This window comes from Paenarthrobacter sp. NPDC089675 (assembly GCF_044749185.1).
Lineage (GTDB): Bacteria > Actinomycetota > Actinomycetes > Actinomycetales > Micrococcaceae > Arthrobacter.
The window spans coordinates 1-56,957 of record NZ_JBIVHM010000007.1 but is presented as its reverse complement, the minus strand read 5'-3'; the positions used below and the strand labels follow the sequence as shown (position 1 = coordinate 56,957).

52 protein-coding genes and 1 pseudogene (1 of these 53 running past the window's edge) are annotated in these 56,957 nt (G+C 63.9%); 39 read left to right on the top strand and 14 right to left on the bottom strand.

Annotation, left to right across the window (positions count from 1 at the left end):
- Nucleotides 1–11 carry the final stretch of a helix-turn-helix domain-containing protein gene (locus ACIPY2_RS15450; protein ID WP_021472656.1) on the top strand. 424 nt of this gene lie to the left of the window's left edge, so the window shows 11 of its 435 coding nt (coding positions 425–435); the start codon falls outside the window, past its left edge; the stop codon is at nt 9–11.
- A 67-nt stretch (nt 12–78) separates the two neighbouring features.
- On the opposite strand, the gene ACIPY2_RS15445 is transcribed toward ACIPY2_RS15450, so the two are convergent.
- Nucleotides 79–618, bottom strand: a complete 540-nt coding sequence (locus ACIPY2_RS15445; RefSeq protein ID WP_400267269.1) for a MarR family winged helix-turn-helix transcriptional regulator — start codon at nt 616–618, stop codon at nt 79–81.
- Between the two features lie 42 nt (nt 619–660).
- Here ACIPY2_RS15445 and ACIPY2_RS15440 point away from each other — a divergent pair, with 42 nt between their 5' ends.
- From ACIPY2_RS15440 to dapF, 6 genes are all read left to right on the top strand, one after another.
- Nucleotides 661–903: a DUF3046 domain-containing protein gene (locus ACIPY2_RS15440; protein ID WP_400267268.1), complete on the top strand. Its 243-nt coding sequence runs from the start codon at nt 661–663 to the stop codon at nt 901–903.
- A gap of 221 nt (nt 904–1,124) precedes the next feature.
- Nucleotides 1,125–2,165, top strand: coding sequence for a recombinase RecA (gene recA, locus ACIPY2_RS15435; protein WP_216925257.1), 1,041 nt, complete (start codon nt 1,125–1,127; stop codon nt 2,163–2,165).
- Nucleotides 2,155–2,697: a regulatory protein RecX gene (locus ACIPY2_RS15430; RefSeq protein WP_400267267.1), complete on the top strand. Its 543-nt coding sequence runs from the start codon at nt 2,155–2,157 to the stop codon at nt 2,695–2,697. The genes recA and ACIPY2_RS15430 overlap by 11 nt, the downstream gene beginning before the upstream one ends.
- Nucleotides 2,697–4,229 carry a tRNA (N6-isopentenyl adenosine(37)-C2)-methylthiotransferase MiaB gene (gene miaB, locus ACIPY2_RS15425; protein WP_400267266.1) on the top strand — a complete coding sequence of 511 codons (1,533 nt, stop codon included), beginning with the start codon at nt 2,697–2,699 and terminating at the stop codon, nt 4,227–4,229. Before ACIPY2_RS15430 ends, miaB begins: the two co-directional genes overlap by 1 nt.
- Nucleotides 4,230–4,246: 17 nt before the next feature.
- Nucleotides 4,247–5,170 carry a tRNA (adenosine(37)-N6)-dimethylallyltransferase MiaA gene (miaA, locus tag ACIPY2_RS15420; RefSeq protein WP_400267265.1) on the top strand — a complete coding sequence of 308 codons (924 nt, stop codon included), beginning with the start codon at nt 4,247–4,249 and terminating at the stop codon, nt 5,168–5,170.
- Between the two features lie 37 nt (nt 5,171–5,207).
- Entirely contained in the window at nt 5,208–6,176 is a 969-nt protein-coding gene (dapF, locus tag ACIPY2_RS15415; protein ID WP_400267264.1) for a diaminopimelate epimerase, read from the top strand.
- Here the strand turns inward: dapF and ACIPY2_RS15410 are convergent.
- On the bottom strand, nt 6,157–6,771 hold the full coding sequence (locus tag ACIPY2_RS15410) for a class I SAM-dependent methyltransferase (protein WP_400267263.1): 615 nt from the start codon (nt 6,769–6,771) through the stop codon (nt 6,157–6,159). The genes dapF and ACIPY2_RS15410 overlap by 20 nt on opposite strands.
- A 508-nt stretch (nt 6,772–7,279) precedes the next feature.
- On the opposite strand from ACIPY2_RS15410, the gene hflX reads away from it, so the two are divergent.
- Nucleotides 7,280–8,842 carry a GTPase HflX gene (gene hflX / locus ACIPY2_RS15405; RefSeq protein ID WP_400267262.1) on the top strand — a complete coding sequence of 521 codons (1,563 nt, stop codon included), beginning with the start codon at nt 7,280–7,282 and terminating at the stop codon, nt 8,840–8,842.
- Nucleotides 8,835–10,892: an ATP-dependent DNA helicase gene (locus ACIPY2_RS15400; RefSeq protein WP_400267261.1), complete on the top strand. Its 2,058-nt coding sequence runs from the start codon at nt 8,835–8,837 to the stop codon at nt 10,890–10,892. The genes hflX and ACIPY2_RS15400 overlap by 8 nt, the downstream gene beginning before the upstream one ends.
- 9 nt (nt 10,893–10,901) lie before the next feature.
- On the opposite strand, the gene lexA is transcribed toward ACIPY2_RS15400, so the two are convergent.
- On the bottom strand, nt 10,902–11,648 hold the full coding sequence (gene lexA / locus ACIPY2_RS15395; RefSeq protein ID WP_400267260.1) for a transcriptional repressor LexA: 747 nt from the start codon (nt 11,646–11,648) through the stop codon (nt 10,902–10,904).
- A gap of 344 nt (nt 11,649–11,992) precedes the next feature.
- On the opposite strand from lexA, the gene ACIPY2_RS15390 reads away from it, so the two are divergent.
- The 8 genes from ACIPY2_RS15390 (at nt 11,993) to ACIPY2_RS15355 (ending at nt 18,148) form a co-directional block, all read left to right on the top strand.
- Nucleotides 11,993–12,352 carry a LysM peptidoglycan-binding domain-containing protein gene (locus tag ACIPY2_RS15390; protein WP_400267259.1) on the top strand — a complete coding sequence of 120 codons (360 nt, stop codon included), beginning with the start codon at nt 11,993–11,995 and terminating at the stop codon, nt 12,350–12,352.
- Between the two features lie 64 nt (nt 12,353–12,416).
- Nucleotides 12,417–13,544 carry a histidinol-phosphate transaminase gene (locus ACIPY2_RS15385; RefSeq protein ID WP_400267258.1) on the top strand — a complete coding sequence of 376 codons (1,128 nt, stop codon included), beginning with the start codon at nt 12,417–12,419 and terminating at the stop codon, nt 13,542–13,544.
- Nucleotides 13,545–13,606: 62 nt separating this feature from the next.
- On the top strand, nt 13,607–14,233 hold the full coding sequence (hisB, locus tag ACIPY2_RS15380; RefSeq protein WP_400267257.1) for an imidazoleglycerol-phosphate dehydratase HisB: 627 nt from the start codon (nt 13,607–13,609) through the stop codon (nt 14,231–14,233).
- Nucleotides 14,230–14,970, top strand: coding sequence for an imidazole glycerol phosphate synthase subunit HisH (gene hisH, locus ACIPY2_RS15375; RefSeq protein WP_400267256.1), 741 nt, complete (start codon nt 14,230–14,232; stop codon nt 14,968–14,970). The genes hisB and hisH overlap by 4 nt, the downstream gene beginning before the upstream one ends.
- Complete coding sequence (locus tag ACIPY2_RS15370) at nt 14,971–15,129, top strand: hypothetical protein (protein WP_400267255.1); 159 nt, start codon at nt 14,971–14,973, stop codon at nt 15,127–15,129. It abuts the gene before it with no gap.
- A 32-nt stretch (nt 15,130–15,161) separates the two neighbouring features.
- Complete coding sequence (gene priA / locus ACIPY2_RS15365; RefSeq protein ID WP_400267254.1) at nt 15,162–15,905, top strand: bifunctional 1-(5-phosphoribosyl)-5-((5-phosphoribosylamino)methylideneamino)imidazole-4-carboxamide isomerase/phosphoribosylanthranilate isomerase PriA; 744 nt, start codon at nt 15,162–15,164, stop codon at nt 15,903–15,905.
- Nucleotides 15,905–16,792 carry an SseB family protein gene (locus tag ACIPY2_RS15360; RefSeq protein WP_400267253.1) on the top strand — a complete coding sequence of 296 codons (888 nt, stop codon included), beginning with the start codon at nt 15,905–15,907 and terminating at the stop codon, nt 16,790–16,792. Before priA ends, ACIPY2_RS15360 begins: the two co-directional genes overlap by 1 nt.
- A 51-nt stretch (nt 16,793–16,843) precedes the next feature.
- The gene (locus ACIPY2_RS15355; protein WP_400267252.1) at nt 16,844–18,148 is read left to right on the top strand and encodes an MFS transporter; all 1,305 of its coding nucleotides are present in this window, start codon (nt 16,844–16,846) and stop codon (nt 18,146–18,148) included.
- A 76-nt stretch (nt 18,149–18,224) separates the two neighbouring features.
- Here the strand turns inward: ACIPY2_RS15355 and ACIPY2_RS15350 are convergent, their stop codons facing one another.
- A complete protein-coding gene (locus tag ACIPY2_RS15350) occupies nt 18,225–18,614 on the bottom strand; it encodes a DUF1844 domain-containing protein (protein ID WP_400267251.1) in 390 nt (129 codons plus the stop codon).
- Nucleotides 18,615–18,978: 364 nt separating this feature from the next.
- On the opposite strand from ACIPY2_RS15350, the gene infC reads away from it, so the two are divergent.
- From infC to ACIPY2_RS15325, 5 genes are all read left to right on the top strand, one after another.
- Nucleotides 18,979–19,926 (top strand): translation initiation factor IF-3, encoded by a 948-nt coding sequence (infC, locus tag ACIPY2_RS15345; RefSeq protein ID WP_400267250.1) that lies wholly within the window; start codon nt 18,979–18,981, stop codon nt 19,924–19,926.
- 117 nt (nt 19,927–20,043) lie between these two features.
- Nucleotides 20,044–20,238, top strand: a complete 195-nt coding sequence (rpmI, locus tag ACIPY2_RS15340) for a 50S ribosomal protein L35 (RefSeq protein ID WP_347110628.1) — start codon at nt 20,044–20,046, stop codon at nt 20,236–20,238.
- Between the two features lie 119 nt (nt 20,239–20,357).
- Nucleotides 20,358–21,035 carry a 50S ribosomal protein L20 gene (gene rplT / locus ACIPY2_RS15335; protein ID WP_400267249.1) on the top strand — a complete coding sequence of 226 codons (678 nt, stop codon included), beginning with the start codon at nt 20,358–20,360 and terminating at the stop codon, nt 21,033–21,035.
- Between the two features lie 26 nt (nt 21,036–21,061).
- Complete coding sequence (locus ACIPY2_RS15330) at nt 21,062–21,988, top strand: TrmH family RNA methyltransferase (protein WP_400267248.1); 927 nt, start codon at nt 21,062–21,064, stop codon at nt 21,986–21,988.
- Between the two features lie 99 nt (nt 21,989–22,087).
- Nucleotides 22,088–23,005, top strand: coding sequence for a cation diffusion facilitator family transporter (locus ACIPY2_RS15325; protein WP_400267247.1), 918 nt, complete (start codon nt 22,088–22,090; stop codon nt 23,003–23,005).
- 104 nt (nt 23,006–23,109) lie between these two features.
- Here the strand turns inward: ACIPY2_RS15325 and ACIPY2_RS15320 are convergent, their stop codons facing one another.
- Nucleotides 23,110–24,300: an MFS transporter gene (locus ACIPY2_RS15320; RefSeq protein WP_400267438.1), complete on the bottom strand. Its 1,191-nt coding sequence runs from the start codon at nt 24,298–24,300 to the stop codon at nt 23,110–23,112.
- Between the two features lie 144 nt (nt 24,301–24,444).
- On the opposite strand from ACIPY2_RS15320, the gene ACIPY2_RS15315 reads away from it, so the two are divergent.
- On the top strand, nt 24,445–24,888 hold the full coding sequence (locus ACIPY2_RS15315; protein ID WP_400267246.1) for a (deoxy)nucleoside triphosphate pyrophosphohydrolase: 444 nt from the start codon (nt 24,445–24,447) through the stop codon (nt 24,886–24,888).
- Nucleotides 24,889–24,925: 37 nt separating this feature from the next.
- On the opposite strand, the gene ACIPY2_RS15310 is transcribed toward ACIPY2_RS15315, so the two are convergent.
- A complete protein-coding gene (locus tag ACIPY2_RS15310) occupies nt 24,926–26,026 on the bottom strand; it encodes an Rv2578c family radical SAM protein (protein ID WP_400267245.1) in 1,101 nt (366 codons plus the stop codon).
- Between the two features lie 75 nt (nt 26,027–26,101).
- Between ACIPY2_RS15310 and pcp the strand changes: the two genes are divergently transcribed.
- Nucleotides 26,102–26,743 (top strand): pyroglutamyl-peptidase I, encoded by a 642-nt coding sequence (pcp, locus tag ACIPY2_RS15305; RefSeq protein WP_400267244.1) that lies wholly within the window; start codon nt 26,102–26,104, stop codon nt 26,741–26,743.
- Nucleotides 26,744–26,776: 33 nt separating this feature from the next.
- On the opposite strand, the gene ACIPY2_RS15300 is transcribed toward pcp, so the two are convergent.
- Complete coding sequence (locus ACIPY2_RS15300; protein ID WP_400267243.1) at nt 26,777–27,409, bottom strand: SIMPL domain-containing protein; 633 nt, start codon at nt 27,407–27,409, stop codon at nt 26,777–26,779.
- Entirely contained in the window at nt 27,406–27,846 is a 441-nt protein-coding gene (locus ACIPY2_RS15295) for a hypothetical protein (protein ID WP_400267242.1), read from the bottom strand. The genes ACIPY2_RS15300 and ACIPY2_RS15295 overlap by 4 nt, the downstream gene beginning before the upstream one ends.
- A gap of 153 nt (nt 27,847–27,999) precedes the next feature.
- On the opposite strand from ACIPY2_RS15295, the gene pheS reads away from it, so the two are divergent.
- A complete protein-coding gene (gene pheS / locus ACIPY2_RS15290; protein ID WP_400267241.1) occupies nt 28,000–29,061 on the top strand; it encodes a phenylalanine--tRNA ligase subunit alpha in 1,062 nt (353 codons plus the stop codon).
- A 2-nt stretch (nt 29,062–29,063) separates the two neighbouring features.
- Complete coding sequence (gene pheT, locus ACIPY2_RS15285; RefSeq protein ID WP_400267240.1) at nt 29,064–31,607, top strand: phenylalanine--tRNA ligase subunit beta; 2,544 nt, start codon at nt 29,064–29,066, stop codon at nt 31,605–31,607.
- Nucleotides 31,608–31,683: 76 nt separating this feature from the next.
- Here pheT and ACIPY2_RS15280 read toward each other — a convergent pair whose 3' ends face one another.
- The gene (locus ACIPY2_RS15280) at nt 31,684–32,238 is read right to left on the bottom strand and encodes a hypothetical protein (protein WP_400267239.1); all 555 of its coding nucleotides are present in this window, start codon (nt 32,236–32,238) and stop codon (nt 31,684–31,686) included.
- 209 nt (nt 32,239–32,447) lie between these two features.
- Between ACIPY2_RS15280 and ACIPY2_RS15275 the strand changes: the two genes are divergently transcribed.
- A complete protein-coding gene (locus ACIPY2_RS15275; RefSeq protein WP_400267238.1) occupies nt 32,448–33,086 on the top strand; it encodes a 4'-phosphopantetheinyl transferase family protein in 639 nt (212 codons plus the stop codon).
- Here the strand turns inward: ACIPY2_RS15275 and ACIPY2_RS15270 are convergent.
- The 4 genes and pseudogenes from ACIPY2_RS15270 to ACIPY2_RS15255 all read right to left on the bottom strand — a co-directional run bounded on the left by ACIPY2_RS15270 (nt 33,083) and on the right by ACIPY2_RS15255 (nt 40,685).
- Entirely contained in the window at nt 33,083–34,417 is a 1,335-nt protein-coding gene (locus tag ACIPY2_RS15270) for a M1 family metallopeptidase (protein ID WP_400267237.1), read from the bottom strand. The genes ACIPY2_RS15275 and ACIPY2_RS15270 overlap by 4 nt on opposite strands.
- A gap of 52 nt (nt 34,418–34,469) precedes the next feature.
- Entirely contained in the window at nt 34,470–38,423 is a 3,954-nt protein-coding gene (locus ACIPY2_RS15265) for a Pls/PosA family non-ribosomal peptide synthetase (protein ID WP_400267236.1), read from the bottom strand.
- A 123-nt stretch (nt 38,424–38,546) separates the two neighbouring features.
- The gene (locus tag ACIPY2_RS15260) at nt 38,547–39,512 is read right to left on the bottom strand and encodes a quinone oxidoreductase family protein (protein WP_400267235.1); all 966 of its coding nucleotides are present in this window, start codon (nt 39,510–39,512) and stop codon (nt 38,547–38,549) included.
- An 85-nt stretch (nt 39,513–39,597) separates the two neighbouring features.
- Nucleotides 39,598–40,685 (bottom strand): annotated as a pseudogene (locus ACIPY2_RS15255) (fatty acid desaturase family protein).
- 168 nt (nt 40,686–40,853) lie between these two features.
- Between ACIPY2_RS15255 and argC the strand changes: the two are divergent.
- From argC to ACIPY2_RS15210, 9 genes are all read left to right on the top strand, one after another.
- Nucleotides 40,854–41,885 carry an N-acetyl-gamma-glutamyl-phosphate reductase gene (gene argC / locus ACIPY2_RS15250; protein ID WP_400267234.1) on the top strand — a complete coding sequence of 344 codons (1,032 nt, stop codon included), beginning with the start codon at nt 40,854–40,856 and terminating at the stop codon, nt 41,883–41,885.
- Nucleotides 41,882–43,048 carry a bifunctional glutamate N-acetyltransferase/amino-acid acetyltransferase ArgJ gene (gene argJ, locus ACIPY2_RS15245; RefSeq protein ID WP_400267233.1) on the top strand — a complete coding sequence of 389 codons (1,167 nt, stop codon included), beginning with the start codon at nt 41,882–41,884 and terminating at the stop codon, nt 43,046–43,048. The genes argC and argJ overlap by 4 nt, the downstream gene beginning before the upstream one ends.
- A gap of 11 nt (nt 43,049–43,059) precedes the next feature.
- Nucleotides 43,060–44,016 (top strand): acetylglutamate kinase, encoded by a 957-nt coding sequence (gene argB, locus ACIPY2_RS15240; RefSeq protein ID WP_400267232.1) that lies wholly within the window; start codon nt 43,060–43,062, stop codon nt 44,014–44,016.
- Nucleotides 44,013–45,284: an acetylornithine transaminase gene (locus ACIPY2_RS15235; protein WP_400267231.1), complete on the top strand. Its 1,272-nt coding sequence runs from the start codon at nt 44,013–44,015 to the stop codon at nt 45,282–45,284. The genes argB and ACIPY2_RS15235 overlap by 4 nt, the downstream gene beginning before the upstream one ends.
- Nucleotides 45,281–46,288, top strand: coding sequence for an ornithine carbamoyltransferase (gene argF, locus ACIPY2_RS15230; RefSeq protein WP_400267230.1), 1,008 nt, complete (start codon nt 45,281–45,283; stop codon nt 46,286–46,288). Before ACIPY2_RS15235 ends, argF begins: the two co-directional genes overlap by 4 nt.
- Nucleotides 46,288–46,824: an arginine repressor gene (locus ACIPY2_RS15225; RefSeq protein WP_400267229.1), complete on the top strand. Its 537-nt coding sequence runs from the start codon at nt 46,288–46,290 to the stop codon at nt 46,822–46,824. The genes argF and ACIPY2_RS15225 overlap by 1 nt, the downstream gene beginning before the upstream one ends.
- Nucleotides 46,825–46,878: 54 nt before the next feature.
- Entirely contained in the window at nt 46,879–48,084 is a 1,206-nt protein-coding gene (locus tag ACIPY2_RS15220) for an argininosuccinate synthase (RefSeq protein ID WP_400267228.1), read from the top strand.
- Nucleotides 48,081–49,556 (top strand): argininosuccinate lyase, encoded by a 1,476-nt coding sequence (gene argH / locus ACIPY2_RS15215; RefSeq protein WP_400267227.1) that lies wholly within the window; start codon nt 48,081–48,083, stop codon nt 49,554–49,556. Before ACIPY2_RS15220 ends, argH begins: the two co-directional genes overlap by 4 nt.
- A gap of 77 nt (nt 49,557–49,633) precedes the next feature.
- On the top strand, nt 49,634–50,380 hold the full coding sequence (locus ACIPY2_RS15210; protein ID WP_400267226.1) for a maleylpyruvate isomerase family mycothiol-dependent enzyme: 747 nt from the start codon (nt 49,634–49,636) through the stop codon (nt 50,378–50,380).
- Nucleotides 50,381–50,456: 76 nt separating this feature from the next.
- On the opposite strand, the gene ACIPY2_RS15205 is transcribed toward ACIPY2_RS15210, so the two are convergent.
- Nucleotides 50,457–51,977 carry a DNA-3-methyladenine glycosylase 2 family protein gene (locus ACIPY2_RS15205; RefSeq protein ID WP_400267225.1) on the bottom strand — a complete coding sequence of 507 codons (1,521 nt, stop codon included), beginning with the start codon at nt 51,975–51,977 and terminating at the stop codon, nt 50,457–50,459.
- A gap of 81 nt (nt 51,978–52,058) precedes the next feature.
- Here ACIPY2_RS15205 and ACIPY2_RS15200 point away from each other — a divergent pair, with 81 nt between their 5' ends.
- The 3 genes from ACIPY2_RS15200 (at nt 52,059) to tyrS (ending at nt 56,416) form a co-directional block, all read left to right on the top strand.
- A complete protein-coding gene (locus tag ACIPY2_RS15200; protein WP_400267224.1) occupies nt 52,059–52,718 on the top strand; it encodes a DNA-3-methyladenine glycosylase in 660 nt (219 codons plus the stop codon).
- 121 nt (nt 52,719–52,839) lie between these two features.
- Entirely contained in the window at nt 52,840–55,068 is a 2,229-nt protein-coding gene (locus ACIPY2_RS15195) for an AAA family ATPase (RefSeq protein WP_400267223.1), read from the top strand.
- A 37-nt stretch (nt 55,069–55,105) separates the two neighbouring features.
- Nucleotides 55,106–56,416 carry a tyrosine--tRNA ligase gene (gene tyrS, locus ACIPY2_RS15190; protein ID WP_400267222.1) on the top strand — a complete coding sequence of 437 codons (1,311 nt, stop codon included), beginning with the start codon at nt 55,106–55,108 and terminating at the stop codon, nt 56,414–56,416.
- Nucleotides 56,417–56,957: the final 541 nt, after the last annotated feature.

Below are 56,957 nucleotides of genomic sequence, written 5' to 3'. Positions count from 1 at the left end.
GAGCCCGGTAACCGTCCACCGGAATCATTGGAAAGGGCCCCCGCGCCATATGGCGTGGGGACCCTTTTCCGTTGCTGCTCAGTCGCCGGGTTCTACGGACCCTTGTTCGTCCTTCAGTTGCGTGTCCTTGACCAAGCTGTCGCCATAGACGGCGTTGAGCCTGCCCATGTACTCGGCCAACGTCTGCACGTCCTCCAGGGGCCATTCGCCCAGCCGCTCCCGGAACACCTGCCTGCGAGCGTCCTGCACCTGGTGCATCTTCTCTTCGCCCTTGTCCGTGAGCCGGATGGACTGCGCCCTCCCATCCTGGGGATCGGCCTCCTTATAGACCAGCCCAATGCTCTCAAGGAAGGCAATCTGGCGGCTGACCGAGGGTTTGCCCACCCCAATGCAGGAAGCGAGCTCGGTCAGGCGGATCGGTCCTTCCCGGCGGATGATGGTTAGCAGCCCATAGGCCGCGGGTTCCATGTCCGGGTGCACCTGGCGGGAGAGCTGGTGTGAAATCGACCGGGCCCGGCGCCACAGCAGGCTCAGTTGGTGCTCTACCTGCTGCAGTGCGTCGTCCACTTCGTCGCCGGGAGTGGCCGGTGCAGGCGCGCTAGGGAGGGGATTGCTCATGGCAACCATTCTATGGTCCGCAGGACGTGAGAGACTCTTTCGGTGAGGGCAAGCGACTTCTGGCGATTGATGGACGACGAATTCGGAATGGGCTATTCCCGGGTCCTTGCCGGATCCCTGGTGCTGGCCGGGGTCGGCGGAAGGACGGCGGTTGATGCCCTGGCTGCCGGCTTCAACCCCCGCGAGGTGTGGCTGGCCGTCTGCGATGTCCAGGACGTTCCACCCGAACGCCGCCTCGGCAAAGACATCAAACCCACCAATTGGGAAGAGCCTCCGGCAGGGTGACACGCCGGTCGCTTGTTCGAATATCTGTTCGGATGGGGATATGCTCCTGGAAGAGGAAAATTGATCCTGAAGGACGCATTCCACGAAGGTAATCGCTGTGGGTTTTCCACATAAGCGCAGCCTGCAGCAAAAAATGTCGGACCACCGTAATAGCGTCGGACATGACAGGAAAGCGGCCGTTCAGGCCACTCCACAGCGAGAAAGCATCAGAGGTGTGAACCATGGCGGCAACCCCGGATCGTGAGAAGGCGCTCGAGGCAGCGCTTGCCCAGATCGACAAGCAGTTCGGCAAAGGCTCCATCATGCGCTTGGGTGATGACACCCGCGCGCCGATCGAGGTCATTCCCACCGGCTCCATTGCCTTGGACGTCGCCCTTGGCATCGGCGGCCTACCCCGTGGCCGTGTTGTTGAAATCTACGGTCCGGAATCCTCCGGTAAGACTACTGTCGCCCTCCATGCCGTGGCCAACGCCCAGCGCAACGGCGGAATCGCCGCGTTCATTGACGCCGAGCACGCCCTTGACCCGGATTATGCAGCCAAGCTCGGTGTAGATACAGACGCCCTCTTGGTATCGCAGCCGGACACCGGTGAACAGGCCTTGGAAATCATGGACATGCTGGTGGGCTCCGGCTCCCTGGACATCATCGTCATCGACTCCGTGGCCGCCCTGGTTCCCCGTGCTGAAATCGAGGGCGAGATGGGTGACTCCCATGTCGGTCTCCAGGCACGCCTCATGAGCCAGGCGCTCCGAAAGATCACAGGCCGCTTGAGCCAGACCAAAACCACTGCCATCTTCATCAACCAGCTGCGTGAGAAGATCGGCGTCTTCTTTGGATCGCCCGAAACCACCACCGGTGGAAAGGCCTTGAAGTTCTACGCATCAGTCCGTATCGATGTGCGCCGCATCCAGACGCTGAAGGAGGGTGCCGACTCTGTCGGTAACCGCACCAAGGCCAAGATCGTGAAAAACAAGATGGCGCCGCCCTTCAAGATTGCCGAGTTCGACATCATCTACGGCCAGGGCATTTCCCGCGAAGGCGGGATCATCGACATGGGTGTCGAGCACGGCATCATCAAGAAGTCCGGCTCATGGTTTACGTACGATGGCGACCAGCTTGGCCAGGGTATGGAGAACTCGCGTCGGTTCCTTCGTGATAACCCCGAACTCGCCCAGGAGCTTGAACGGCTTATCAAGGAGAAGCTCGGAGTGGGCGTCAAGCCGGAGGAAGACTCCCCGAAGCTGAAGGCCGTTGACGGCTAGGACGGGGCCGGATCCCGATTCGTCGGTCGCCGGTGATCCGGAACCCGACCCCGAGTCCGTGGCGCGGGCCATCGTCTTGAGACAGCTGACGATGGCGCCGCGCAGCAGGCTGCAATTGGCGCGCAAGCTGGCGGAGCGGAAGGTTCCCGAACATGTAGCCGAGGCCGTGCTGGACCGCTTCGAGGAGGTTCAGCTCATCGACGACGCCGAATTCGCCCGTATGTGGGTCCGCAGCCGTTCGCAGACTAAAAAACTGGCCAAAGGCGCGTTGCGGCGGGAGTTGTCAGACAAGGGCATCGACCTTGACGACGCCGAAGAGGCTTTGTCCCAACTTAGTGATCAGGACGAAGAAACTGCGGCCAGGGAACTTGTCCAACGGAAGCTAAGGCCAGGGACGGACTTTTCGGACCGCGCAGAACGAGACAAGTACACCCGGAGGCTTGCCTCGATGCTGGCACGCAAGGGCTACGCACCCTCCATGGCGTTCCGGATAGTCGGTGAGGTACTGGACGAAGCCGGTACCCTTGAGTAGTGAGTTTGACCATTCCTTCCCCCTCAGCAGATTCGATGCAGCCCTCAACTGAGCCGCGAACGTATCAGGTCCGGACGTTCGGCTGCCAGATGAACGTCCACGATTCAGAGCGCATGGCAGGTCTCCTGGAAGATGCCGGGTATGTTCCGGCCGAAGGTGAGCACGCAGATGTGGTGGTCTTCAATACGTGTGCTGTGCGCGAGAATGCCGACAACAAGCTCTATGGCAACCTCGGTCAGCTGAGGCAGGTCAAGGCTGCCAACCCCGGAATGCAGATTGCGGTGGGCGGGTGCCTGGCGCAGAAGGACCGCGAAACCATTGTGAGCAAGGCGCCATGGGTAGACGCCGTCTTCGGAACCCACAATGTGGGCGCATTGCCCGCATTGCTTGATCGTGCCCGCCACAACAACGAAGCCCAGTTGGAGATCCTGGAGTCTCTGGACGTCTTCCCTTCAACCTTGCCTACCAAGCGCGATTCGGTCTACTCGGGATGGGTGTCCATCTCGGTGGGTTGCAACAACACGTGCACGTTCTGCATCGTCCCCTCCCTGCGTGGCAAAGAGAAGGACCGCCGGCCCGGAGAGATTCTGGCCGAAATCCAGGCGCTCGTGGACGATGGCGCCGTCGAGGTGACCCTGCTGGGCCAAAACGTGAACTCCTACGGTGTTGAGTTCGGCGACCGGCAGGCCTTCTCCAAGCTGTTGCGGGCCTGCGGCGGGATTGCAGGGCTGGAACGCGTCCGGTTCACCAGCCCCCACCCGGCGGCCTTCACGGACGACGTCATCGATGCCATGGCGGAAACACCTAACGTGATGCCGCAACTCCACATGCCGTTGCAGTCCGGTTCGGACAAGGTCCTCAAGGATATGCGGCGCTCTTACCGCTCCAGCAAGTTCCTGGGAATACTGGACAAGGTCCGGGAACGCATTCCCGGTGCCGCCATCACCACCGACATCATTGTGGGCTTTCCCGGCGAGACGGAAGAGGACTTCCAAGCCACACTGGACGTGGTTGAGAAGTCCCGCTTCGCCTCTGCGTTCACTTTCCAGTACTCCAAACGCCCCGGCACTCCCGCGGCAGAACTTCCCGAACAGTTGCCCAAGGCTGTTGTGCAAGAGCGCTACGAACGCTTGACCGCCCTCCAAGACCGCATCGCAGCCGAGGAAAACGCCAAGCAGTTGGGCGCCCGGGTGGAGATTCTGGTCACTGCGCAATCCGGCAGGAAAGCCGGTGAAACACATCGGCTTTCGGGGCGCTCAAAGGACCAGCGCCTGGTGCACTTCTCTGTTCCTCAGGGCGCTGAAACTCCACGCCCGGGTGATTTCGTGACCGTCACGATCACGGAGGCTGCTGCCTTCCACCTGGTGGCGGATCCCGAAGGACCCCAGGACTACGTCCTGCGCAGGTCCAGGGCCGGAGATGCCTGGGACCGCGCACAGGCGGACAGCTGCGGGGTTCCCGCGCCGGCTTCCGGCAAAGGCAAGGCCGGGGTTTCCCTCGGCATGCCCGCCATTCCCGTTCGACGCGCTTAGCCGGGGAGTCACTCGTCGTGAATCCCGGTGATCCCGGCCGTTTGTCGCTGCCCGTCATTGCCGTGGTCGGTCCTACGGGCTCGGGCAAATCAGACCTTGGCGTTGAGCTTGCCCTGGCTCTGGATGGTGAGGTCATCAACGCGGACGCCCTCCAGTTCTATCGTGGCATGGACATCGGAACAGCCAAGATCACGGTGAACGAACGGCAGGGCGTTCCGCACCACCTGCTGGACATCATGGATGTCACGGAGGAAGCAAGCGTTGCGGACTTCCAAGCCGAGTGCCGGGCCAGGATCGAGGACATCCATTCGCGAGGCAAACGCGCCATTATGGTGGGCGGATCGGGGTTGTATGTCCGGGCTGCCTTGGACATCCTGGAGTTTCCGGGTACCGACCCGGCAGTCCGAAGAAGGCTTGAACAAGAGTTTGACGAGGTTGGGTTGGCAAGCTTGCGTTCCCGGCTCGAAGAAGTCGACCCGGTCTCTGCCGCCCGCTTGGCAGATGCGCGGCGGGTGATCAGGGCCTTGGAAGTCCACCAGCTCACCGGCCGGCCTTTCAGTTCCTTCATGCCGCGGCGGGAGTACCACCAACCTGCAGTCCAGATCGGGCTCGCTGTGGACCGCGATCTCCTGCGGGAGCGCCTGGCGCAGCGCGTCCACCGGATGGTGGACGCCGGCTTGCTCCAGGAAGTCGAACGACTTGGTACCGCAGGGCTCCGCGATGGTAGGACGGCTTCGCGGGCCTTGGGGTATTCCCAGTTCCTGAAGGTGATTGACGGCGAAGCCAGCGTCCGCGAGGCTGCGGAGGAGACCATCGTCGCTACCCGTCAGTTCGCCCGGCGGCAGCTGACGTGGTTCCGCGCCGATCCGCGGATCCAGTGGCTGGATTGGCAGGACCCCGAACTGGTGGCCAAAGCTGTGGAGCTTGCCCGCCGGACCTGATTTCTGGCGAAACACCAGCGAAAGGTAGCCTAGTCCCATGGATCAGACCGCCGCAGTTTCCTCCCAGCATCCAGCCGTTGCTGAGGCTCCCTTGCCAGAAGCCGAGCTGTCAGGCCTGGCATTTTCGAAGGGCCATGGAACGGGCAACGACTTTGTTTTGATAGCAGATCCGGGCGCCGTCCATGAAATCAGCCCGGAACAGGTGGCCAGGCTGTGCGATCGGCATCTGGGCATTGGGGGAGACGGACTGATTCGCGCTGTGCCTTCACGTGATCTTCCCGAAGGCAGGGCCTTGCTTGAACAGGACCCCTCTGCAGAATGGTTCATGGACTACCGCAACGGCGACGGGTCGTTGTCCGAGATGTGCGGCAACGGTGTCCGGGTCTTCGTTCATTTCCTCATCGACCAGGGGCTTGTTGAACTCGGGGCAGGCGAATCACTGACTATCGGAACCCGTGGCGGCATCAAGACGATCGTTCGCTCGGACAACGGATACGCCGTTGATATGGGACCGTGGGAGTTCATTTTTCCTGCCGAGGCCACATCCAAGGCCATGGACGCCCTGGTCAGCGCCGACGGTCTTGAGGTTGCCAGGCCAGGCCTGTCGGTCAGCATGGGAAACCCCCACACAGTGGTCGCCCTGGCAGAACTCAGCGAGCTGTCCGCAACCCAACTCTTCAGGGCACCCGTGGTGGACCCCAAGCCGGCGAACGGAACCAACGTGGAATTCGTTGTCCCCGCTGAACCCTTGGTCCACGAAGGTTTTGGCACCATCACCATGCGTGTCCACGAACGCGGAGTAGGGGAAACCCAGTCCTGCGGCACTGGTGCGTGCGCAGCCGCCGTTGCCATTCGCCACTGGGCCGGCAGCACCGCTCCGAACGCCTGGCACGTCAACGTGCCCGGAGGCGTGGTGGATGTGAAGTTCTTCCCAGGCGCAGATGGCCGCGAGCATGTTGAGCTCAGCGGACCGGCCGTGATTGTGGCTAAAGGGAAGCTTTCCTGACCCGGAGGATCCTGAAGGATTTGGACGTGCTCTCACGGGTTACCGTGAACGTACTGTCCAGTTCGGCGGCAAGCCAGCGCTGAAGCGAGTCCGAACCCAAATTCTTTTGCACCACCAACCAAGCATTTCCACCCGGTGCCAGCCTCGGGAGCCAAGTCAGCAGCAATGAGTGCAGTTCGTCTTTTCCGATTCGGATCGGCGGGTTGGACCAGATCGTGGAAAATTCGACGTCGGCAGGGACCTCTTCCGGGCGGCTTGCCTTGACGTTGGTCAACCCCAGCGAAGCGGCGTTCTCGTTGGTCAATGCAATGCAGCGTTCGTTGACATCCACGGCATGGACCTGCGCGGATGGCGCCATAAGTCCCATGGTCAGGGCAACAGGTCCCCAACCGCAGCCTATGTCCAGGAGATTTCCCCGGGGAGAAGGCGGGGGTACCTCGGACAGGAGGACGGCCGTCCCTTTGTCTATGCCGTCGGGACTAAAGATGCCTGAAGAGGTCTGCAGGTGCCGGGTAGCGCCAACGAGGTCTACGGTGAGGGGCTTACGGGTGGACGGTCCGGCCGGTTGGGCGCTGAAATAGTGTGCAGACTCCATAATTGGCCAGATTAGTTGGCGATCCGCAGCTTGGGAAACTGCTCCACGCAGAAGCCCGTTTGACACTGGATGATATTGTTGAACGCATGTTCTTGATCTTTGAGTAATGAGCCGATTCCCGGCACCGCCCGCGATGCAGGCCCTCCCGTGACGCCAGGTTGCACCAGCAACCATCGTCCAGCGACGGCCATTCCGCCCGGCAGGTTCCTCCGGCCCGGCCTGCAGCCAATTCCCGGTGCAGGTACTCAGAAGATCAGCAATCCCGGACACGTCCGAGTCATGGAGGCCAGCTGCCTTCCGGACGCCGTCCCGGCTCCACGCAGTCTTCGGTAGGGCTGGACCTCCCCGCGGATCGAAAACCGCCAGAACCCCGCAGCCGGTCATTGACAGCGGCCGGCCAGCCCAACAGGAGGCCCATTTGGCCCAATCACGTCAGCCCAGCGCGAATACCGGCGCACGCGACACCAAACAGCATTATTCTGGAATTGCCGAACAGTCTAAGGAGACCATGACCACCCAGAAGCACTCCGGATCCGATTCCGACGCCCAGGACATGAGTCCTGAAGAAATCCAGGCCGTCATCGACCGGATTCTTTCCAAGGATGTACCAACGCAGGCATCCGGGGATTCCAATGAAAAAAGCGTCTTTGGCAAGGCGCAGGCGATCTCCACGCTGGATGAAGAGCACAGCATCTACGACGGTGAACAGGAAGATCTCGCTGAACGCCGCGCCCTTCGCAGGACTGCCGGCCTTTCAACCGAACTCGACGACGTCACTGAGGTGGAATACCGGCAGTTGCGCCTCGAACGCGTGGTCCTTGCCGGTTTGTGGACGGAAGGCACGCTCGCCGACGCCGAGAACTCCCTTCGTGAGTTGGCAGCCCTGGCAGAAACCGCCGGTTCGGAGGTCCTCGATGGCCTCGTCCAACGCCGGACCAAGCCCGACCCCGGCACCTTCCTGGGATCCGGCAAGGCACAGGAGCTCAAGGCGATCGTTGCTTCCACAGGTGCCGACACCGTCGTGGTGGACACCGAGCTTTCGCCCTCCCAGCGCCGCGGACTTGAAGACATCGTCAAGGTCAAGGTGGTGGACCGTACAACCCTGATCCTGGATATCTTTGCCCAGCACGCCAAGAGCCGCGAAGGCAAGGCCCAAGTGGAGCTTGCCCAGCTGGAGTACCTGCTCCCGAGGCTCCGTGGCTGGGGTGAATCAATGTCACGCCAGGCCGGTGGGCAAGTGGGTGGCGCCGGTGCAGGCATGGGCTCCCGTGGTCCCGGTGAGACCAAGATCGAACTGGACCGTCGTCGTATCCGCACCCGGATGGCAAAACTGCGTCGGGAGATCGCCGCGATGAAGCCTGCGCGCGAGACCAAGCGGGCCAACCGCCGTCGTAACGCCGTTCCTTCCGTTGCGATTGCCGGATACACCAACGCCGGAAAGTCGTCGCTCCTCAACCGGCTCACTGATGCCGGAGTCCTTGTGGAGAACGCACTGTTCGCCACTCTGGACCCCACGGTCCGGAAGGCCCAGACTCCGGACGGGATCGGGTACACGCTCGCGGACACGGTGGGCTTTGTCCGTTCCCTGCCGACGCAGCTGGTGGAAGCATTCCGTTCCACGCTGGAGGAGGTCGCGGATTCCGATCTCATCCTGCACGTCGTGGATGCCTCGCACCCTGATCCTGAAGGTCAGATCGCCGCAGTGCGTGCCGTCTTCAGCGAAGTGGATGCCCGGAAGGTTCCCGAGATCATCGTCCTGAACAAGGTGGACGTGGCCGACCCGTTCGTGGTTGAACGGTTGAAGCAAAAGGAACCCCGGCACGCTGTGGTCTCCACCCGTACCGGGGAGGGGATTGCGGAGCTGCTGGAAACCATCAGTCAGGCAATTCCCAGGCCGGGGGTCCGGCTCGAGGTTCTGATTCCCTATAGCCGGGGCGAGCTGATCAACAAACTGCACAACTCCGACGCCGAAATCCTCAGCCTGGAGCACGAGGAAGACGGTACCCGGGTGGTGGCCATGGTCCGCGAAGGGCTTGCCGCCGAGCTGGAGTCATTCGTCAGCAATGGTTGAGAAGGTGGCGGCGGAAGCTGCTGAAACGGCGGGGGAGAAGTTCGCCCTCGAACTGCTGGACAAGGCCGTCGCAGGCATGGGCGGCCAAAGCCGCGAAGGCCAGCATCAAATGGCCAAACACGTGGCACGGGCCATTGAGAACCGTGAACACTTGTTGGTGCAGGCGGGAACGGGAACAGGAAAGTCTTTGGCTTACCTGATCCCGTTGATCGCCCATTCCATGGACAGCGACAAGCCAACGCTCGTTTCCACTGCCACCCTTGCCCTTCAGACGCAGATCGTGGGCAGGGACCTGCCTCGGCTGCTGGAGACCATCAATCCCGCACTCGAGCGCCCCGTTAACGTTGCACTGGTCAAGGGCCGGGCCAACTACGTATGCCTGCAGAAACTCGAAGGGGGGTTCCCCAGCGAAGAGCCGGCGGAGGGGCAGCTCTTTTCGCTGGGCGAGGACACCAGCGTTCCGCACTTCGCGGCATCGGCGGGGGGACCGTCATCGCAATTGGGCAAGGAAGTTGTCCGCTTGCGGGAGTGGGCGGAAAGCACGGCCACCGGAGACCGCGACGAACTCATGCCCGGGGTGACGGACCGTGCGTGGCGGCAGGTGTCGGTAACCTCCATGGAATGCCTGGGCGCACAGAAGTGCCCCCTGGCCGAGGAATGCTTCAGTGAGCAGGCGCGGGCCAGGGCGGCCGAAGCCGACGTTGTGGTCACCAACCATGCGATGCTCGCCGTTAGCGCGTTCGAAGGCCTTGCCGTGCTGCCGGAGTACGACGTGGTGGTGGTGGACGAAGCCCACGAACTGCAAGACCGCGTCACCGGCGCAGTTTCCGGCCAGCTTTCGGTGGCAATGGTTCATGCTGCGGCGTCCAGCGCACGCAAGCACACCGCCATCACCGTAGACGCACTGAACGCAGCTGCGGACCGTTTGGACCTGGCCATCGCCGGCGTTCCCAATGGACTGCTCCCGAACGGCCTCAATGACGAGCAACTCGACTGCCTGGACCAACTGCGTGATGCAACCCGCGCAGCCCTTTCCGATTCGAAAACGGACTCCTCGAACGCCGTGGACGGCGGGAGGCAGCTTGCCAGGTCGCGGCTGATGCTGATCCTGGAACTATGTGAACGGTTGCTGGCCGCCAAGGAAAACCGCGAGGTGGTGTGGTTCTCCCGCAACAGCACGTTCGATCCTCAGCAGGGCTACTCGCAGCCCGACGAGACGGCGCCGGCGCTAATCAACATCGCTCCCTTGAGCGTTGCGGGAAGGCTGCGTGAAGGCCTCTTCGAGGGGCACACGGTGGTCCTGACTTCGGCCACCCTTGCCATCGGGTCCGCCTTCGAACCCGCGGCCGGAGGCCTGGGGCTGACCGGAAACGGCGCTCCCAGCTGGACCGGCTTGGATGTGGGTTCACCCTTCGACTACCCCAAGCAGGGCGTCCTGTACGTGGCTAGCCACCTGCCCAAGCCAGGCCGCGGAACATCGCTGGAAGCCCTGGATGAACTTGAGGATTTGATCCGGGCCTCCGGTGGCGGAGCCCTCTGCCTCTTTTCCTCGCGCCGGGCTGCCGAAGAAGCCGCGGACGCCATGCGCCAGCGCCTCGATGTCAGCATCCTCTGCCAGGGTGAATCCACGATGGCTGCGTTGGTGAAGCAATTTGCCGATGAGCCCGATACCTGCCTCTTCGGAACCATGTCCTTATGGCAAGGCGTGGATGTTCCGGGGGGTTCGTGCCGCCTGGTGGTTATCGACCGTATTCCGTTCCCTCGTCCGGACGATCCACTCATGACGGCCCGCTCGCGTGCCGTGGCACAGTCCGGCGGTAACGGCTTCATGGCGGTATCCGCCACCCACGCCGCGATCAGGCTGGCGCAGGGCGCCGGGCGCCTCATCCGGTCCACGGGTGATAAAGGAGTGGTGGCGGTGCTGGACCCGCGGCTCTCCACGGAAAGGTACGGGAGTTTCCTGCGGGCCGCCCTGCCGCCGTTCTGGACGACGACGGACCGGAAGGTTGTTCAGGGTGCGCTGGAGCGCCTGGCAAAGCAGGCTAACTGAGCAACCCGCCTAGAGCGATCGCAACACTGAGACGACCTTGCCCATGATTGTGGCCTGGTCGCCAAGGATGGGCTCGTACTGGGTGTTCTGGGGGAGTAGCCACGTGTGGCCGTCGCGCTGCCGGAAAGTCTTCACCGTGGCCTCGTCGTCAAGGAGTGCGGCGACGATGTCCCCGTTGACCGCATCATTCTGCCGGCGAACCACCACCCAGTCGCCGTCACAGATGGCGGCGTCGATCATGGAATCGCCGGCCACCTTCAACATGAACAACTCGCCGTGTCCCACCAACTGGCGAGGCAAGGGCAGTACGTCTTCCACCGTTTGGTCGGCAAGGATCGGCCCACCCGCGGCAATACGTCCCACCAGCGGGACCATGGCGGTATCGCTTGCGCTGGCCAGTTCGGTCACGGCGAGGCCTCCCGTGCTGCGCAGGGTAGCCGGGGCTTCGACACCGGGAATGCTGGCGCCGCCGTCCAGCGTCAACGGCATCAGGACCTCCATGGCACGCGGACGTTTGGGGTCGCGGCGGAGGTAACCCAGCTTCTCCAGCTGCGACAGCTGGTGCGTGACGCTTGAGAGGCTGGCCAGGCCGACAGTATCGCCGATTTCCCGCATGCTGGGCGGATAGCCGTTCTCGTTCACCGAGCGCTGGATGGTCTCCAGGATCTTCTTCTGGCGGACGGTCAGGCTCTTGGGGTTCTTTGACGGCTGCTGGCTCCGCAGGGGTGCCCCGCCGCCTGTGGCTTTCGCTGCCATGTTTGCCATCGCCCTTCCGGTACTCCGGGTCATCCGAGACCACCCGGTAGGGCCTAAAAATGTCAGACCCTCCTGATGCACTGAATCCGTGCTTGTTCTTCCTCAAACGTAGGGCAGGCATAGGCCTTTATCAAACATTTGTTCTAGCGAGTCTCGACAGTGTTCGTTGATAAGTGCTAAAAATGTCATAGCAAGGTTCGAACATGTGTTCTATAAATCGCTTGCAGGGCTTCGATGTTCGAAGGAAGTGTTCGAACGAAGGAGTCCAGCAGCGATGAACACCAATGATTGGCAGCCGGCATCGGGAACCCCGGGACCGGCAAACGCTCAGAAGGGCTCAGCTCATGTCCGCAGTTACCACGTTCCATGATTTCCGTACCGCGCCCGCGCCGACGCGCCTCCGGTTGACCCGCCGCGGAAGGATCGTTTTCTTTGGCATTCCCGTGATGTTGCTCGTAGCTGCGCTCCTGAGCCTCGCCGGATTCCTGAACTCGCCGGCCAAAGCCTCCGACAGCCAGGCCCAGCTGCAGCCTCCAGTGGCTGTATCCGTGACGGTGCAGCCCGGGCAATCCCTGTGGGGTATCGCCGGCGCAGCCGCGCCCGAGCGGGACCCCCGGGATGTCATTGCGGAGATCATCCAGTTGAACGATCTGCGGGGTGGCCGTATCCAGCCCGGGCAGCAGCTCTTCGTACCGGCCAACTAGCTGGATTGCGGGCGCTGGCCGTCACAGTTACAGTGCAGTCCCGCCAGCCCCTTAAACTGTTGTGGTGACTGACCAGCTTGAGCGACTTGACCGGCTTCCCCTTCGGACCAACCTGCGTGGACTGAGCCCTTATGGCGCACCGCAGCTTGATGTCCCGATTTTGCTCAACGTCAACGAAAACACCCATGGCGTTCCGGCGGATGTCCAAGCGGCCATTACGGAAGCAGTGGCAGCGGCTGCCACCGGACTTAATCGATACCCGGACCGCGAGTTCACCGAACTGCGCGAGACCCTCGCCGACTACTTGGGTCACGGCCTGTCTCCTGAGAACATCTGGGCTGCAAACGGATCCAACGAGGTTCTCCAGCAGATCCTGCAGGCATTCGGCGGCCCCGGGCGCAAGGCACTCGGTTTCCCGCCCACGTATTCCATGTATCCCCTGCTGGCCAGTGGAACCGATACGGAGTACATCCGTGGGGTCCGGGCCGATGACTACGGCCTCGATGCCGCCTCGGCTGCCGCTCAGGTAGCGGAAACCGGGGCAAACATCGTCTTCCTTTGTTCGCCCAACAACCCCACCGGAACCGGACTTGGCCTGGACGTGGTAGAAGCTGTCTACGAGGCCGGCGAGGCCAGCCAGGCGATCGTCATCGTCGATGAGGCGTACCACGAGTTCGCCCACGACAATACGCCGAGCGCGCTGACCTTGCTGCCCGGCCGTGAACGCCTCATCGTCTCCCGTACCATGAGCAAGGCTTTCGCGCTGGCCGGTGCGCGCCTTGGATACATGGCTGCGGCCCCGGAGGTCGCTGATGCCCTCAGGCTGGTGCGCTTGCCGTACCACCTTTCCGCAGTCACCCAGGCGACGGCCCTCGCGGCCCTGCAACACCGCGAGGCTCTCATGGCCGACGTTGAAGACATCAAGGTCCAGCGTGACCGGATTGTCACCGAGCTCCTTCGAATGGGCCTTAAGCCCGCCGCATCCGATTCGAACTATGTATTCTTCGGCGGATTGGAGAACCCGCACCTCATCTGGCAGGGGCTGCTGGACGCTGGAGTGTTGATCCGTGACGTAGGCATCCCCGGTCATCTGCGGGTTACCGCGGGCACCGAGAAGGAAACCACAGCCTTCCTTGAAGCGCTTGAAGCGTTGCTGGACGCGCCTGAGGAATCGGCGCAGCAACAGGGCTGACCCTACAGCCCACTAAACTTGTCAGTAGATCCAACCCCCTTCGTTATAAGGACGTTCACCCCATGAGCGAAACCGGCGCCACGCCGTCCGCTGCCCGTACCGCGCGCATGGAGCGCACCACCAGCGAGTCCTCGGTCCTGGTGGAAATCAACCTTGATGGGACCGGGGTCTCGGACATCAGCACGTCCGTTCCGTTCTATGACCACATGCTGACCGCCCTCTGCAAGCATTCGCTCATTGACATGACGGTGAAGGCCACCGGGGATACGCACATCGATGCCCACCACACCGTGGAGGACGTGGCCATCACTTTTGGCGAGGTCCTGAAGACGGCACTGGGCAACAAGGCCGGTATCCGCCGGTTCGGCGAAGCTACGGTTCCCTTGGACGAAGCCCTCGCGCACGCCGTCGTGGATGTCTCCGGTCGTCCCTACCTGGTCCATGGCGGGGAACCCGCAGGCCAGGAATACCACCTGATCGGCGGCCACTTCACCGGGTCCCTGACGCGTCACGTCTTCGAGGCCATCACCCTGCACGCCGGAATCTGCCTGCACATGAACGTGTTGGCCGGTCGCGATCCCCACCACATTGTTGAGGCGCAGTTCAAAGCATTCGCACGAGCACTCCGCGCTGCCGTGGAGTCCGATCCGCGGGTGGAGGGCATTCCCTCCACCAAGGGAGCACTATGAGCAACCAGATCTTGAAAGACGGCGCAGTAGCGGACACCAGGGCCGCAGTGAAGCCGGAGTCACCCGAAGGCAAACCCACAGTTACGGTCCTCGACTACGGCTCCGGCAACGTGCGTTCCGCCGTCCGCGCTCTTGAGCGGGCCGGCGCCCATGTGGTGCTGAGCTCCAAGCCCGAGGACGTCCTGAACGCCGACGGACTCGTTGTTCCGGGCGTTGGCGCCTTCGAGACAGTCATGCGCGAACTGAAGGCCGTTGACGGCATCCGTATGATCGGCCGCCGCGTGGCCGGAGGACGCCCTGTCCTGGCGATTTGCGTGGGTCTCCAAGTGCTGTTCGAGGCCGGAGTGGAGCACGGCACGGAGTCCGAGGGCATGGCTGAGTGGCCAGGCAAAGTGGAACTCCTCCCCGCCCCGGTTGTACCGCACATGGGCTGGAATACAGTGGACGTTCCGGAGGGGTCCAAGCTCTTCGCCGGGGTCGAAGACGAGCGCTTCTACTTTGTCCACTCCTATGGAGTCCAGGAGTGGAACTTCGACGTCGTGCAACCGCGGATGGAGCCGCCCAAGGTGACTTGGTCCGAGCATGGTGCCCGGTTCATCGCCGCGGTCGAGAACGGGCCGCTGTGCGCTACCCAGTTCCACCCGGAGAAATCCGGGGACGCAGGGGCCAAGCTCCTTCGCAACTGGGTGGACGGCCTCCGCAAGCCCGGATCCGGCGACTCCAAGGACGTTGCCTGAATGTGGTCCGTAGTGCTGATGGGCCTTGCCGGCCTGCTGGTGGGCGGTGGCGTTTCCTTTCACCAGCAGAAGAAGCCGCTCTGGGTTTCCATTTCCTTCTATGTGTTGGCTGCGATGTCCCTCCTGGCCGCCTATCTCCTGACGCTTCCCGGTAAATAAGCCCGGCGTCCCCATCAACTGCAAGGACCTTCATGACCACCTCCGCCCAGTCCGTACTGGAACTCCTGCCCGCCGTAGACATCGTTGACGGCCAGGCCGTCCGCCTCCTGCAGGGTGAAGCCGGCTCGGAGACCAGTTACGGAACCCCTCTGGAAGCCGCATTGAACTGGCAGGAAGCCGGCGCGGAATGGGTTCACATGGTTGACCTTGACGCCGCCTTCGGCAGGGGCAATAACGCGGAGCTGATCAGCGACGTCGTGTCGCAGTTGAACGTGAAGGTGGAACTTTCAGGTGGACTGCGTGATGACGAGTCGCTGGAACGAGCCTTGGAGCTCGGTGTGGCCCGCGTAAATCTCGGAACAGCCGCGCTGGAAAATCCGGACTGGACCCGCCGCGCCATCGAGCGCTTCGGTGACAAGATCGCCGTCGGACTCGATGTCCGCGGGACCACGCTGGCCGGCCGCGGCTGGACCAAGGAGGGCGGCGACCTCTGGGAGGTCCTGGCACGGCTGGAGGACGCCGGGTGTGCACGCTACGTGGTCACCGACGTCACCAAGGACGGGACCCTGCAGGGACCCAACGTGGAGCTCCTGCGCCAGATGGTGGAAAAGACCGGCAAGCCGGTGGTGGCATCCGGCGGCATTTCCAGTCTTGAGGATCTCCGCGTCCTCCGCGAACTGGTGCCGCTCGGCGTCGAAGGCGCAATCGTGGGCAAGGCTCTTTACGCCGGTGCTTTCACTCTTCCTGAGGCGCTTGACGTCGCCGGCCGCCGCTGATGGCTGACCACCAAGGGCGCCGCCGGGAACTTCCGGGACATATAGCCGCCGCCCTGGCGGGGGCAGGTGGAGCGACCGACTCCGCCGGCCAACCTTGGGCAGGGCGAAGCCTGAGCGGCGACTCCGCCAAAATCCACAATTTCGAGGACGACGACGGCTCGCCAGACGCCGGATATCTCGCCGCTGTGGAGGAGCTGCTGGCGGGCGCCGGCAGTGAAGCCGAGGTGGTCGCCTCCCTCGCCACAGCCAGGGTCTTTGTGCCTGTGGTGGCAACCTTGGCGGAGGAAGCCGAGGGCGTCGACGGGCTCCATGCGGACAAGCAGGCCGATATGGCGTTGGTCACCCTCAAAGCACCCGACGGCCGGACGGCGATGCCCGTCTTTACGTCAGCGTCCGCCCTGGAGAAATGGCATTCCGAGGCCCGCCCGGTGGCGGTGTACGCGGCAAGGGCCGCTCTTTCCGCGGTTTCCGAGGGTGCGCAATTGCTGGTGCTGGATCCCGGTTCGGATTTCACTTTCGTTGTGCGCCGGCCTGCCATGTGGGCGCTGGCCCAGCAGAAGGACTGGACGCCGTCGTACCTTGATGATCAACTGGAGGCTGCTCTCGTTTCCACGGCAAGGAGTTTCCCGGCGGTCCGCCGACTTGAGACCCGGCCTGGCGGCGGTGTTCCATCGCTGACGGCCGACGGGCGTCAGGTGCCTGGCGGGGGAGCAGGTCCGGAACTACGTGTTGTGCTCTTCCTTGAGGACGGTCTGGACGCCGCAGCCGTACAAACGCTCGTGGCACAGCTGAATGAAACCTGGTCCCGGATGGATTTCTTTGCCGAGGGCGTTGATTCGATTGAAGTAAAACTGCAGCGAGCGGCACAGGAGCCCTCGCAGCTTTAACGGCAGCACCCGTTCCCCGGGGCTGCCCTGGGGAACATGAGGAACCAGCCCGTGAATTTCGCTCTCTACAAAGAGATGCTGTCCATCCGCCCTGTCCGGCGCCTTCTGATCGTCGGCATGATCGCACGCATTCCGCATTCCGCCGCCGGCGTCCTTCTTACCCTGCACATAGTGCTCGGTCTTGGTCAGGGGTACGCCGCAGCGGGCGCGGCGGCCGCGGTGATGACCATCGGTATCGCCGTGGGCGCTCCTTGGCGGGGACGCAGGGTTGACACAGTCGGCCTTCGGAAGGCACTGATTCCTTCCGTGGTCTCCGAAGCCCTCATTTGGTCGATCGTTCCGCACGTTTCCTACCAGTGGCTGCTGCCTTTGGTTTTTGTCGGCGGTTTATTCACGCTGCCCATCTTCAGCGTTGTCCGGCAGTCCTTGGGCGTCATGGTGGATGGTGAACAGCGCCGCGGCGCTTTCGCCCTGGATTCAATCGCCACGGAACTTGTGTTCATGATCGGTCCGGCCATTGGTGCGATTGTTGCCACGAGCGGCTTTTCGGCGCTGGGGCTCACGGCTGTGGGCGTTTCGGTCTCCGTGGCGGGCTTGTTCCTGATCTGGTTCAACCCGCCAACTAGGAGCGAGAATCCCTGCACGGATTCGGAATCAGCCGAACGCGCGGCCGCTGACCTCTCCGCGGCTGAGGCGGCAATGGTTGCTTCGGCCCCCGGCCACGTCCAGGAAGCGGCGTCGGAAATGGCATCTCCGCTATCCACGGACGGGGCCGTAAGGAGCCGGGTAGCGCGGAACTTCGCTTGGTTCACGGTCTCCGTGGCTGCGCTGTTCGCAGTGGCGGCGGGATCGGGCATGGTCCTCAGCGGTTCGGACGTAAGTATTGTCGGGATGCTTGAGCGGGGCGGTCACCAGAACCAGATCGGCATCGTCTTCTTTTTCTGGTGCGCTGCTTCAGTGGTGGGTGGCCTCATCTATGGGGCGATGAACCGCCCGGTGTCACCCATGGTGCTCCTGCTGGGAATGGCGGCATTGACCATACCGATGGGTTTTGCCCGGGACACTTGGACACTGGCATTCCTGTCCGTCCTGCCTGGTTTGCTGTGTGCGCCGGTGTTGTCGGCATCGTCGGAGAAAGTGGCGGACCTCGTGGATGAAGACCGCCGCGGCGAAGCGATGGGCTGGTATGGCTCGGCCCTCACCGGGGGAGTCGCCTTGGGTGCGCCGCTGGCCGGCGTGTTCATTGATGCCGTGGGTCCGGCAGGTGGTTTCGCCGCCGTCGGCGCGGCGGGCGTGGTCCTTTGCCTGGCTGGCCTCACGCTCACGTCCTTGCGCCGGCGTGCCGCCCGCGTTTGAGCATTGCCCGGACACAAACGACGACGGCGACCCAACCTCGGCAGGTTGGGTCGCCGTCGTCGTTTTGGTTCGGACGTTAGTTGACCGGTCCGGTGAACTTCTCGCCCGGTCCCTTGCCCGGGGCATCGGGGATGAGGGAAGCCTCACGGAAAGCCAACTGCAGCGAACGCAGGCCATCGCGCAAGGGGCCGGCATGCTGGGATCCGATTTCAGGTGCAGCAGCGGTGACCAGGCCGGCCAAAGCGGTGATGAGCTTGCGGGCCTCGTCCAGATCCTTGAGGTCTTCCGCATTGGGATCGTCGGCGAGGCCCACCTTCACGGCCGCGGCGCTCATGAGGTGCACGGCGCCGGTGGTGATGACCTCCACGGCGGGTACTTCGGCGATGTCGCGGATCTGCTGGGATACTCCGGCAGTGGCGTTGTCATCGCCAAAGGAGTTGCGGTGATTGCTGTCTTCAGTGCTCATACTGGTAAGCTTGTCATAGACCGACTGGAAGTCGTTATTCAGCATTGATGCTCCCGCCGCGTGCAATGTGCACTTGGCGGGTTATTTCTGTAGAATTGATTTTCAGTTTGCAAGCGGAGTTCTCTCCCACCCGCGTCAGCCGTTTCCCGAAAGGGACATGAAGGTTGCCGGGTAACCTGGTCGGACACTTTTGGGCATTGCCTGGAAAGTGCAGCAGTTCCATTGTGGGACTGTGCCGATCTTCGAGGCCTTCGATTGCACCAGCAATTGGAGGCCTTCTCTTTTTGCCGGTGAACCTCACCACAACCACAGGAGCTTTAACATTAGCGAGCCAAGAATCAATGAGCGTATCCGCGTCCCCGAGGTGCGGCTGGTCGGCCCTGCCGGCGAACAGGTAGGAATCGTCCGTATCGAAGACGCCCTGCGTCTTGCTGCCGAATCCGATCTCGATCTCGTTGAAGTTGCCCCGCAGGCTAAGCCTCCTGTTTGCAAGCTGATGGACTTCGGCAAGTACAAGTACGAGGCCGCAGTCAAGGCGCGCGAGGCCCGCAAGAACCAGACCAACACGGTTCTTAAGGAAATCCGCTTCCGCCTGAAGATCGACAAGCACGACTACGAAACCAAGCGTGGACACGCCCTCCGTTTCCTCGGAGCCGGTGACAAGGTCAAGGCCATGATCCAGTTCCGCGGCCGTGAGCAGCAGCGTCCTGAGATGGGTATCCGCCTCCTGCAGCGCTTCGCTGAGGATGTTGCCGAAGTGGGCGTGGTTGAGTCCAGCCCGCGCATCGATGGCCGAAACATGGTCATGGTGATCGGTCCGCTCAAGAACAAGGCTGAAGCCAAGGCAGAAGCCCGCCGCGCAGCACAGCGTGCCGAAGCGAAGGCGCAGAACGAGGCCAAGGCTGCTGCACGCGTGGACACCGCCGGCGACCAGGGCCCGATGACCCAGTCGCTTGGCGACCTCCTTCCCGCAGGCCTCGTGGCCGGCGGGGAAGAACCCACGCAGGAAAACGAAGCGCCGGTTGTCGAAGACGCGCCTGAGGTTGCTGAAGCTCCGGTTGCGGAGGCGCCCGAGGTTGAAGAAGCCCCGGTTGCGGAAGCTCCCGAGGTTGAAGAAGCCCCGGCTGCAGAGGCTCCCGTTGCGGAAGCCGCACCGGCTCAGGAAGCTCCCAGGCCGGCTGTGCCTGCAGCTCCGAAGCCCGCTGTTCCGGCGGCTCCGAAGCCCATGGCAAAGCCTGCGGCGCCCAAGCCCGGTGCACGGCCGGCGGCCCCCAAGGCCACGCCGAAGCCTGCATCACGCAAGACCAACTAGTTCGACGCCAGGGAGTCCGCTCCCAATGGCAAGCAACCAGCACGCCGGTCCATTGAAGACCGGCTGCGCGAAAGAACTGCGGACACAGTCCGCGGATACGTAAGGAGATCGGTTCCCATGCCGAAGATGAAGACCCACAGCGGTGCTAAGAAGCGCTTCAAGCTGACCGGCACCGGCAAGCTTAAGCGCCAGCAGGCCAACCGCCGCCACTACCTGGAGCACAAGCCCACCACCCTGACCCGTCGCCTTGCCGGCGACAAGATCGTCTTCAAGGGCGACGCCAAGGTCATCAAGAAGATGCTGGGCGTCTAAGTTCCAAGCTCTTTGGTTGCCGCCGACCGGCGGTGACCGACTACACCAAAAGCCTTCTCAGGCCCGCCGGAATTCCGGCAGTAGCAGCTTGGGATAAAGATTTCTGAAGGAGTACGCACGTGGCACGTGTGAAGCGGGCGGTCAACGCCCACAAGAAGCGCCGGGTTGTCCTCGAACGCGCAAAGGGTTACCGCGGTCAGCGTTCGCGCCTGTACCGGAAGGCAAAAGAGCAGCTGCTGCACTCGTTCGTGTACAGCTACGGCGACCGCCGCAAGCGTAAGGGTGACTTCCGTCGCCTCTGGATCCAGCGTATCAACGCTGCATCCCGCGCCAACGGCCTCACCTACAACCGCCTCATCCAGGGCCTGAAGGCTGCTGAGGTTGAGGTTGACCGCCGCATGCTCGCCGAGCTGGCCGTTTCCGACGCTAACGCTTTCACCGCACTGGTGAACGTTGCCAAGGCTGCCCTCCCGGCCGACACCTCCGCTCCGGCCAAGTCCGAAGCTGCTGCTCCGAAGGCAGCCAAGGTTGCCCCGGCTGCTGCTACGGCTACCGCAGTCAAGGCTGTCGTTTCCGAGAAGCCGGCCATCGACGGCGCTGTTGCCGCAGTTGACGGCGAAGGTGCTCCGGAGGGCTACGCCATCAAGGGCAACGCCGAATCCAAGAAGTACCACGTTCCGGGTTCCACCTGGTACGAGAACACCGCTGCTGAGTACTGGTTCTCCACGGTCGAGGCTGCCAAGGCTGCCGGCTTCGAGCCTGCAGGCGGCGAAGCCCGCCAGCAGATCAAGAACTAGTCGCATCTGCCACTAAGGTTCTATATATGAACCAAACCGGGCGCCCGCAAGATTTTCCGATGACCAACCCCCGAGCAGATCGGGTAAGGGATGTCGCAAAACTTGCCGGGCGCCCGGCGCGTTTAAAGCGCGGCAGATTCCTCGCCGAGGGTCCACAAGCAGTGCGAGAGGCGTTGACCCTCCACCGTGAGCGTCTGGCCGCAGGGGGCGCCGCCGTCGTGCATGAAGTTTTCGCGAGCGAAGCGTGCCTGGAGAGGCTTCCGGAACTTGCCGACCTCGCCCGCAGTACCCAGCTGCGCATTGCGAGCGACGACGTGTTGGCCGCCATGGCGGATACTGTCAACCCGCAGGGAATCGTTGCGGTGTGCGGCTTTGTGGATGTAAGCCTTGAGTCGGTGCTCGACGCCGGTCCACGGCTGATTGCCGTGATGTGCCAAGTGCGAGACCCCGGCAACGCGGGTACGGTGCTGCGCGCCGCCGATGCCGCGGGCGCGGACGCTGTGGTCCTGACCGGTTCCAGCGTGGACATCTACAACCCGAAAGCCGTGCGCTCCACGGCCGGCTCCCTTTTCCACCTTCCCGTAGTCCTTGGCGCTGACGTTGACGACCTCGTTGCGCGCTGCAAGGCCCGGGGGATTGGTGTCCTGGCTGCGGACGGTTACGGCACCGTGAACCTGGACAAACTGCAGGACGAGAATGCCGCCCGGCGTCTGGGCAACCAGGAGGTTTCCTCCGATTACGCCCTGGAGGCTCCCACGGCTTGGCTGTTCGGCAACGAAGCACAAGGCCTGTCCGATGACGAGCTCGCTTTGGCTGACCATCGGGTGGCGGTTCCCGTCTATGGATCAGCTGAAAGCCTCAATCTGGGCACCGCAGCCACGGTTTGCCTTTACGCCAGCGCCCGCTCGCAGCAGGGTGCGGTTTCCTCCACGGCCACCGCCGGACATGCATAAGTAGTCCCGGTCCGGGTACGGTATTGCTGGCGAGGTCAGGTGCAACTATTTGTCCCGACCCGCTCCCATCACTCCCAAACCCGAAGAGGTGAAGCTTCCGTGGCTGCAAGCGGCGGTACCAAGGCGATCGTGGCGGCGCTCTCCGCCAACCTGACCATCGCTGTACTGAAGTTCCTGGCCTTCATCCTGACGCAGTCATCGTCCATGCTGGCCGAGGCGATCCACTCCGTGGCCGACTCCGGCAACCAGGTACTGCTCCTGGTGGGTGGCAAGCGTGCCAAGAAGGCCGCCGATGCGGCGCACCCGTTCGGTTATGGGCGCGAACGCTACATCTACGCTTTCATCGTCTCGATCGTGCTGTTCAGCGTGGGCGGGCTGTTTGCTTTGTACGAGGCCTGGGAGAAGTTCCACGATCCCCACGGGATCGAAGGAGCCTTCTGGTGGGTTCCGCTCGCGGTCTTGGTGGGAGCCATCATCGCCGAAGGCTTCTCCTTCCGCACGGCCATCATCGAGTCGAACCACCTGCGCGGAAAGCAGACCTGGATCAAGTTCATCCGCAATGCCAAGCAGCCTGAGTTGCCCGTGATCCTTCTGGAAGACTTTGGGGCGCTCCTTGGCCTGGTCTTCGCACTGTTCGGCGTCAGCATGACCCTGGTGACAGGTAACGGCGTGTGGGACGCGTTTGGCACAGCAATGATCGGCCTCCTGCTGGTAGCCATTGCCATCGTTTTGGCCTTGGAAACCAAGTCACTCCTGCTGGGGGAGTCCGCCACCAAGGAAGACGTCTCCCGGATTACCACTGCCCTTGAGGCCGACGGCACGCGCATCATTCACCTGAAGACCATGCACCTTGGCCCGGAAGAGCTGCTGGTTGCTGCCAAGATCTCCGTGGGGGCCGTTGACACCGGGCGCGAGATAGCCAAGGCTATCGACGACGCCGAACTCCGGATCCGTACGGCTGTTCCGATCGCGCGGGTCATCTACCTTGAGCCGGACCTTGAGCGCGTTAAGGCCTGAGAGGCCTGCCTGAGTCGGCTCCGACCTGAACAGCAGAGAAGGGGAAGCGCTCCGCATCAATGCGGGGCGCTTCCCCTTCTTCTGTTTGTTTTTTGCTTTCCTGCTTAGGCCAGCGGCTTCCGGCGCTCGACGAGCCCGCTGATCACGGCAACGCCCAGTCCGAGGACCGCCAGTACGGCACCAACCAGGGCGGGAGCCACATACCCCCAACCCCATGCGATGACAGTGCCGCCCAGGAAAGCACCGAGCGCATTGGCGATGTTCAGCGCGGAATGGTTCAAGGATGAAGCCAGGGAGGCTGCACCGGGAGCGGCGTCCAAGAGCCGGGTTTGCAGTGCCGGCGTCAGCATGGAACCGATACCGCCCACGACGAACGCCATAAGGAACGCCGACCAAGCCCAGTGCGCGGCGATCGCGTAGACGACCAGCGCCACGGCGATCCCGGGCATTACCAGGTAGATGGTTCCCATGACCGACCGGTCCGCGATGCGGCCTCCGATGATGTTTCCCACCACCATTCCCACCCCGTACAGGGCCACGACGGCGGGAATCATGCTTTCGGGGATGCCCGCCACGCTTGTCATGGTGTGCGCGATGTACGTGTACACGGCGAAGAAGCCACCGAAGCCAATGATTCCGATGAGGAGCGCGAGCCAGACCTGCAGCCGCTTGAGGGCGCCCAGTTCACGGCGGATGCTCGCCTCCGGGTGGACCGGCTCGAACGGCACGAATTTCCACACCATGGCGACAGTGACGAGGCCGATTCCACCGACGATGACGAAGAGTAGCCGCCAGCCAAAAGTCTGGCCCACCCAGGTAGCCAAAGGCACACCGATCACATTGGAAACCGTCAGGCCGGCCATGACCATCGAGATGGCCCAGCCGCGCTTGGTGGGAGCCACGAGGCTGGCTGCGATAACAGCGGCCACGCCGAAGAAAGCGCCGTGGGGGAGACCGGAAGCGAAACGGGACAACATCATGAGTCCGTAGTCCGGGGCGATGAAGGAGGTCAGGTTGGCGATCGACAAAAACAGCATTAGCCCAAGCGCAAGGTGCTTCCTCGGGAGTTTGGCCCCGAATGCCGCGAACACCGGCGCGCCGATGACGACGCCCAGGGCGTAGGCGGAGATCAGGTTTCCCGCCTCCGGTGTGGTGATGCGCAGCCCCTGCTCAACTTCCTTGAGCAGCCCCATCATGGCGAACTCGGTGGTACCGATCGCAAACCCGCCCATTGCCAACGAAAGAATGGCCAAGCCGAGATGGCGCCTTGTGGGGCGAGTGGCGGGTGGGGACATGGTGGTAGTCATAAGCCTGCTTCTTGGGGGTGCCTTGAGAGCCTGGGAGGTGGAGAAAATCCGATAACAAGCTTACTGGCGGGCGCCGCGCAGCGCTTGGTTTTGTGACGATACCCATGGCCCGCAGCGCCATAGACTTGAGCGGTGACTGCAATGATCAAGGTAGTGGGTGCCGCAATCGTGGACTCGCTGGAAGCCCCCGCCCACCTCCTCGCTGCCCGCCGTACTGCTCCGCCGCAATTCGCTGGAATGTGGGAGTTTCCGGGAGGGAAGGTGGAGGAAGGCGAAGACGCCGAGACTGCCTTGCACCGGGAACTCAGCGAGGAACTGGGGATTTCGGTCAGGCTCGGCCAGGAATTGCCGTCCGGGGAACCGGCGGGGTGGCCGCTCAACGAACGCGCTGCCATGCGGGTCTGGTTTGCCGAGGTGCTCCATGGAAAGCCGGAAGCCCTTCAGGACCACGACGAATTGCGCTGGGTTGCCTTGGACGGCGCCGAAACCCTTGACCTCGACTGGATCCCGGCCGACCTGCCGATCGTTCATGCCTTGCTGAAGCGGGCCACCGCCGGGATTGGACTGCGTCCATAGTTCTCCGGGTGCATAGTTGGCCGGCGACCGTTGTTGGCTAGAACAAAGGCTCTTGGCCGGGAAGTAATTCTGCTGGTTCGCTGTTCGTCGGGGCCTGCTTGCCCGCGGCGGCTTCCGGCCTTGCGTTCCGGTGGCTGAAGCCGTGGGTTCCGGTGAAGCCGTATTTCGCCTTGAAGTGGTTGATGCGGCCGGCCAACCAGATCCGGTACTCCTTGGGGGCGTAAGAACCCTGGCCGTAGAGGCGCCTGTAACGCCCTACCAGCTCAGGGTGGTTGGTGGCCAGCCACTTCATGTACCACTCGCGGGTTCCCGGTTTGAGATAAAGGGCGCCGGCGGTGACACCGGTCGCACCTGCCGAAGCAAGCTCTGAGAAAAGAGCGTCCAGGGCATCGTCGGAGTCCGTCAGCCAGGGCAGGATTGGCATGGCCATGACACCGCAGCCCAGCCCGGCGTCGCGCAACCGGGATATGAGCTTGAGGCGGGCGCGCGGTGAAGGGGTGCCGGGTTCCATGAGTTCGGCGAGGTCCGGATTGACCATTGCCAACGAAATACCAAGGTCCACCGGTACCTGGGTGGCAGCGTGCTTAAGGAGCGGGATGTCCCTGGACAGCAACGTCCCCTTGGTCAGGATGGAAAAGGGTGTACCCGAATCGGCCAGGGCTCTGATGATGCCCGGCATGAGGGCGTAACGCCCTTCGGCGCGCTGGTAGGGGTCGGTGTTGGTGCCGAGAGCAACAGGATGCCTCCGCCAAGAGGGTTTGGCCAGCTCCTTGCGCAAAACTTCCGCGGCATTGACCTTGACCACTACCTGTGAGTCGAAGTCGCGGCCCGAATCGAAGTCCAGGTACGTGTGCGTTTTTCGGGCGAAGCAGTAGACACACGCATGACTGCAGCCCCGGTAGGGGTTGACGGTCCATTCGAAGGGCATGTTTGAACCGGAAGGCACCTTGTTGAGCACTGACTTGGCGGTGACCTCATGGAAGGTGACTCCGGAGAACTCGGGTGTTGAGATGGAACGCACAAGTCCGGCGAGCGGCAGCAGGGCGTCACCGGCCGGGGCAGGGCCGCGACTCCCTTCGCCGCTGATCCCGGACGCTTGTCCACTGTTGGGCGAAAGTGCTTGTGCGTCCCATCTCATGTCCTCCATTCGAAGATATGTTCGAATTTAAGTCAAGCCTCCGGCGCGGCCTCCTTGCGTTGCTAATGTTGGTCCATGATCCTGCTGACTGGCTTCGAACCCTTCGGCGGCGAGTCGTTGAACCCCTCGTGGCTCGCCGTGCAGCGTGCTGCGGAGATCCTCCGTAGGGAAGGCCACACTGTAGCCACTGTGGAACTGCCCTGCGTGTTCGGCGACTCAGCGAAGGTGCTGGGCGAGGCGCTCAGGGAGCACGGGCCCGCGATCGTCCTCAGCGTCGGAATGGCCGGGGGCCGGAGCCGGCTTTCCCTCGAGCGCGTGGCAATCAACTGTGATGACGCGCGCATCCCGGACAACAGGGGTCAACGGCCCATCGACGAGGCAGTGGTGGCTGGCGGCCCCGCGGCCTACTTCAGCACCCTGCCGATCAAAGCCGCACTTAGGAATTTGCAGATCGAAGGTATCAGGGCCGAAGTCTCCCAAACTGCGGGCACCTACGTTTGCAACCATGTCTTCTACGCACTCATGCACGCGCTGGCAAGCAAGGAGGGAGTGCGTGGCGGGTTTGTCCACGTTCCCTACCTGCCGGAGCAGCTTCCGGTGGACAGCAGTCTTCCGTCGATGCCGCTCGAATCGATCGCCCAGGGCATCGCCGTCGTGATCCGCACGTCAATCCAAACAATGGTCGACGACAAGTTCGCGGCCGGTGCGGTCCATTGACAAGCCGCTGCCGGACGCCGCGGGTGGTCCCTGCTAAGGCGCCAGCAGTTCCCACTCCACGGTGACGCTCGCAGTGACAGAAGACTCTCCGGCTTCAACGGGGAGGGCCTCGGCTGCAAAGGCGCGCACCAGTCCTCCCGCTGGAATGGGCGCAAGGCCCACCGGCTGTTGGGAAATGGACACCACCTGACCCAACCGCACTCCCGCCAAGGAGGCATAATGCCCGGCCCGCTCTCGCGCATCTGCCCAAGCCGCCTCCTGGGCCTGCCTGGAGAGCCCGGACGGATCGGCGAACCCTTGCACAATCCCGTTGATCCGGAGGTTGTCGCCACCGGCAGCAACGGCCGCGGCAATAACCGAGGGCGCGTCCGCCCGGGACCGGACGCCGACGAGCAACTCGGTGGTGGCTGCATAGGCGGTGACCTTTTGCCCCTGACCCTCCACCCAAACGAGCTCCGCGCGCAGGTTGAGCCCGCTCGTGCGGAGGTCCGCGTCCCGAATGCCGCCCTCCCGCAGACTGGCCGTGACGGCTGCGACCGCCGCTCCGGCGTCGGAATAAGCCTTGGCGGCGGTGTCCCGACGCGTCTCCACCCCGAGGGTCAAGGTCACAAGATCGGGTGCAGCTTTTGCGCTCGCGGTTCCGGTGACTGTGATGGTCCGGTTCATGCCGCCTCCGTTGGCTTCCGGGCAGTTTCCCGCCCCTGATGATCGATGTACCCGCCTGCTTCAAGGCCGGCCCGGCGTTCGAAGAAGTTCGCCAGCCCGGGCGTTCCCGTCCTGATCATGGACCAAGCAGCCGCCAAGCCGTACAAACCCAGGAAGGGCAGACCCAGGCACCAGGCGTACTGGGTACTGTGCCTTTCCTCATGACCGAGCAGTCCAAGGTCGCGGCCCGCAACGCCGGGTGGTTCCCGGTAAAGGACGACATTCCCAACGGTGAAGGCCCGGGCGTGCGGAATCTTCCATGCGTAGCCGGCGGCAATCAGCAGGCCCCGTGGGCCTCCGGACAGGTGGCAGCGCGACGCCGCAGAGACCAGCAAACCCAGCGGAGTGCTCAGGTTTACGAGGTTGGCGATTTGGCGGAGCCGTTGCCCGGGAGTCATGAGGCCAATGCTAGACCCGGCAGCTGTCACCAAACCCGGGAGCCGGAACGTTCATCTAGACTGGAAAGCAGTGTGCTCCGTTCGGCGCGCACTGCCTTTCGTTTTGCAGGCCTGCCATGCCGGCCGTTCCCGACTCGTAGCTAAGAACAGTAGATGACTGACACTTTGCCAGGCGCCGCCATCCCGAATCCGCTGGATGAAGCCGCCATCACCGCCGCCGTTGAGGACGCCATCGCCGCCATTGCGGCCGCCTCCTCGCTCGAAGAACTCAAGGCCGTCCGCCTCGCCCACACCGGCGAGAAGTCGCCGCTCAGCTTGGCCAACCGTGAAATCGGCGGGCTGGCCAAGGAGCACAAGGCTGCCGCGGGCAAGCTGATGGGTTCCTCGCGCGGACGGGTCAACCAGGCGCTCGCAGCGCGAACCCAGGTTCTCGAAGCGGAGAATGACGCCCGCATCCTGGTGGAGGAGACAGTTGACGTGACTGCAGCGCCGCGCCGCCGTCGCGCCGGTGCACGCCACCCGCTGTCCACCCTGCAGGATCGCGTATCGGACATCTTCGTTGGCATGGGCTGGGAAATTGCCGAAGGCCCGGAGGTGGAATCCGAGTGGTTCAACTTCGATGCGTTGAACTTCAAGCCGGACCACCCTGCGCGCGAAATGCAGGACACGTTCTTCGTTGAGCCGCCCGAGGCCCACTTGCTGATGCGCACGCACACCTCACCCGTGCAGGTCCGCTCCATGCTGGAACGCGAAGTCCCCATCTACGTCCTGTGCCCGGGCAAGGTTTTCCGGACCGACGAACTCGATGCCACCCACACGCCGGTATTCCACCAGTTCGAGGGCCTGGCCATCGACAAAAACCTCAGCATGGCGGACCTGCGCGGAACACTGGAGCACTTCGCCCGGCAGATGTTCGGCGATGAGGCTTCCATCCGGCTGCGTCCGAACTACTTCCCGTTCACTGAGCCGTCCGCCGAACTGGACATCTGGCACCCCGGGGCCAAGGGTGGCCCTCGCTGGATCGAATGGGGCGGCTGCGGCATGGTCAACCCGAATGTCCTTCGGGCTGCCGGCATTGACCCGGACGCCTATTCAGGTTTTGCCTTCGGCATGGGCATTGAGCGCACGCTTATGTTCCGCAACGAAGTCGGCGACATGCGCGACATGATCGAGGGCGATGTACGTTTCAGCGAGCACTTCGGGATGGAGATCTAACAGTGCGTATCCCACTTTCCTGGCTGCGTGAATTCGCGCAGGTACCGGCCGACGCTACGGCCGAAGACGTCATGGCGGACCTGGTCAAGGTCGGCTTTGAAGAAGAAGCTGTCCACCGGCCCACCGATGCCCTCAAAGGGCCGATCGTGGTGGGCCAGGTCCTGAGCCTGGTCAAAGAACCGCAAACCAACGGCAAGATCATCAACTGGTGCCAGGTCCGCGTGGTTCCGGAGGGACAGGAGCAGACCCTCACCGGCGAAGGCATCGACCCTTCCGGTGTCCAGGGCATCATCTGCGGAGCCCATAACTTTGTGGAAGGCGACAAGGTGGTGGTGACTTTGCCCGGTGCCGTCCTGCCCGGTGATTTCCACATTTCGGCACGCAAGACCTACGGCCACCTTTCCGCAGGCATGATTGCCTCCGTCCGCGAACTCGGCATAGGCGAGGACCACGACGGCATCCTGGTGTTGTCCAGCATCGGCCTCGACCCCGAAATCGGTACGGACGCCATGGAACTGCTGGGTCTCTACGACGAGGCCGCGGAAATCAACGTCACACCGGATCGCGGCTACGCGTTCTCCATCCGTGGCGTGGCCCGCGAGTATGCCCACGCCACCGGAACTGCCTTCACCGATCCGGCGTCGAAGGTCAACGCACCGGCCGCCCTGCAAGGCGGCTACGGCGTGAAGCTCAACGACGACGCGCCAATCTACGGCAAGCCCGGCTGCGACCGTTTCGTGGCCCGCACGGTCCGCGGAGTGGACGCCTCGCGCCCCACTCCGCCGTGGATGTCTTCCCGTCTTCGCCTCGCAGGCATCCGCAGTATCTCGCTGCCGGTGGACATTTCGAACTACGTCATGCTGGAACTCGGCCAGCCGAACCACTGCTACGACCTCGACAAGCTCTCGGGCGACATCGTGGTGCGCCGTGCCGTTGCGGGCGAGAAGATCACCACCCTTGATGACAAAGAGCGCACGCTCGACGCAGAGGACCTGCTGATCACCGATGATTCCGGTGCCATCGGCATCGCCGGCGTCATGGGCGGGGCCCACACCGAGGTCTCGGATTCCACCACCAACATCTTGGTGGAAGCCGCCCACTTCGACGAGGTTTCGATCGCCCGTTCGCGCCGCCGCCACAAACTCCCGTCCGAGGCGTCCAAGCGCTTCGAGCGCGGTGTGGACTGGCACGTTGCCAACGTGGCCGCACAGCGGGTGGTGGATCTCCTGGTGGAACTTGCCGGTGGCACCGCTGACGGGACCGGCACCGACGTCGGAACGGCGCCCGACGCCGTCACCATCGAGTTGCCCGCTGACTTCGCCTCCAAGCGCATTGGCATCGACTTCACGGAAGAGCAGATCACCACGTCCCTGGTGGACCTCGGCGCTGCCGTGGAGAAGTCCGCATCGGGTTACGCCGTGACGGCACCCAGCTGGCGCAATGACCTTGAAACCAAGGAAGACCTCTCAGAGGAGATCGCCCGGCTGGTTGGTTACGACAACATTCCGGCCACCCTGCCGGTGGCTCCGCCGGGCCGCGGCCTGAGCCGGACGCAGCATCAGAAGCGCCGTGTGGTGCAGGCCCTGGCCGATGCGGGACTGACCGAAGTCCTGTCCTACCCGTTCGTCACCAAGGCCGCCAACGATACCTTCGGTGTTGCAGAGGAAGGCGCCCCACGTCCGGCGCTGAAACTCGCCAACCCGATCAGCGAGGAACACGGCTACCTCCGTACGTCCATCCTCCCTGGCCTCATCGAAGTTGCGCGCCGTAACCACTCACGCGGCTTCCGCGACCTCGCCATCTACGAGGCTGGGTCAGTGTTCCTTCCCGGCGAAAAGATCGGAACGGAGTCCATCCCCCCGCTGGGCGTCAAGCCTTCGGAGGAGGTGCTGGAGGCGCTGTTCGACGGCGTTCCGCACCAGCCGCTGCACATCGCCGCAGTGTTGACGGGCCATGATTCACCCGCTGCCGCGACGCACACGCCGCGCCTCTGGGACTGGGCCGACGGCCTGGACATTGCTCGCCTCATCGCTGACGTTCTGGGCGTGGAGCTTGTGGTCAGCCAAGGCAGCCACCAGGCGTTCCATCCCGGTCGCGCCGCCCAGCTCGCGCTGCGCAGCGGTGAAGTGGTTGGTTACGCCGGGGAGCTGCACCCGAAGCTCCTCGCTGCACACGACATGCCCGCCCGCTCGGTTGCCGTGGAGATCGACGTCGAGGCGCTCTTCGACGCTGCGGCCGACGTGATCGTGGCCAAGCACGTCTCCGGATTCCCTATTGCGACGCAGGACGTCGCATTGGTGGTCCCGCAGGACGTGCCTGCCGATGACGTGCTCGTGGCGCTCCGTGAGGGTGCCGGGAAGCTCCTGGAAGACGTGGCCTTGTTCGACGTCTACGTGGGTCCAGGCATTGACGAGGGCAAAAAGTCCCTTGCGTTTGGCCTGCGCTTCCGGGCAAACGACCGCACGCTGACCGCTGATGAGGCATCTTCCGCCCGTGCTGCCGCAGTGGCCGTCGCCGCCGAGCGGTTCGGAGCCGTCCAGCGCTAGCTGACATTCAGGCGAAAACCCCGGGACTTCGGTCCCGGGGTTTTCGCGTTCAAGGAGCTTTCAACCGGAGCTGCCGCTAGGCGGGCCACCTGCGCAACGTGCTGTTGACGAGGCCGATAAGGACCGCAGTCCACCAGCACGCTTGCGATATCCCCGCCGTCACCATGAGGCGGACCCGAAGGAGCCTGCCCACGTCCACGAAGCGCGTTCCCGCGGGAAGGGCGAACAGCTGTTGGAGTGCCGGATGAACGAAAAGGCCGTTGAGCATGAGGATGAGGACGCTCACAAGCTTGATCCACGTCAACGGGCTGTCCAGATCGGGCCGGATGAATGCCCCTGATAACAGCAGCCCGGCCAATCCTCCCCAGATCAACGGTTTGGCCGCTGATTCCAGCTTGCCTGGTTCGTGCACTGGGACTTTTCCAAGGAGCCAGAGGATGCCCAGCCAGTCGACCACCAGGATGGTTCCAAAGGCCACCGCCAACGAAATCACATGCACGGCAAGTCCGATGCCGTGAACATAAGGTCCGAAATCGAAGGCGCGACTGACCAGCAGTGAGTCACCCCAGGCAATAAAGCAAAGGACCGCGGGCAATATAACCGTGTCGAGCCTCTCGTCTGTTTCGAACAATGCGTCGCTTTCTGTTCAACCAAGTGGTGGGCAGAACGCACACCACTCAAAGATGTGTGCCGGTTTGACGTTCGTGACGCGCGCTGTTGGACCGCTGGTGTCCGGGTTGTTCCGAATCCGGGCAAGTGCCGGTACCCGGAGGAAGGAGATAGGCTGAAGCCGGTCCAGCCAAAAGCGCCTGGCGCGAAGGAGAGCTGCGAAGGAGATCCGTGGAAGAGGCGGTGCTGGAGCTGCACAGGCTCAGTGATGTGCCCCATCCGGCCAACCTGCCCGCGCAGTTGGACGATCCCGCGCGCCAGCGGGCCCTCCGCTTCACCAACAGGGCAGACCGCGATGGATTCGTCGCCGGCAGGATCGCGCTAAGGCGATTTGCGGCGGCGCTCCTCGAAGTGGACCCCAAGCTGCTGACGCCCGATTATCACTGCCCGCAGTGCGGCCCCGGCCAGGACCACGGAGGGCCCGGTTTCATGCTCGACGGCGGGCCGGCGCCCTTGCTGCTCAGCGCCTCGCGTGCGTCGGGCTGGGTACTGCTGGCCGGCGTCGTACATCCAGCGGATGGCCTGCGGCTGGGCGTGGACCTTGAAGCGATAAGCGGGGTTGTCTTTGAGGGCTTCGACGACGTCGCATTGAGCAACAACGAGAAGGACTTTCTGGCATCCGCCCCGGAACAGGACCAAGCCAGCCGGCGGGCCCGACTGTGGGCGCGCAAAGAGGCGTGGCTGAAAATGACGGGGGAAGGCCTGAGGCGGAACCCCGCTGAGCTGGATGTGCTGAGCCTGCCTGGGCTCCGCGATGTTGCCGAATGGGAACTGCCTGATGGTTTGGTTGCCGCCGTTGCCCTCGGCTAGCGCCCTGACGGCAGGGCTGGAAGGGCGGCCTCGTACAGCCACGGTTGCAGAACCGTTGCCGCGTCCAAGCCCTGAACGGACGAATTCGCAGCTTCGATGAAGGCCTCGGTGGACACGGAACCGTGGCGGTTTGAAGAAGTCCAATGGTGGAGGAAAGCAAAAAAGGCTTCGTCGCCCACTGACACACGCAGGGCATGCAAAGCGAGGGCGCCACGCTTGTAGACCCGGTCATCGAACATCAACTCAGGGCCCGGATCGCCAATCAGCAAGTCCTGCGGACCGACGTCGAGCTTCTTCCACGCGGCCAGCACGCGCTCGGCGACTGTCATGCTTCCCGATTCCTCGGACCACAGCCACTCGGCATAGCAAGCAAATCCTTCGTGCAGCCAGATGTCCTTCCAGCTGCAAGCCGTGAGCGAGTTTCCGAACCACTGATGCGAGAGTTCGTGCGCGATCAGGCGCTGGGCTTCCCACGTGTCCCGCATATGGTTACGGCCGAAAATGGAGAGTGTCTGCGCTTCGAGTGGAATCTCCAGTTCGTCTTCGGAAACCACTGACGTGTACTCATCGAAGGGGTACGGTCCAAAGCAGTCCTCGAAGGTCCGCATCATGTCCGGCTGCCGTCGCAGGCCGTCCCTGGCGCCTTCTGCCATGGCCGTCGTCACGGCCACGAATTGGGGAACCCCGTGGTGGGTGCCTTCGGGGGCGAGGGGGATCCGTGAGTAGCGGCCGATCTGGACGGTCGCAAGGTAGGTGGCCATGGGAACTGAATGCTCGTACACCCACGTTTCGCGGCTGGACTTGCGCGAACGCGAAATGAGTTTTCCGTTGCAGACCGGCCGGTAGTTGTCGTCCGTAGTGATGGCGATCCGGAAGGTGGATTTGCTGCGCGGATGGTCGTTGCAGGGGAACCAGGAGGCGGCGCCGTTCGGTTGGCCGGCAACCAATACGCCGTCGGTCAGTTCTTCCCAGCCGACTTCGCCCCAGAGTCCGCGGCGGGGTTGTGGGTTGCCCTCGTAACGGACATCCAGGACAAACTGCTGCCCGGCTTTCAGCGGCGCCGGGGGAGTGATCACCACATGCTCATTGCGCTGGGCGAACTTTTGGACTTTCCTGCCGTCCAGCTGGATCTTTGATGCCCGCAGCCCCACCAGGTCCAGGACCACTTGGCCGGTCGGCTCCAGGGCTGTGCACCTCAGGAGGGCCCTCCCGATCAGCCTGTTGCTGCCCAGCCGTACATCAAGGTCAAGCTCGTACCGGTCAACGCGGTAGGCGGTGCTGCCGTGATCCAGGGTGTAGGGGTCGGGACTGCTTGGCGATGGTTCGGTCATGGAGTTCGGCGGCCTCAATCCTGTTTGTCCCTGCACTTGCGGTCTGCCCAATTTACTTGAGCCGGTCGGCCTTCGCGCCCGGACCCTCCCAAGGCCGCACGGGATTTCCCATCCAGTAGGTACCGGCGGGAACGGTTTCGCCCCGCATGACCAACGACGCCGGCCCAACAGTACCGCCGTCGCCCACACGCGCCGCAGGAAGGATGACGCCGTGCGGGCCCATGGTGGCGCCGGCACCCAGCGTCACTGTGTCGATGCTCATGACTCGGTCATGGAAGAGGTGCGTCTGCACCACGCAGCCGCGGTTGACGGTTGAGTTCTCGCCAAGGGTGACCAGGTCCGCTTCCGGAAGCCAGTAGCTTTCGCACCACGTACCCCGCCCGATCTTTGCGCCGAGTCCCCGCAGCCACCATACAAGCGCTGGCGTACCGGCGGCGGACCGGGCGAACCACGGCGCGCTGACCATTTCGATGAAGGTATCCACCACTTCGTTGCGCCAGATGAACGAGCTCCACAGCGGATGCTCGCCAACCCGGATGGCACCCACCAACAGCCATTTGGCAATGATGGAGCTGAGGGCCGCCACCGCCCCGGCCGCAAGCATGACGACGCCGCCAAGCAGGGCCGCAGCCCAGTAGCCCCAACTCCGTGCAAGGACATCGAGGGCCAGCATGACTCCGACGGCGATGGCCACAGTCAGGATGACCGGAACGCCCCGGCAGGCTTCCCAGAGGGCCCGTGCCACCTTGAGCCTGCGTGGCGGCCGGAAAGTGCGGGACTGATCGGCGTCGACTGCGGTGCGCCGGAGGCGCACGGGCGGGCTGCCCAGCCACGAGGTGCCGGACTTGGCTTTGGCGGGGGTGGCCGACAGGACAGCCACCAAGGAGTTCTTGGGAACGTTCCGTCCGGCAGCGGTCATACCCGAGTTGCCCAGGAAAGAGCGCTTGCCGATCTTCGCGGGAGCAATCTTCATCCAGCCGCCGCCCAGTTCGTAGGAAGCCACCATGGTGTCGTCGGCGAGGAAGGCGCCGTCACCGATGGTGGTCATGCGGGGGACCAGCAAGACAGTTGAGGCTTCCACGTTCTTGCCCACTTTCGCGCCCAACAACCTCAACCAGACGGGCGTGAACAGGCTTGCATAGATGGGGAACAGGACATCCCGTGCCATGTCCAGGAGACGCTCGGTTGCCCAGACCTGCCAGCCAACCCGGCTGCGGACGCGGTAGTAGCCCGCCTTGAGCCCCACGCCGAGGAGGCGGGCCACCACGAGGATGAGTACGAGGTTGGCTAAGAACCATGCAAGCGCGGCCAGTGGGAGCGCGGCAACGATGACCGGCGCTGCGGTTTCCAAGGACTCGTGTCCGCGGATGAACGCAAGGACCACCAAAGCCCCTGCAAAGGCGGAGAGATAGGGGATCAGGGCGAGCAGCGCGGACGCGCCGGCAAAGGCGGTGAACCAGAGGCGGTTGTCAAAGATTTGTTGCTGGAGAGCCTCGGGCCAGTCCTGCTTTGCCTTGCCGCGCCTTTGGGCGGGAGACCCGGCCACGAGGTGACCGGACTTTACTTTTCCGAAGACTGCCGAGCCCGCTTCCACGTGGGCGCCTGCACCGATGGTGGCTCCGGGCATGAGGGTGCTGCGTGAACCAATGACTGCGCCCGCGCCAACGTGGATCCGGCCGATGTGGACTGAGTCGCCGTCCACCCACCAGCCGGACAGGTCCACTTCCGGTTCAACGTTTGCTCCGCTTCCAAGTGACAGCAAGCCGGTGACTGGCGGCAGCGAATGCAAATGGACGTCGCGGCCGATTTTCGCGCCGAGGGCCCGCGCGTAATAGGGAACAAACGGTGCGCTGGCCAGCCCGATGGCACCGGAAAGGTCCTGGATTTGCTCAGCCAACCACAGCCGCAAGTGGGTCTTGCCGGAGCGTGGGTACGTGCCGGGTGCAACCCTGGCCAGCAGGAGCCGTGCGGCAAGCACCGATATGGCCATCCGTCCCAGCGGGCTGACGAAGACCAGCCAGGACGCTGCGATCCACCACCAGGAAACTCTTGGAGCGGCAACGAATCCAGCAAAGTCGGCAAGGAGCCTGTTTGCGGCCATGAGGTACGTCAACCACCGCATGCCCACGAGTATGTGCAGCGGCACTCCCATCAGGACTTGGAAGACCTGTGACTTCAGGGCTGTGGGACGTACGTAGCGCTCAGCAGCGGGCCGCGGCGTACCGCCGTCGGGCGCCGACTGCCTGGCCGCGTCGATCAGCGCGCCGACGCGCGGTGTGGCGTAGATATCGGCAACGGTGATGGTCGGATACCTGACGCGCAGCGCGGAAACGAGCTGTGCGGCTGCGAGGGAACCGCCACCGTAAGCGAAAAAGTCGGCGTCCAGGGAGCCCACCGGGCTGCCAAGCACGGCTTCCCATTGCTCCACCACCCAGCGGGCGTCTTCCGGGAGGTTGAGGGTCGTATCGGCCGCCTCTGCGGTGGCACCGGGCAAGGGCCAAGGGAGGGCATGCCGATCCACTTTTCCGCTGGTCTTGGTGGGAAGGGAATCGACCGTGGTCAGCAGTGGAATCAACGCAGCCGGCAGGCTTTCACCCAGGAGCTTGCGGGCTTCGTCCAAGTCCAGGCCGACGCCTTCGGATGGCGCGAGGTAACCCACCAGTATCTGGTTCCCGGCCGTCGTCGTCTGCACTGCAGCCGCAGCTCCCGCGACGCCAGGCAGGGACTGGAGGGCGGCATCCACCTCACCGAGTTCGATCCTTCGCCCGCCCAACTTGACCTGCTCATCTGCGCGGCCCATGAAGACCAAGCCTTCAGAGTCATAACGGACCAAGTCGCCGGACCTGTAGGCGCGCGCCCAACCGAGAGTGCTCATGGGCGCGTATTTTTCAGCGTCCTTGGCCGGATCAAGGTACCGGGCAAGGCCAACGCCGCCGATGATCAGCTCGCCCACCTCACCTTCGGCCACGGGAACCCCTTCAGGGTCCACGACGGCGAGGTCCCAGCCATCCAATGGCAGCCCGATCCGGACCGGGCCCGGACCGCCGAGCGGCGCCGCACAGGCGACCACCGTCGCTTCCGTGGGGCCGTAGGTGTTCCATACTTCGCGGCCATCGACCGCGAGCCGCTCGGCCAGTTCGGGCGGGCAGGCTTCGCCGCCGAAGATCAGGAGCCGGACGTTCTCCAAGGCCTCCGCGGGCCAGAGCGCGGCGAGGGTGGGAACCGTCGAAACGATCGTGATGCCGTGGTTGATGAGCCAAGGACCCAGGTCCATACCGGTGCGGACCAATGCCCGGGGAGCCGGGACCAGGCATGCACCATGCCTCCATGCGAGCCACATTTCCTCGCAGGAGGCATCGAAGGCGACGGACAATCCGGCCAGGACGCGATCCTGGGGGCCGATCGGTTCGTGTTGCAGGAAGATGCGCGCTTCGGCGTCAACGAAGGCCGCCGAAGAGCGGTGTTGCACAGCGACGCCCTTGGGGGTGCCTGTGGAGCCGGAAGTGAAGATGATCCAGGAGTCGTCGTCGGGGCGCGGCTTGGTCCAACCGTGCACGGGGCGACGTGGCGGATCCGTGGCGCGGATGGACAAACCGGCGCCGACAACGGCAGCCACCTTGGCTTCTCCGAAGACCAGCCGGGCGCGTTCGTCCGGATCGTCGGCGTCCACCGGAACGTAGGCGGCCCCTGCCATCAGAATGCCCAGGATGGCTACGTAGAGTTCGTTGGTACCGGACGGGATGCGGACGCCGATCTTGTCTCCGCGTCCGAGCCCGGCGTGGTTCAAGTCGCGCGCGAAGGCCCGGACGGCGGCCAGGAGTTCCGTGTAGCTCAGTGACTTCCGGCCGTCGTCCAGCGCTGATGCCTCCGGGAAGGACTGCGTGGTCTCTTCGAGGATATCCACGAGGGTCCGTTCGGCAGGTGCCGCCGATGACCCTGGAAACTGGGGGTGGTAAGCGGCCACGGCATGTGTTTGCGTGGCCGCGCCAGGTTGTTCTGTGCTCACCTGCCCAGCATTGCGCGGAAAGGTAAACGGGAGGTGTCCAGTGTTTCCTGCCCGTCACAATGTGTTGCGCAGTTGTTCGCCTGGCAATAACCGGCCGTTTCCCGCAGCCTTGGGAATCCGGACCTAGGGAACCAGCAGAACCTTGCCCGTGGTTTTCCGGCCCTCGAGGTCCCGATGGGCCTGTGGGGCTTCCGCGAGGGGGTAGCTCGCTCCGATGCGTACGGACAGCGTCCCGTTAGCTGCCGCTTCGAAGATCTCGGTTGAACGCCACCGGCGCTCGTGGGTGTTCTGTACAAAGTGGGCCATGGTGGGCCTGGTGATTGAAAGGGATCCTCCCGAGTTCAGGCGCTGCGGGTCGAAGGGCGGTACAGGGCCTGATGCCGCGCCGAAGAGGACCATGGCACCGCGGATGCGCAGGCTCTTCAGGGAATCGTCGAACGTGTCGTTTCCGACGCCGTCGTAAACGACGTTGACGCCCTCGCCGTCGGTCAGTTCCCGGACTTTAGCTGCGAAGCCGTCATACCGCAGCACGTCGTCGGCGCCGGCCAGCTTGGAAAGTTCGGCTTTCTCGTCGGAAGAAACCGTGGTGATCACGCGGGCTCCGCGGGCTTTGAGCAACTGGGTCAGGAGGAGGCCTACTCCACCTGCGCCGGCGTGCAGCAGCACGTTGTGCCCGGGCTCAACCCTGAAGGAGGAGTTCATGAGGTAGTGGGCGGTGATTCCTTGGAGGGGGAGGGCGGCGGCGGTGTGGTCATCAACTCCTGCAGGAACCGGGAGTGCCTTGGCTGCGTCCACCAATGCAAATTCTGCGTACGTGCGGGAACCCTCCGCCGTTGCCACCCTGTCCCCAACGACGAAGTCCTCCACGCCCTCGCCGATGGCTTCGACCGTTCCGGCAGCCTCGGCGCCGGGGGTGAACGGATATTCCACCTTGTAGATCCCGCTGCGCTGGTAGGTCTCTATGAAGTTGACCCCGGCAGCTGCGACCTTGATCAGCAGCTGCCCCGGGCCCGGCGCCGGTACTTCGACGGAAGCGTACTCGAGGACCTCGGGTCCTCCGGCCTGCTGTGCAACGATTGCGTGCGTCATGGTGGCTCCTTACTCCGGGACGGTCCTTCCGGTGCCCGGTTCCAGGATCCATCCTAGGGAGCAAGCCACCCATGATGTCGAACGGCTAGCGGCGTCCGTGCGTCGAAGCGACAGGGCAATCAAAGCCCCGCCCGGCCGCCAAACCCACCCGATTGAGGTAGGAGACCACAATGCCGTAGGACTGCACCAGGGTTGTTTCGGTGTAGGGAATGGAATGCTTGGCGCAAAATTCCCGCACGATGGCTGCAGCTTTGTGGAGCTGGGGCCTGGCCATGTCCGGGAACAGGTGGTGCACCACTTGCCGGTTCAGGCCACCCAAGAGGAAGTCCATGAACCGGCCGCCGGAGATGTTGCGCGAGGTCAGGATCTGGCGGTTGAGGAAGTCGACGCGGCTGTCCTCGGGAAGGACCGGCATGCCCTTGTGGTTCGGCGCGAATGAGGCCCCCATGTAGAAGCCATAAACCATGATCTGGACGGCGAGGAAGGCAAATGCCATTCCGATGGGTAGGAAAGTGAAGGCCAGTACCGGAAGTGCGGTGAGCCGGGCCACCAGGATGGGCGTCTCTACCCAGCGGTGGCGGGCCTTCTCCTTGCCGAAGACGAAACGCAGCGAGTCGAACTGGAGGCTCAGGCCGAGCAGCGTCAGGAGGGGGAAGAAGAACCAGCCCTGCCTGCGTGTGAGGAAGGCCAGCCGGCCATTGCGTTCTGCTGCGGCATCCTCGTGGAAGACCAAGGCGTTGTTCCGGATATCGGGATCCTTGGCAATGACGTTGGGATGTTGTGGTGTGCGCCGTGCTTGTGTTCCCACCAGGAGTAACTGATGCCGGCAACTCCGGTGGCGAGGAGGCGGGCCGACCAATCGTTGGCCCGGCGTGAGGCGAAGATCTGCTTGTGCCCGGCCTCGTGGGCCAGGAAGCTCAGCTGCGTACACAGGATGCCTACTGCTGCTGCGATCAGGAGCTGGTACCAGGACTCGCCAATCAAGGCGAAGCCGAGCCATGTGCCGGCCATGAGGAGTAACAGGGCCGCGAAGACCCAGATGTAAAAACCGCTGCGGCGTTCAACAAGGCCTGCGGACTTGACGCTCTTCAGCAGCTCTGAGTAGCTCTGAACGACGGGATTTGGCTGAATTGCGCGTGCTTTGGGGCGCTCAGCGGTGGACGTGGGTGCCATGAATGTGCCCCGTATCGCTAACGGGCAACGCTGCAGCCGACGTTCGGACTGCACGGTCTGGATCACCCTCCACTTAGCATACGCGCAAGACCCTAACGAATGTGACAGCGCACATCCAGCATGCATAAATATCGGACAGTATGAATATTTTTGCTGTATGCTGAAGCCATGACTATTTCTGTTGCCGTCTCCGGTGCCAGCGGCTACGCCGGGGGAGAAGTGCTGCGCCTGTTGGCCAACCATCCCAACGTCACCATCGGCGCCATTACAGCGCACAGCAACGCAGGTTCCAGACTAGGGGAGTTGCAGCCGCATCTCCATGGTTTGGCCAGCAGGATTCTCGAAGACACCACCGTAGAGAACCTGTCCGGGCACGATGTCGTCTTCCTCGCGCTGCCGCACGGCGCGTCCGCCGAGATCGCGGCGCAGCTGCCCGAAGGGACAGTAGTCATCGACGCCGGTGCGGACCACCGCCTGCAAGACGCCGCGGCATGGGAAAAGTTTTATGGCTCGGCGCACGCCGGCACATGGCCCTACGGGCTGCCGGAACTGCCCGGCCAGCGTGAGGCGCTCAAAGGCTCCAAGCGGATCGCCGTTCCCGGCTGCTACCCGACGTCGGCCCTGCTCGCCTTGACGCCCGGGTTCGCCAACAACCTTTTGCTGACCGACGACGTCGTCATCGTGTCCGCCTCAGGCACCTCGGGCGCAGGCAAGGCTGCCAAGGTCAACCTGATCGGTTCTGAAGTCATGGGTTCCATGAGTCCCTACGGTGTGGGTGGCGGGCATCGCCACACGCCGGAGATCGAGCAGGGCCTCTCCAACGCGGCGGGGGAGCCGGTGACGGTTTCTTTTACGCCGACCCTTGCCCCGATGAGCCGGGGCATCCTTACGACGGCGACCGCCAAGGTTGGTCACGGCGTCACCGCGGCCGAACTCCGCCAGGCGTGGGCGGATGCCTACGACGACGAGCCGTTCGTGCACCTGCTGCCCGAAGGCCAGTGGCCCACCACCAAGTCGGTGCAGGGTTCCAACCACGCCGTCATGCAACTGGCGTTTGACCAGCACACGGGCCGCGTCATCGTTACGTGCGCCATCGACAACCTCACCAAGGGGACCGCAGGCGGCGCCGTGCAGTCCATGAACATAGCCCTCGGCCTGGACGAAACCGCCGGCCTGAACCTGCAGGGAGTAGCACCGTGACCATTACCGCACCCAAGGGATTCCGGGCAGCCGGCGTCAAAGCCGGCATCAAGGCCTCCGGGAATCCGGACCTGGCCCTCGTCGTGAACGATGGTCCGCAGAAGGCCGCTGCCGCCGTCTTTACCTCCAACCGCGTAGCCGCAGCTCCCGTGCACTGGTCCCGCCAAGTGGTCAGCGACGGCCGAGTGGATGCCGTGGTCCTGAACTCCGGCGGAGCCAACGCCTGCACCGGCCCCCAGGGCTTCCAGAACACTCATGCCACGGCCGAGAAAGTGGCAGAAGTGCTGGGAGTCTCTGCTTCCGACGTCGTGGTGTGCTCCACCGGGCTGATCGGTGAGCAATTGCCCATGGACAAGATCCTTCCCGGCGTCGAAGCCGCAGCCAAGGAGCTGTCCGAGACCGGCGGAAGTGCCGCAGCCACCGCGATCATGACCACGGACAGCGTCTCCAAGGAGGCCGTGTTCACCGGCAAGGACGCCGAGGGCAAGACCTTCACCGTAGGCGGCATCGCCAAGGGTGCGGGCATGTTGGCTCCGGGCCTCGCCACCATGCTGGTGGTCCTTACCACTGACGCCGAAGTCCCGGCCAACGAGCTCGACGTCGTCCTTCGCGACGCCGCCCGGGTCACCTTCGACCGTGCCGACTCCGACGGCTGCATGTCCACCAACGACACCGTGGTGTTGCTTGCCTCCGGTGCCTCGGAGGCGCTGCCGTCCGCGGAACAGTTGAGCGAAGCGGTCACGAGCGTCTGTGCGGAACTGGCCCGCAAGCTCATTGGGGACGCCGAAGGCGCCAGCCATGACATCGCAATCCGCACCTTCAACGCCGCCAGCGAACGTGATGCCGAAATCGTTGGGCGCTCCGTCGCCCGCTCCAACCTCTTCAAGGCCGCCATTTTCGGCAAGGACCCCAACTGGGGCCGCGTGCTTTCCGCAGTTGGTACCACGGACGCCGTTTTCGAAGCCGACCAGCTCAACGTTGCCATGAACGGCATCCAGATCTGCCGTAACGGTGCAATCGGTGACGACCGCAACCTGGTGGACCTGGAGCCACGCGAAGTGCTCGTGGAGATCGATTTGCAGGCAGGCGACGCCGAGGCGACCATCTGGACCAACGACCTCACGCACGACTACGTGCATGAGAACAGCGCGTACTCGAGCTGAGCGGAGTGACCATGACTGCGCAGACCCGCGAGAACACGTCCACGAGCTCCGTCTCGGCAGAAACAGCCCAGGACAAAGCGGCAACGCTGATCGAGGCGTTGCCCTGGATCCAGCGCTTCGCCGGAACCACCATGGTGATCAAGTACGGCGGCAACGCGATGGTGAACGATGACCTTCGCCGCGCCTTCGCCGAGGACATCGTGTTCCTGCACCACGTCGGCATCCACCCGGTGGTTGTCCACGGTGGCGGCCCCCAGATCAACTCCATGCTTGGCCGGCTCGGTATCGAGTCCGAGTTCAAAGGCGGCCTCCGGGTCACTACCCCCGAAGCGATGGACGTTGTCCGGATGGTCCTCACGGGCCAGGTCGGACGCGAACTCGTTGGCCTCATCAATTCGCACGGCCCGTACGCCGTCGGCATGTCCGGCGAAGACGGTGGCCTGCTGCGCGCAGTGCGCACCGGAACCGTGGTGGACGGCGAAGAGGTGGACCTCGGGCTGGTGGGCGAAGTGGTTGGCGTTGATCCTGCCGGTATCAAGGACATACTTGACGCCGGGCGCATCCCCGTGATTTCCACGGTCGCTCCCGAAATCACCGAGGAGGGCAACGGGTTCCAGACCACGGGGCAGGTCCTCAACGTCAACGCCGATACCGCCGCAGCCGCGGTGGCCTCCGCCCTAGGTGCCTCCAAGCTGGTCATCCTGACTGACGTCGAAGGCCTCTACGCCAACTGGCCGGACAAGTCGTCGCTGATTTCCTCGCTGACCGCGACGGAGCTCCGGGAAATGCTTCCGCGTTTGGAATCCGGAATGATCCCCAAAATGGCCGCCTGCCTCAAGGCGATCGACGAGGGCGTGGAACGCGCCCACATCGTGGACGGCCGCCTGCCGCACTCCATGCTGTTGGAAACCTTTACGACGGCGGGCATCGGCACCCAAGTAGTACCCGACGAGGACGTGAACGCATGAGCACCGAACTGAGCCATACTCCCACCGAAGCTTCCGCGACCACCCTTGTAGCCCAGAGTTCCGGCGCGGATTGGCTTGCCCGTTACTCCTCATCGCTGATGGGTGTGTTCGGCACTCCCCAGCGGGTCCTGGTCCGTGGCGCCGGTTGCCTGGTGTGGGACGCTGACGGCAAGGAGTACCTGGACCTCCTCGGCGGCATCGCAGTGAATGCGATGGGGCATGCGCACCCGTTCGTGACGTCGGTGATCGCAAGCCAGCTGGCGACACTGGGCCACGTCTCGAATTTCTTCACGAGCCCCACGCAGATCGCGCTCGCTGAGAAGCTGCTGGCCATCAGTAATGCACCGTCCGGTTCCAAGGTGTTCTTCGCCAACTCCGGCACGGAGGCCAACGAGGCTGCCTTTAAACTGGCCCGCCGGAACAATGGCGATGGCAAGCGCACCAAGATCATCGCCCTTGAAGGCGCGTTCCATGGCCGGACCATGGGTGCCCTGGCGCTCACGGCAAAGGAGGCCTACCGGGCCCCGTTCGAGCCGCTTCCCGGTGGCGTGGTCCACATTCCGTTCGGTGACATCGATGCCCTGCGTGCCGCCGTCGACGATTCCACTGCGGCCGTGTTCCTGGAACCGATCCAGGGCGAAGCGGGTGTCCGCCCCCTCAGCAACGAATACCTGCAGGCGGCACGCGAGGCCACCACCGCCGCCGGAGCACTCCTTATCCTCGACGAAGTCCAGACCGGCATCGGCCGTACCGGAAAGTGGCTGGCCAGCGAAGACGCCGGGATCGTTCCCGACGCCGTCACCCTCGCCAAGGGCCTTGGCGGCGGCTTCCCGATCGGCGCCCTGGTCACGTTCGGAAGTACGACGTCGGCCCTGCTCACCGCGGGGCAGCACGGTACCACTTTCGGTGGAAATCCGGTGGCCACGGCCGCCGCCCTTGCTACCCTGCATGCCATCGAAACCCAGGGCGTGCTGCAGAATGTTCAGGCTGTGGGCGAGTACCTGCGGCAGGGTATTGCAGCGGTCGATGGCGTTACCGAGGTCCGTGGCGAGGGATTGCTCATTGGGTTTGACGTCGCTGCCGACATCGCCCCCGCCATGGTGACTGCCGGCCTCGACGCGGGCTTCATCGTCAACAGCCCCGGTCCCCGCACCATCCGCCTGGCGCCGCCGCTCATCCTGACCACCGAACAGGCTGACCGTTTCCTGGCAGCCTTGCCCACCCTGATCGCTACGGCTACCGCCACCACCGTTAAGGACGCACAGTGACTACATCCGCCAGCACCCGGCACTTCCTCAAGGACACGGACCTGACCCCGGCCGAGCAAGCCGAGGTTTTGGAACTCGCGGTCCGGATGAAAGCCGCTCCCTACAGCGTGCAGCCGTTCGCCGGAGAAGGAAACGGGCGCAAGACCGTTGCCGTGATCTTCGACAAGACCTCCACCAGGACCCGTGTCTCGTTTGCCACCGGCATCGCCGACATGGGCGGCAACGCCCTCATCATCAATCCGGGCGAGGCCCAGATCGGCCACAAAGAGTCCGTGGAGGACACCGCAAAGGTCCTGGAGCGAATGGTCTCCACCATCGTGTGGCGGACCGGAGCCCACGCGGGCCTGGTGGCCATGGCGGAAAACTCCAAGGTGCCCGTCATCAATGCCCTGTGCGATGACTACCACCCCTGCCAGCTCCTGGCCGACCTCCTGACCGTCAAGGAACACAAGGGCGAGCTGGCCGGATTGACCATGGCCTACTTGGGCGACGCGGCCAACAACATGGCCAACTCCTACCTGCTGGCCGGTGTGACCGCGGGCATGCACGTCCGGATCTCCGGTCCGGAAGGCTATCTCCCGGCTGCCGAAATCGTCGCCGCAGCTGAAGAACGGGCCGCCGAAACCGGCGGATCCGTGCTGATCACGAGCGACGCTGCCGAGGCCCTCAAAGGCGCCGATGTGGTGGCCACTGACACGTGGGTGTCCATGGGCCAGGAAGCGGAGAAGGAAGCCCGGCTGCAGCTGTTCCGGGACTATTCCGTGGACGAGGCGGCGATGGCCCAAGCAGCCCCGGACGCCGTTGTGCTGCACTGCCTCCCGGCCTACCGCGGTTACGAGATTTCGGCCGGTGTCATCGACGGCCCTCAGTCGATCGTCTGGGACGAGGCAGAAAACCGCCTGCACGCCCAAAAGGCGCTCATGGCTTGGCTGATGCACCGTTCCGGGCTCGCGTTCGTCGAGGGTCTTGCCCCCGTCGAAGGAACCGGCGAGAGCACTTTCTAGTGTCCGTCAACCCGTCCGTACCCGGTACCAGCCCGGCCACCAAGACCGCCCGCCAGGCCCGCATCACGGCGATCCTGACGGGGGAGTCCGTGCGTTCCCAGGCGGAACTCGCTGCCCTCTTGGCGGACGACGGCGTACAGGTCACCCAGGCGACCCTCTCCAGGGACTTGGTGGAGCTCGGTGCCGTTCGGGTCCGTGGCAAAGACGGAGCACTGGTCTACGCGGTTCCCGGCGAAGGGGGAGACCGGAACGCCAAGAGCGGCGTCACCCAGGAAATCCTGGATGCCCGGCTCACCCGGCTTTGCGGAGAACTGCTGGTCACGGCTGAGGCTTCTGGCAACATCGCGGTGCTCCGCACGCCTCCAGGCGCCGCGAACTTCCTGGCCCTGGCGATCGACCACTCCGTGATGCCGTCGGTATTGGGTACGATCGCAGGCGACGACACTGTGATGTTGGTGTCCCGGGATCCCGACGGCGGGGCGGAACTGGCGGCCCGTTTCCTCCGCATGGCCGAAGAAGCCGGACCGGGCAACTGACTTATTTTCTTCAAGCATTCGAAACAAACAAAGCAACAACAAAGGAGCACTCTCGTGACTGAGCGCATTGTTCTGGCCTACTCCGGTGGCCTTGATACTTCCGTAGCCATCGGCTGGATCGGTGAAGCCACCGGCGCCGAGGTCATCGCTGTGGCCGTCGACGTCGGACAGGGCGGCGAGTCCCTGGAGACCATCCGCCAGCGCGCCCTCGGTTGCGGCGCCGTCGAGGCCTACGTTGCGGACGCCCGCGACGAGTTCGCCAACGAATACGCCATGCCTACCCTGAAGGCCAACGCCCTCTACCAGGGCCACTATCCGCTGGTGTCCGCCATCTCGCGTCCGGTCATCGTGAAGCACCTGGTGAAGGCGGCCCGCGAATTCGGCGCCACCACCGTCGCGCACGGCTGCACGGGCAAGGGCAACGACCAGGTCCGCTTCGAAGTGGGCATCCAGACCCTCGGCCCGGACCTGAAGTGCATCGCACCCGTCCGCGACCTCGCCCTTACCCGCGACAAGGCCATCGCCTTCGCCGAGGAAAAGGGCCTGCCGATCGAGACCACCAAGAAGAACCCTTACTCGATCGACCAGAACGTCTGGGGACGCGCCGTCGAGACCGGCTACCTTGAGGACATCTGGAACGCACCCACCAAGGACATCTACGACTACACCGCCACCCCGGAATTCCCGCCGGCACCGGATGAGGTCACCATTTCCTTCCAGGCCGGTATCCCGGTAGCGATCGACGGCGTCAAGGTCACCCCATTGCAGGCCATCCAGGAACTGAACCGCCGTGCAGGTGCGCAGGGCGTGGGCCGCATCGACGTCGTCGAGGACCGCCTGGTGGGCATCAAGTCCCGCGAAATCTACGAAGCACCGGGTGCCATGGCGCTGATCACCGCGCACAAGCACCTCGAAGACGTCACCATTGAGCGTGAGCAGGCCCGTTTCAAGGCAACGGTCGGCCAGCGCTGGGCCGAGCTGGTCTACGACGGACAGTGGTTCTCCCCGCTCAAGCGCTCCCTGGACGCCTTCATCGAAGATACGCAGAAGTACGTTTCCGGAGATATACGCATGGTCCTCCACGGCGGCCAGGCCATCGTCAACGGCCGCCGCTCCGAGACCTCGCTGTACGACTTCGACCTCGCTACCTACGACACCGGCGACACCTTCGACCAGTCCATGGCCCGCGGCTTCATCGAGCTGTGGGGCATGTCCTCCAAGGTCGCCTCGGGCCGCGACCTCCGGGTCGCAGGACAGTGAGTCCGCAGCAGGGCCCCGGAACGCAGGGGTCCCCGGCCGAGCGCAGCGAGGTTGGGGAGCGTTCAGGGACCAACGAAGGTGCTCTGTGGGGTGGCCGGTTCGCCGGCGGCCCCGCGGACGCGCTGGCCGCACTGAGCAAGTCCACTCACTTTGACTGGCGGCTGGCCCGCTACGACATCGCCGGTTCCAAGGCGCACGCCCGCGTGCTGGCCAAGGCCGGACTGCTGGATGACGCCGAGCTCGAAGGCATGCTCAAGGCGCTGACGCAGCTGGATGAGGACGTCGCGAGCGGCGCCTACCTTCCTGCTGAGAGCGACGAGGACGTGCACGGCTCGCTGGAACGTGGGCTGATCGAACGCGCCGGGACACAACTGGGCGGCAAGCTCCGCGCCGGCCGTTCCCGCAATGACCAGGTGGCAACCCTTGGACGCATGTTCCTGCGGGACCACGCCCGGATCATCGCCCAGGGTGTCCTGGCCACGGTTGATGCGTTGGTGGAGCAGGCCAAGGCGCATCACGGTGTTGCCATGCCCGGCCGCACGCACCTGCAGCACGCCCAGCCGGTCCTGCTCAGCCACCATTTGCTTGCCCACGCCTGGGCGCTGTTGCGCGATGTGCAGCGGCTCCAGGACTGGGACAAGCGCGCCGGTGTTTCACCGTATGGTTCCGGTGCCTTGGCTGGTTCTTCGCTCGGCCTCGACCCGGAGGCAGTGGCAGCAGACCTCGGTTTCTACTCAGCCGTGCACAACTCGATCGATGGCACCGCGGCCCGCGATGTCTTCGCCGAGTTCGCGTGGGTCTGCTCGATGATCGGCGTCGACCTTTCCCGCATCTCCGAGGAAGTCATTTTCTGGGCCACCAAGGAGTTCTCCTTCGTCACTTTGCATGACTCGTACTCCACGGGGTCCTCGATCATGCCGCAGAAGAAGAACCCGGACGTTGCAGAGTTGGCCCGCGGCAAGGCAGGGCGCCTCATCGGCAACCTGACCGGGTTGTTGGCTACGCTCAAGGGCCTCCCGCTCGCGTACAACCGCGACCTCCAGGAGGATAAGGAACCGGTCTTCGACGCCGCGGACACCCTGGAGCTCCTGCTTCCGGCCGTGTCCGGCATGATCGCCACGCTCAAGTTCAATACCGAACGCATGCAATCCCTGGCTCCCCAGGGCTTCGCGCTGGCAACGGACATTGCCGAGTGGCTTGTCCGCCAGGGCGTTCCTTTCCGTGAAGCCCACGAGCTCTCCGGTGCTGCGGTCAAGCAGGCCGAAAGCCGTGGCGTGGAGCTGTGGGATCTGACGGACGAAGAGTACGCAGCGATTTCGGAGCACTTGACGCCCGAAGTCCGTTCCGTGCTGAGCACCGAAGGTTCGCTCAACAGCCGCAACTCACAGGGCGGAACGGCACCAGCCGCCGTCGAACGCCAGCTTGCAGCACTTGAAGCGGAACTGGACGCCGCGCGGTCCTACGCGTCGTAGCGTTCGTTCCATCGGAGCGGGATGGTGCCTCACAGCACCATCCCGCTCTTGCTTTAACTGTGCGTTAGCATGGCGCTATGACCCAGATCACCCTTGAAACGCTGACCGCAGAGCTTCACAAAGCCGCCGGCAACGTCACCCGTCTCCTGACCAAGATGGACGAATCATCCGTCACTGAGCCGTCGGAACTTCCCGACTGGACCCGGGGCCATGTGCTGGCGCACCTCACCGGTATTGCCAATGCCATGGCGCGGCAACTGGAGTACGCGCGGCGGGGCGAGAGGATCGAACTGTACGACGGCGGCATGGAAGGCCGGACCAAAGCCATCAACCTCGCCGCGGGACACAGCCTGGACGAGCACAAGGCGTCCGTCGCCGCCGCCGTTGACTCGGCGCTTGCAGCGTTCGATGCCCTGGACCCGGTCGGCTGGCAGGCACGCATCACCTACCGCGACGGGACAGTGTTCGACGGCGGCCTGGCACTGTGGCGCGAACTGACCATCCATGCGTCGGACCTTGGAATGGGCTTTGGCCCGGAGACGTGGAGCCGACCCTTCTGCGAGCACCTGTTCGACTTCCTCGAGGCTCGTGTGCCGAGCGAGTACAAGCTCGTGCTGCAGCCTACCGGTCTGCCGCCGCGGACACTCGGCACTGGAGGAACGTCCATCGCGATCACCGGCATGATTACGGACATTGCAGCCTGGCTGGCGGGCAGGGAGCCGAGCCTGGGCTCCCTCCGCGCCACGGCAGCCGCCGACGGCGTGGACCTCCCGGAGTTGCTGCCCTGGCCCGCCGGAGTCCCCGCCCAACCCCCGGCCCACTGACGGGTTCCTCTCTCACGTCCCGCGGGGTTTGGGGTGTTCCTCTCTCACGTCCCGCGGGGTTTGGGGGATTCCTCTCTCACGTCCCGCGGGGTTTGGGCGATCCCTCTCTCACTCGCGGTCGGGCAGCGGCGCGCCAGAGGTGCATCACGGCATAGGAACGCCAAGGACTGACGTCCCGGAAGTCGGCACTCAATGCCGGTCCCGCGGGCATCACTTTCAGCCCGTTCCGAACGGCTGCATCGTTTCCCAGGAAGACATCCGGTGTGCCGAGCACCCGCATGGCCACATAGCCTACGGTCCACGGTCCCACCCCCGGGAGCGGCAACAGCTTCAGGGCAAGGCTCCGTTCGTCGTCCCCATAGCCGAAGTCGAGGCCGCCGTCGGCCATCGCTGATGCCGCCGAAAGCACCGAATCGATCCGTCGTTGCGGACCCCTGAGGAGTTCCCTGCCTTGTTCGGCGAGCTGGGCAGCTGTCGGGAACAATCGGTCCAGGCCATCCACGCTGGTTCGCAGGGACGTTCCGGCAGTGGACAGTTGCGTGAGAGCCGTCCGGGCGGCGGCAACGGTGATCTGTTGCCCGACCATGGCCCGGACAAGCAATTCCTGTGGATCCACGGCGCCCGGGAGCCGCATGCCAGGCAAGGCACGTACGCTTGGTTTCAGGCGAGGGTCCCGCGCCAATGCTTCATCAATGGCGACCGGATCAGCATCGAGATCGAACAACCGGCGGACCCTGCTCAACAGGACCGGCAAATCGTGAAGGTCCGCCACCGCTGCGCTTAGTTGCAGGCGCGATCCGCCCGCAGCAGGCGATACCCGCGGATCGTATGAGACGGTGAAGGTGGCGTGGCCGAGGGGAAGCCGCAGTGTCCGCGAGTAGCTTCGCCGGCCATCCGGGTCCTCGCTGACCACCTCTATTCCGGGCACGGCCCGTGCCGCAAGGAAATCGAAAATTCCGGTATCAAAGGGTTCCCGGTACGGCAGGTTCAGGGTCAACGATGCAGGAGCCACCGCTGGTTCGTCTTGCCGCCTTACCGTCCGCGGCGCGCTGGCGCGCAACGCCGTCGGAGTCATCGCGAAGACCTCGCCGATGGTGTCATTGAACTGACGGACGCTGTTGAAACCGGACGCAAAGGCCACATCGGCAAACATCATGGACGTGGAGACCAGTAGCGTCCGTGCTGTTTGTGCGCGGCTGGCCCTCGCAAGTGACAGCGGGCCGGCCCCCAGCTCATGGCTTAGTATCCGGTTCAATTGGCGCGCGGAGTAACCCAGCCTGTGGGCCAGCCCGTCAACGCCTTCCCGGCTGATGACGCCATCGTTGATCAAGCGCATCGCCCGTCCCGCCACGTCTGAGCGCAGGTTCCATGCCGGCGTTCCGGGGACTGCCTCCGGCAGGCAACGCTTGCAGGCACGGTATCCGGCCTCGTGCGCGGCCGCGGATGTCTCGTAGAAGGTGACGTTTTCCGCCTTGGGTGTCCTGGCGGGGCAGGAGGGTCGACAGTAGATGCCGGTGGAACGGACGGCGGTGAAGAATTGACCGTCAAACCGGGTGTCCCGGGCGTCGATGGCGCGGTAGCGCTGCCAGAAGTCCATGGCTTCATCCTCCCAGCCGGCCGACATCGCTGCTAGCGGAAATCGGACACGATCGCAGAGGGTGGTTGCTAGGGTCGGTGCATGACCGTCACGCCAACCAGCGATCCCATCGCGGTGCGGGACTTCCTAGCCGGAGACCCGCGGCTCATTGCGCCCCTTTTCCTGGGGGCGGTCCTGACCCACTACTCCGAAGCCGGCCCGGTATCGGTGCGGCTCACGGAGGTGGAGGCATACATGGGACCGCGCGACTCCGAAAATCCGGACCCCGGCTCGCATACCTATGGCGGACTCACGGCCAGGAACGCACCCATGTTCGGTCCGGCCGGTTTCCTGTATGTCTATTTCACCTACGGTATGCACTACTGCGCGAACATCGTCTGCGGCCCTGCCGGCTCGGCTTCCGCCTTGCTGCTCCGTGCCGGCGAGATCGTCGAAGGCCGGGAGCTTGCCGCCGTTCGGCGCCCAGCGTCGAAAGCGCCGAAGGACCTGGCCAGCGGGCCCGCGCGCCTCGCTTCAGCCTTGGGACTCACGACGGCGGACTCCGGGCGTGACGCGCTCGCGGCACCTTTCAGTTTGTGCTTGCCTGGGTCCCCGGCGGCGGCAGTTGTCAGCGGACCCAGGGTGGGCGTGGCGGGCCCGGGTGGAAGCACAGAGTACCCGTGGCGGTTCTGGATCGAAGACGATCCCACCGTGTCCAAGTACAAAGCCGCACGGCCACGGAAACGGGTGGAGTCCGGGTAGAGCGGCCTATCTCACGCGATTATTTGGCCCGACAGTCCGGCATCTGGCTCGCACCCCACGCGTTTACCAAAATCGCTGTAGAATGGACGGTCTGTCTTTTGCGATAGGGGTTACGGTTTCGATGCACGACGCTGATTTGGTTCACGAGCAGGAATATGTGGCCGGGTTGTACGCCCGGCTTGATGAGCTGCGGGAAGAAAAGCGCACCCAGCTGGCGCAAGTGCGCAAGGCCGGCGCCGTGGGAACCATGCAGAACGTTTCAGAACGTGACGCCTTCGCCGCACTGTACGAGGACCGCCTCGCCCAGCTCGACGCCGTCGACGATCGCTTGGTCTTTGGGCGCCTCGACCTGGACTCCGGTGAAGCCCAGTACATCGGACGCATTGGGCTCTCCACCGCCGATCTGCAGCGCCTCATGGTGGACTGGCGTGCTCCCGAAGCCGGGCACTTCTACCAGGCAACCGCGTTTGACCGCCAAGGCGTTCGTCGCCGTCGTCACCTCATCCTGCAGGGCCGCGAGGTCAAGGCGATCGAGGACGACGTCCTGGACGCGGACATGCTGGCCGACGACGATTCCCTCCAAGGCGAGGGGGCCCTGCTCGCTGCACTGAACTCCAAGCGCACCGGGCGCATGTCCGACATCGTCGGCACCATCCAGTCCGAGCAGGACAGGATCATCCGTTCGTCGATCTCCGGTGCACTGGTAGTCCAAGGCGGTCCCGGAACAGGCAAGACCGCGGTCGCGCTGCACCGTGCCGCTTACCTGCTTTACACCCACAGGGATCGCCTTAAGAGTGCCGGTGTGCTGCTGGTGGGGCCGTCGTCGTCGTTCATGCACTACATCGAGCGCGTCCTTCCCTCGCTCGGTGAGACCGGCGTCGTTATGGCAAGCCTCGGCCGTCTCATGCCCGGGATCCACGCCATCCCGGAGGAGAACCCGGATATCGCCGCCCTCAAGGGCAAGCTGGATATGGCCAAGGTGGTGGCCAACGCGGTGGCCAACCGGCAACGGACACCGGGCAAAGACCGGATCCTCGAAGTGGATTCCCGCAAGCTGACCCTGTCCGAGCGCCAGGTCCGCCGGGCGCGTGACAAGGCCCGCGCCACGGGCAAGCCACACAATGAGGCTCGCCTGACGTTCATCAAGATCCTGTTGCGTGAGCTCACCGAGCAGCTGACGGACCAGGTCGAGGAAGCCAACATCGGCAACAACGCCGACCGCGCCTACCTGGCAGAAGATGTCCGGACCGCCCGCGATGTCCGCATCATGTTGAACTTGTGCTGGATGCCGATGACGCCGGAGAAGCTCATTTCCGAGCTCTTCAGCAAGCCGGCGATCCTCGAAGCCTGCACCCCGCACCTCACACCCGAACAGCGCGCCCTGCTCCAGCGGCCGGCAGATGCCCCGTGGACGGAAGCCGATGTGCCGCTCCTGGACGAGGCTGCCGAGTTGCTCGGCGAGCTGGATCCTGCGGCCGGAAGGGGTCTTGCCCAGCAGGAAGCGGACCGCGCCCGCGACCTCGCCAATGCCAAGCAGACCCTGGCCAACATGGAGGCCATGGGCGTGGATGTCCTGATGACGGCCGAAGAGCTCGCCGATCAAAACCAGGAACGCGAGAACCGGCTCACCGCGGCCGAGCGTGCCACAAGCGATCGCTCGTGGGCTTTCGGCCACATCGTAGTTGACGAGGCGCAGGAGCTTTCGCCCATGCAGTGGCGGCTCCTGGTGCGACGCTGCCCGCTGAAGTCCTTCACCATCGTGGGGGACATCGCCCAGACGAGCGCCGCGGCGGGTGCCAATTCGTGGCAAAGCGCACTGGCGCCGTCGTTCGGTGACCGGTGGACCCTCGAAGAGTTGACCGTCAACTACCGCACGCCGTCCCAGATCGCCGAAGCCGCCGTCCGCATGGCCAACCGTGCCGGGCTCGTGGTCTCCGCGCCGAAGGCCGTCCGGGAAGGCAAATGGTCCCCGGTCGTGGACCGTGTGGAGGCCGACGGCATCGTGTCGAAGCTTGTTGAGGTACTGCCTGAGGAACTGAACGCGATCGACGGCGGTTTGCTCGCCGTCATTGCTGACGGCCCGTTGCTCCCGGAGGCCATGGCTGCCCTGCGCGGCGTCTACGGACGGCGTATCGGTACGGGCGCCGGCAGCTATGAACAGGACATCGTGGTGATCAGCCCCAAGGAGGCAAAGGGCCTCGAATTCGACGGCGTCGTGGTGCTGGAACCGGCAGCCATGCTCAACCACGAGCACGGTAAGGTGGGCGACCTTTACGTCGCCATGACCAGGCCAACCCAACGCCTCCGCCTTATCACCGCGGCACCCCTTCCGGCCGGCATTGAACGTTAGGAATTCCGGGATCGCTAATCCTGCTAACTTAGAACTCGTGTCACACGTAAATAACCTCGAGTCCCAACAGAACGATCCAGCCTTTGCCAACGTCTGGCAGGAGCTGAAATGGCGCGGCCTGGTGCACGTTTCCACCGACGAAACGGAACTGGAAAAGCTGCTCGCCGGGGACCCGATCACTTATTACTGTGGCTTCGACCCCACGGCCCCTTCCCTGCACCTTGGCAATCTGGTGCAGTTGCTTCTGATGCGGCGCCTGCAGCTCGCAGGCCACAAGCCGCTGGGCCTTGTTGGCGGTTCTACCGGCCTGATCGGGGATCCGCGTCCGACGGCGGAACGCACCTTGAACACCAAGGACACCGTTGCGGAGTGGGTCGGCTACCTGCAAGGCCAGGTGCGCCGTTTCCTCAGCTTCGAGGGCGAAAACCCTGCCCGCATGGTCAACAACCTGGACTGGACGGCACCGCTCAGCGCGATCGACTTCCTGCGGGAGATTGGCAAGCACTTTCGTGTTGGCACCATGCTGCGCAAGGATGCTGTTGCCTCGCGCTTGAACTCGGACGAAGGCATCAGCTACACCGAATTCAGCTACCAGATCCTGCAGGGTATGGACTACCTCCAGCTGTACCGCGACTACGGTTGTGCGCTCCAGACCGGTGGTTCGGACCAGTGGGGCAACCTGACCAGCGGCACGGAACTGATCCGGAAGGTGGAAGGTAAGAGCGTTCATGCCCTGGGCACACCGCTCATCACCAACTCGGACGGAACCAAGTTCGGTAAGTCCGAAGGCAACGCCATCTGGCTTGATTCGGAGATGTGCAGCCCGTACACCTTCTACCAGTTCTGGCTGAACACGGCCGACGCCGACGTGGTGGATCGCTTGAAAGTGTTTACTTTCCTGACGCGCGCAGAGATCGAAGCTCTGGGGGAGTCCGTGGCAGAACGCCCGTTTGCCCGCGAAGGCCAGAAGAAGCTGGCATACGAGGTCACGTCACTCGTTCATGGTGTGGAGGCAACGGAGAAGGTCATCGCGGCCTCGGCAGCAGTCTTCGGCAATGGCGATTTGTCCGTACTGGACGAACCGACTCTCGCAGCAGCGACGGCGGAGCTTCCGTCCGCCAAGATCGGCAGCGATTCGTTGGGAATCATTGACTTGCTTGTTGCTTCCGGGCTATCTGAGAGCAAGTCGGCGGCCCGCCGGACCGTGGGCGAAGGCGGCGCGTACGTGAACAACGCCAAGATCTCCGATCCGGACGCCGTGATTGCTCAGGAGCAGCTGCTTCACGGGCGCTACCTGCTGCTTCGCCGGGGAAAGAAGAACCTGGCGACGGTGGAAGTCTCCGCTTGATCGCCCCGACAGGTCACCGTCTGCGCCTGTGTGGCAATGCGGAGCTGGCGGGAATCTGAATCAACCGGAAGGCCGGCAACCCCAGTGGTTGCCGGCCTTCCGCGTTTACAGCCCCTTCTAGGCGATGCTCTCTCACGTCCCGCCCGGGTTTTCCGGGTTCTTCTCTCACGTCCCGCCCGGGTTTCCCGGGTTCTTCTCTCACGTCCCGTCGGGTTTCCCGGGTTGCTCGCTCACGTCCCGCCCGGGTTTCCCGGGTGTGACGGGCTTCACCGAGCCTATTTTTGGCAGTCCGCGCGCTCTTCGGATGGCTTTTGCCCTGTTTGAACCTGAAATCCCGGGGTTTTAAGCCCGTCAACGTTGGATTTGTGCCTTGGCTTGCAGACGTGTAATGTCTTCTGAGTCGCCGCGAGTGAGACAGCCTGGAGCTGGAAACCGGGGTGACGATCCCCCCTTGATGACAGCCTGGAATATGGTTCGCTTTTGAGTGTGCCGTTTGTGGGTGGGGCCGATGATCGGGTTGTGAATCGCGGTAGCGTTGGTT

What these genes read in the sequence shown, in the direction of transcription:
- ACIPY2_RS15445 (WP_400267269.1), bottom strand. Translation starts at nt 618, where the DNA reads ATGAGCAATCCCCTCCCTAGCGCGCCTGCACCGGCCACTCCCGGCGAC.
- recA (WP_216925257.1), top strand. Translation starts at nt 1,125, where the DNA reads ATGGCGGCAACCCCGGATCGTGAGAAGGCGCTCGAGGCAGCGCTTGCC.
- dapF (WP_400267264.1), top strand. Translation starts at nt 5,208, where the DNA reads ATGGATCAGACCGCCGCAGTTTCCTCCCAGCATCCAGCCGTTGCTGAG.
- ACIPY2_RS15410 (WP_400267263.1), bottom strand. Translation starts at nt 6,771, where the DNA reads ATGGAGTCTGCACACTATTTCAGCGCCCAACCGGCCGGACCGTCCACC.
- hflX (WP_400267262.1), top strand. Translation starts at nt 7,280, where the DNA reads ATGACCACCCAGAAGCACTCCGGATCCGATTCCGACGCCCAGGACATG.
- ACIPY2_RS15400 (WP_400267261.1), top strand. Translation starts at nt 8,835, where the DNA reads ATGGTTGAGAAGGTGGCGGCGGAAGCTGCTGAAACGGCGGGGGAGAAG.
- lexA (WP_400267260.1), bottom strand. Translation starts at nt 11,648, where the DNA reads ATGGCAGCGAAAGCCACAGGCGGCGGGGCACCCCTGCGGAGCCAGCAG.
- ACIPY2_RS15390 (WP_400267259.1), top strand. Translation starts at nt 11,993, where the DNA reads ATGTCCGCAGTTACCACGTTCCATGATTTCCGTACCGCGCCCGCGCCG.
- hisB (WP_400267257.1), top strand. Translation starts at nt 13,607, where the DNA reads ATGAGCGAAACCGGCGCCACGCCGTCCGCTGCCCGTACCGCGCGCATG.
- hisH (WP_400267256.1), top strand. Translation starts at nt 14,230, where the DNA reads ATGAGCAACCAGATCTTGAAAGACGGCGCAGTAGCGGACACCAGGGCC.
- ACIPY2_RS15370 (WP_400267255.1), top strand. Translation starts at nt 14,971, where the DNA reads ATGTGGTCCGTAGTGCTGATGGGCCTTGCCGGCCTGCTGGTGGGCGGT.
- priA (WP_400267254.1), top strand. Translation starts at nt 15,162, where the DNA reads ATGACCACCTCCGCCCAGTCCGTACTGGAACTCCTGCCCGCCGTAGAC.
- ACIPY2_RS15360 (WP_400267253.1), top strand. Translation starts at nt 15,905, where the DNA reads ATGGCTGACCACCAAGGGCGCCGCCGGGAACTTCCGGGACATATAGCC.
- ACIPY2_RS15350 (WP_400267251.1), bottom strand. Translation starts at nt 18,614, where the DNA reads ATGAGCACTGAAGACAGCAATCACCGCAACTCCTTTGGCGATGACAAC.
- rpmI (WP_347110628.1), top strand. Translation starts at nt 20,044, where the DNA reads ATGCCGAAGATGAAGACCCACAGCGGTGCTAAGAAGCGCTTCAAGCTG.
- ACIPY2_RS15330 (WP_400267248.1), top strand. Translation starts at nt 21,062, where the DNA reads ATGAACCAAACCGGGCGCCCGCAAGATTTTCCGATGACCAACCCCCGA.
- ACIPY2_RS15320 (WP_400267438.1), bottom strand. Translation starts at nt 24,300, where the DNA reads ATGTCCCCACCCGCCACTCGCCCCACAAGGCGCCATCTCGGCTTGGCC.
- ACIPY2_RS15310 (WP_400267245.1), bottom strand. Translation starts at nt 26,026, where the DNA reads ATGAGATGGGACGCACAAGCACTTTCGCCCAACAGTGGACAAGCGTCC.
- pcp (WP_400267244.1), top strand. Translation starts at nt 26,102, where the DNA reads ATGATCCTGCTGACTGGCTTCGAACCCTTCGGCGGCGAGTCGTTGAAC.
- ACIPY2_RS15300 (WP_400267243.1), bottom strand. Translation starts at nt 27,409, where the DNA reads ATGAACCGGACCATCACAGTCACCGGAACCGCGAGCGCAAAAGCTGCA.
- ACIPY2_RS15295 (WP_400267242.1), bottom strand. Translation starts at nt 27,846, where the DNA reads ATGACTCCCGGGCAACGGCTCCGCCAAATCGCCAACCTCGTAAACCTG.
- pheS (WP_400267241.1), top strand. Translation starts at nt 28,000, where the DNA reads ATGACTGACACTTTGCCAGGCGCCGCCATCCCGAATCCGCTGGATGAA.
- ACIPY2_RS15270 (WP_400267237.1), bottom strand. Translation starts at nt 34,417, where the DNA reads ATGACCGAACCATCGCCAAGCAGTCCCGACCCCTACACCCTGGATCAC.
- ACIPY2_RS15260 (WP_400267235.1), bottom strand. Translation starts at nt 39,512, where the DNA reads ATGACGCACGCAATCGTTGCACAGCAGGCCGGAGGACCCGAGGTCCTC.
- argC (WP_400267234.1), top strand. Translation starts at nt 40,854, where the DNA reads ATGACTATTTCTGTTGCCGTCTCCGGTGCCAGCGGCTACGCCGGGGGA.
- argB (WP_400267232.1), top strand. Translation starts at nt 43,060, where the DNA reads ATGACTGCGCAGACCCGCGAGAACACGTCCACGAGCTCCGTCTCGGCA.
- ACIPY2_RS15235 (WP_400267231.1), top strand. Translation starts at nt 44,013, where the DNA reads ATGAGCACCGAACTGAGCCATACTCCCACCGAAGCTTCCGCGACCACC.
- ACIPY2_RS15210 (WP_400267226.1), top strand. Translation starts at nt 49,634, where the DNA reads ATGACCCAGATCACCCTTGAAACGCTGACCGCAGAGCTTCACAAAGCC.
- ACIPY2_RS15205 (WP_400267225.1), bottom strand. Translation starts at nt 51,977, where the DNA reads ATGGACTTCTGGCAGCGCTACCGCGCCATCGACGCCCGGGACACCCGG.
- ACIPY2_RS15200 (WP_400267224.1), top strand. Translation starts at nt 52,059, where the DNA reads ATGACCGTCACGCCAACCAGCGATCCCATCGCGGTGCGGGACTTCCTA.
- ACIPY2_RS15195 (WP_400267223.1), top strand. Translation starts at nt 52,840, where the DNA reads ATGCACGACGCTGATTTGGTTCACGAGCAGGAATATGTGGCCGGGTTG.